A 57,671-nucleotide genomic window follows, 5' to 3' on the forward strand; every position below is an offset into this window, starting at 1 on the left:
TGGAGGTACTGCGCTGATGGAAGCCTTGATGGAAAACCTGCTGACCAACGTAGACTGGACCGAAATCGGCTGGGCCAGCTGGGATACCCTGGTGATGGTGGGCATGTCACTGCTGTTCAGCGTACTGATCGGTTTGCCGCTGGGCGTAATGCTGTTCCTGTTCGGCAAACGGCAGCTGCTTGAGCAGCCGGTAGCCTACGCGGTGCTGTCATTCGTGGTAAACATACTGCGGTCCGTGCCTTTTATCATCCTGCTGATTGTAATGATCCCGTTTACCGTAATGCTGATCGGCACATCGCTGGGTGTGGCTGGTGCAATTCCACCATTAGTAGCCGGCGGGGCACCGTTCTTCGCACGGTTGGTGGAAACGTCGCTGAGAGAGGTAGACCGGGGAATCATTGAGGCCACACAGGCGATGGGCGCGACTGTAAAGCAGGTCGTGTTCGGTGCCTTGCTGCCCGAGGCTTTACCGGGCATCATCGCCGGTATCACAGTGACTGCCATCACACTGGTTTCCTACGCGGCCATGTCCGGTGTCGTGGGTGGCGGCGGTCTCGGTGATCTCGCCATTCGCTTCGGCTATCAACGATTCCAGACCGATGTCATGGTGATTACCGTTGCTCTACTGGTCATTTTCGTTCAGCTGCTGCAAATGGCCGGCGATCGTCTCGTGCTGTATTTCAGCCGAAAATAGAAACAGTTCGACATAGGTATTCGGTTGGAATCCCCTTCCGAAAACGTGGAGCGCCAGGGATGGCGCGACCGAGCCCTACATGGATGTATTCACGGGCGTTTTTCGGAAGGGGATTGCAATCGAATGCCGTACTCCCAGACTGAATACATTGTTTGCAGTATCCAACAGGAGAACAATCTATGAATTTCAAGAAAACGCTAGTAGGACTGGCCGCCGCAGCCACCTTCACCGGCGCCGTGTCCGCTGAAGAACTGTCGGTAGCAGCTACCCCGGTACCCCACGCTGAAATCCTGGAATTCGTGAAGCCGAAGCTGGCGGAACAGGGTGTGGAGCTGGATGTGAAGGTGTTCACCGATTACGTCCAGCCCAACGTGCAGGTAGACCAGAAACGGATGGACGCCAACTTCTTCCAGCATCAACCGTACCTGGACGAATTCAACGATGGCCGTGGTACCAACCTGGTCAGTGTTGTTGGCGTTCACGTTGAACCGTTCGGCGCCTATTCCAGCAAGATTGACTCACTGGATGAACTCGAAGATGGCGCAACCGTTGCCATTCCCAACGACCCCACCAATGGCGGTCGCGCACTGTTGCTGCTGCAGAAAGCCGGCCTGATTACGCTGGAAGATGACAGCAAGATCACCGCCACGCCCCGTGATATTGCCGAGAACCCCAGGAACCTGGAGTTCAAGGAACTGGAAGCCGCAACCCTGCCGCGGATCCTCAACCAGGTAGACCTGGCACTGATCAACACCAATTACGCGCTGGAAGCGGGACTCAAGCCGACTGACGATGCCCTGATCATTGAAGGCGCAGAATCACCTTACGTGAACATCCTCGTGGCCCATGAAGACCGTGCGGATGAAGAGGCGATCCAAAAGCTCGCCGAGGCACTGACGTCGGAGGACGTAAAGCGCTTTATCGAAGAGAATTACGAAGGAGCCGTGGTTCCGGCATTCTGAATTGAGGTGGTAAAACAGAAAAGCCGGGCGCGTGCCCGGCTTTTCTGTTTAAGCAGATCGGTTTTCCGTGTCCGTGATCACTCACCGCTCCAGTTCGAGCGTGGGTCCGGCGTCATCCTCAGGTAGGATTTTACCGCCTTGTATCCCTGCGGGAAACGCTGCTTGATTTCATCCTCATCCTGTAGCGACGGCACGATGACGACATCGCCGCCAACCTCCCAGTTGCCCGGCGTAGCAACCTTGTGTTCGTCGGTCATCTGCAACGAGTCGATCACCCGCAGTACTTCGTTGAAGTTGCGACCGGTGCTTGCCGGGTAGGTGATGGTCAGGCGAATTTTCTTGTTCGGGTCGATCACGAACAGCGAGCGCACCGTGAGGCTGCTGTCAGCCTCGGGGTGGATCATGTCGTACAGCGCCGACACCTTGCGGTCCTGATCGGCAATGATCGGGAAGTTGACAGAGCAACCCTGGGTTTCGTTGATGTCCTTTATCCACTCCTTGTGAGAGTCCACCGGGTCAACACTCAGTGCGACAGCCTTGACGTTTCGCTTGGCGAACTCGTCCTTGAGTTTGGCAGTCAGCCCCAGTTCAGTGGTACAGACAGGGGTAAAGTCTGCCGGGTGGGAAAACAGTACGCCCCAGCTATCCCCAAGCCACTCGTGGAAGCGGATCGGACCTTCACTGGAGTCCTGCTCAAAATCAGGTGCGGTATCTCCCAGACGTAAACTCATGGTATTTCCTCCATTGGTGTTACCAGATCCCGGCTCGGGAAAACGCCGGAAAAGACAATAAGTACCTGCCACATACTATGGTGACGGATGGAGGAAAAACCAAGGGTGGTTGATCCAGGCCATCCGTCAACAGGCTGGCATCAGCGTGCGCCAACGGAGCGTTCTTTCTCGAAATGCTCCCGTGTCAGTCTGAACACAACGGGGCTGAGTAACAGCAGGGCCACCAGATTCGGCAGTGCCATCATGGCGTTGAGCGTGTCGGCGATCAGCCAGATCAGGCCGAGATTGATCGTGGCCCCCACCGGAATAGCAAGAATCCAGATAACGCGGTAAGGCACAATGGCTCTCACACCGAACAGGAACTCGATACACCGCTCGCCATAGAATGACCAGCCAATAATCGTCGTAAAGGCAAAAATTGCCAGGGAAATGGCGACAACGTAATTACCGAAACCTGGCAGGCCGCTTTCAAAAGCCAGTGAAGTCAGCGAAGCACCGGTTTCACCGGAGGTCCAGGCTCCGGAACTGATGATTACCAGTCCGGTGATGGTGCACACGATAATGGTATCGATGAAGGTGCCCAGCATGGCGACCATGCCCTGATTGATCGGACTTCTGGTTTGCGCCGCAGCGTGGGCAATGGGAGCAGAGCCCAGGCCCGCCTCGTTGGAGAAAATACCCCGGGCCACACCGAAGCGAATGGCAGCCCATACCGCCGCGCCTGCAAAGCCACCCTCGGCAGCTACCGGGCTGAAGGCGTGGGTGAACACCATGGCGATGGCGCCCGGGAGCTGGTTGGCGTTTACCGCCAGTACCACCAGGCCTACCAGAACATAGGCGATGGCCATAAAGGGCACCAGTGCACTTGCAACGTGTCCGATGCGCTTGATACCGCCAATGAGCACCAGGCCTACCAGGACCATCAGGATAAGGCCCGTTATCCAGTGCGGCAGGTTGAAGCTGCTCTGCAGTACATCCGCCACCGAGTTGGCCTGTACGGTGTTGCCGATACCGAAGGCAGCGATCGCAGCGAATACGGCAAACAGGACCCCCAGCCAGGCCCACTTTTTTCCCAGCCCGTTGCGGATGTAATACATCGGGCCACCTACATGAGCGCCGCGCTCATCGACTTCCCGGTACCGGACTGCAAGTACCGCCTCGGAGTATTTTGTGGCCATGCCTACCAGGGCGGTCAGCCACATCCAGAACAGGGCGCCCGGGCCACCGAGGAACACGGCCGTCGCCACACCGGCAATGTTACCGGTGCCCACCGTGGCCGAAAGCGCTGTCATCAGTGCCTGGAACGGCGGTATCTCACCGTCGGATTCAGCACCGGTGCGGCCCTTCCACATCAGCCGGAAACCGGCACCGAGTTTCAACACCGGCATCAGTTTCAGGCCCAGGCTCAGGAACAGCCCGACACCGAGAATCATTACCAGCATGGGCGGGCCCCATACCAGTCCGTTGATGCTGCTTACAAAAGATTCAAAGGCTTCCATGGGGATCTCCCTGTGTGTCTGCCATGGTTTGAAGGCGCCCGCTGCGAAAACCGGGGCCGGATTTTCGCTTTGCGTAAGCGTATAACCCGTTGAGTTTAGACACTTATCGCCACCTGTAAATATCAGTGGTCAAGAATTCTTTCTTCCGGCGCCCGGTCGGTCTGCAAAGTTATTGGATCCGGGGGTTATCGGGTTAAGCTGTAGCCCGGTTTATCAGGAGTTTCATTCATGCCCGAAAGCTTTCATGTTCCGGCCGGTAACCTGTCTTTCTGTGTGGAAACCCGCGGCAATCCTGCCGGTGAGCCGGTGATATTCGTCATGGGATTGGGGGCACAGATGACGCTCTGGCCGGAGGCCTTACTGGATCATTACGCCGATGAAGGTTTCCGGGTGATCCGGTTCGATAACCGGGACATCGGCCTGTCTTCCCATTTGAAAGATCGCCTCGAAGGACATCCCGTTGCGGTAATGGCCAGGCACCGGATGGGGCTGCCGATCCCGGCCCCCTATACCCTTCATGACATGGCCAGTGATGTGTGTCAGGTGATGGATGCTCTGGGCCTGGCAAGTGCCCATCTGGTGGGCGTTTCCATGGGTGGCATGATCAGCCAGCTGGTAGCAGCGAATCACCCGGAGCGGGTACGCTCCGCCACCCTGATAATGACATCCACCAACAGCCCGCGTTTGCCGATGCCAAAATCACAGCTGATCTGGCGCCTGGCGGGCATTGGCTCCAAAGGACACGATGAGGCAACGGTGGTGGCACGCTCCCTGGACTTCTGGAAGGCCATCCAGAGCCCCGGTTTTCCGCCGCGGGAACAGGAGGTGAGGGAGCGGATCGTACGGGATTACCGCCGCAGCTATCACCCTGCGGGCATCCTCAGGCAGACTCGTGCCATTCTTGCTACAGGCAGCCTGTCATCGGCGACACGCCGTATCCGGGTGCCGGTATCGGTAATTCATGGCAAAGATGATCCGCTGGTCCGGCCGGTGGCAGCGGAGCAGTTGGGTTACCTGATGCCCCACGCCCGCATTGAAATGATCAAGGGTATGGGCCATGACCTTCCGCAACCATTACTGGTGCAGTTTGCGGCCATTGGCTTCGAGACTATGGCTCAGTCGTCTGCTAACGGCAGCTGATCCCTGGCCCGAAAGCGAAACAGAACACGGTTGTGGGGTTTATACTTCCAGTTTCCGCCCCCATTGCCTATGTTTATAGAGGGACGAATCGGGAATATTAATGCTCAGGGAGCCTGCCGATGCAATCGTTGAAAGTATCCGATGTCATGTGGAACCACATCGAGCCCATTCGTTGTGGTACGCCCTTGACCAAAGTGGTTAAAACGCTGCTCCACAATCACGTCACCGGATTGCCGGTGGTGGATGATCACCGCAGAGTTATAGGTTTTATCTCGGAGCAGGACTGCATCCATGCCCTGCTGGTGAGTAGCTATCATCGCGAAGGCGATCCGACAGTCGATGATGTCATGTTCCGCAACCCGGTGACCATATCACCGGAAATGTCCGTGGTGGACCTGGCCCAGAACCTGGGAGCCGGAAAACCCAAGGTGTATCCGGTGGTTGACCACAACCGGTTGATTGGAATTGTAACCAGAACGGCTATCCTGTCGGAGCTGGCAAAAGCCAGTTTTGGCATAGACGTTCCGAAATACGCATTGTGAAATACCCAAGACCCAGAGGTGACCATGGAACTGCTCTCCACCAACGTCTGTTTTGACGGTGAACACCGTCGCTACCGGCACCATTCGGCGGCACTGGACTGTGACATGGAGTTCGCGGTTTATCTGCCTCCTGCTGCGCTGGGCACCAACGCCCACCCGGTACCCGCGCTCTACTGGCTGTCGGGGCTGACCTGCACCGATCAGAATTTCATGCAGAAGGCTGGCGCCCAGAAGAAGGCGGCGCGGCTTGGGATGGCGCTGGTGTGCCCGGATACCAGCCCCAGGGGGCTGAACCTGCCCGGCGAGCATGACAGTTATGATTTCGGCAGTGGTGCCGGGTTTTACGTGAACGCCACCCGCCAGCCCTGGGCGCCCCACTACCGCATGTACGATTATGTGGTGAAAGAGCTGCCGCAGCTTGTGGAGGGTCATCTGCCGGTGACGGAGGACCGGAGCATCAGTGGCCACTCCATGGGCGGCCACGGTGCGCTGATTGCAGCGCTGAAGAATCCGGGGCGGTACAAGTCGGTGTCTGCGTTTGCTCCCGTTGCCAACCCCAGCGAATGCCCCTGGGGGCAGAAAGCGTTCAGCGGATATCTCGGTGACGACAGGAGGGCATGGGAAGAGTGGGATGCCACGCTGCTGATCCCCACCGCCAGGGAACGTTTACCGCTGCTGGTGGATCAGGGCACCGCAGACGAGTTTCTTGATACCCAGCTCAATCCGGATGCCCTGGCGGACGCCTGCGAAAAAGCGCATCACCACATCAACTTGCGGATGCACCGTGGCTATGACCATAGCTACTTTTTCATCGCTTCGTTTATTGACGAACACCTGGAGCATCACGCCGATGCTCTCGGGCTGAAATGAAATAGCCGCTCGCTACTGGCGAAATCCCCAAAGCAGTCCGAAGTCCATTGAGGGCATCACTTCGGGCTGCTCCACAGACCTGACGTTGAATTCCAGCAGGCTGCAATCCCGCTCGACCGGCGCTCTGTAACGTTTGCCTCGTGTATCGATGATCGCTCTGGCGAACGGCCCCCGGTGCCGGTGGGGCCGTCTCACAATCACCGCGACCTCGTTGTTGGCGAGCTTTACCAGTGTACCCGGCGGGTATTCTGTAAGGACTGTCAGCAGAGCCCGGGGAATCGCCGGGCGGAATTTGCCATCGGCCAGAGAAGTGATCAGCTTGCGGGCCTCGACAACGTTCATCCGCTCACGGTAGGCACGGCGCGTAATCATCGCGACATAGCGCTCTGCCAGTGCCAGGATTTCCGCTTCACCGCGGATATCAGTTCCACTGAGCCCGTGAGGATAACCCGAGCCGTCTGCCTGTTCGTGATGCTGGGCGATGATCTTCAGCAACAGCGGGCTGGTGATGTCGGCCTCTTTCAATGCCTGAATACTCCGCTGCGGGTGTCTGCGGATGACCGCGCGCTGGTCGTCAGTCAAAACCCGGTTCGAGGCATTCAGCTTGTCGGCTACCGGCACCAGCGCCAGGTTTGCTGTCAGCGCTGCGCTGACCAGTACGGCGGTGCGCTTGTCATCAAGCCCGAACTGGCGCGCGGTAAGCTGGCAGAGAATACCGTAGAACAGGATCTGTTCGTGGATGGTGGGCTCGATGGAGTAGAGGTGTACCAGCGCCAGGCTGGCCTCCGCTGACTGCTGACACATCTGGTCGATGATCCGGGACAGGCCCAGCACCCGCTTCAGCGCGCTCTCATCCCGTTCGGTAATGGCATTGATGGTCGACTCCAGTGTCTGCAACAACGCCGGGTATTCTGCAAACGGATTGCGTAAGCCGGTATCGTCGAGTACTTCATCCTGTGGGCGCTCAATCTTGCGGGGCTGGAACCGGCCGCGCTCGAATAACTGTTCCAGTTGGGTATCGTTGTGTATGACGTACCCCTGACGCAACAGCACATTGCCGTCGGCATCGTAGACCGTCCAGGGCAGGGGTTTGCCAATGGTCAATGCGCCGGGTGCGATACGGACAAGATTCGGCACTCTGTCGCTTCCTAACTTATAGTATGATGGTTAAGTCTAACCTCGAATCCTTGCTCAACTCCAGAGAGGGCTGGCCATTCCTTGCCGGGGGGCAGATCAGCTGACGGTGGCCCGATAATAGAGAAACGCCTGCTGGATGTGTTCCCGGATCTGCTGGTCGTCCCAGGGTTTGGTCAGGAACCTGTAGATGGCGCCCTCGTTGATGGCGTCAGTAACTGACTTCAGGTCGGTATAGCCGGACAGTACAATGCGGACGGTCTCCGGATGAATGGCTTTGACCTCACTCAGAAAGTCGGTACCGGACATCTCCGGCATGCGCTGGTCGGAGACAATCACCTGCACCTGATGTGCTGCCAGAAGGCTGAACGCCTCTTTTACGCTGGTAGTAGTCAGTATGCGATAACCGTCGCGGCGCAGTACCCGGGTCAGCGCCCGCAGTATGTTTTCCTCGTCATCCAGCAATAGCAGCGTGCGATCCTGATCACTGTTGGCATCGGTACGGGGTGCCAACCGGTTTCCCGACACCTGGTTATTGAGAAACATCAGCAGATCATCAAACGGCATGGGCCTGGCAAAAGCGAAACCCTGAAGAAGGTCACAATGGTTTTTGCGCAGGTAGGCTGCATGTGCCTCGGTTTCGACGCCCTCGGCCACCACTTCCAGGCCCAGGTGATGAGCCATGGAGATGACACCCTGGGTGATGGCGGCATCGCTGCGGTTTTCGATGACATCCCTGATGAATGACCGGTCAATCTTGATCTTGTTGGCGGGCAGCAGCTTGATGTAACTGAGGCTGGAAAAGCCGGTTCCGAAATCATCGATGGCAATGTGTACCCCGAGTTCGCGAATGGTATGGAGGGTATTGATGACAAGGTCTGTATCCAGAAGGATGGCAGATTCCACCACCTCGAGCTCGAGACTTTCCGGAGGAAGGCCGGAGGCCCTCAGGGCGTTGGTGACCGTTTGGATAAAACCTTCCTTGCGGAGCTGGATCGGTGAGACGTTGACTGAGATCGAGCAATGCCGGAAGCCGCGGGAATGGAGGTGCACCATATCGCGGCAGGCTTTTCTCAGGACCCACTCGCCCAGCGCGATAATCTGCCCGGTTTCCTCCGCCAGCGGCACAAAGTCGCCCGGGGAAATCAGCCCCCGGACGGGATGCTGCCAGCGGACAAGAGCCTCGACGTTGCGGGTCTGTCCGCTGCGGGCATCCACCAGCGGCTGGTAATAGACCGAAAGCTGCTCCTGGTCGATGGCATCCTGCAGTTCGTTACGCAGGGCAACGCGGAAGCTGGCCTCCTCGTTGAACTCCTGGGAGAACCATTGATAGGTATTACGGCCCTGCTGCTTGGCGCGGTACATGGCCAGGTCTGCCTGTTGCAGCAACGCCATGGGTTTTTCAATGCTGCCGTCGGTGGTTGAGATACCGGCACTGGCGGTAAGATGAACGGTTTCGCCATCCAGATGGTAGGGGCTGGCAATTTCGTGAATAGCACTCTCCACCACAATCACCGCGTCCTCTGCCTGGGCCAGATCAGGCAGTAATATGATGAACTCGTCACCGCTGATCCGGGCAACGGTGTCACCAGAACGCACCAGCGCGTTCAGGCGCCTGCCCACTTCGATCAGCAACTGGTCCCCCAGGCGATGGCCGAGGGAGTCATTGATAAGTTTGAAACCGTCCAGGTCAACAAATAACAGCGCGATAGTCCGACCGTAGCGCCGGGATAACTGGCAGGCCTGGCTCAGGCGGTCTTCCAGCAGGGACCGGTTTGGCAGCCCGGTAAGCACATCATGGCTGATATTGAATGCCAGCTCGTGCTCCGCGGATTTGCGTTCCGAGATGTCGTTCTGAACGCCAATGAAATGGGTGATCTCGCCATCGTCATCGAACATCGGGGAGATGTACAGGTCGTTCCAGAAAGGCGCGCCATCCTTGCGGTAGTTTCTCAGAACTGCAGAGACGTCAGCGCCCTTTTTCAGTCCGCGTCTTATTTCTCCGAGTCCCTGCTCGTTGCTCAGGTCAAAATCGCTACCCTGCAGGAAACGGCAGTTCTTGCCGAAAGCCTCATCAGCACTGTAGCCGGTGATTTTTTCGAATGCCCTGTTGACGTAGATAATGGGCAAATCATCCTGCCGGGCATCGGTGATGATGATGCCGTTGGAGCTCGATTCGATACTGCGCTTGAAAAGCCGCAGCTGCCGGCTGTTATCCAGCTGGGAGGTCACATCGGTAATCATCAAAACCTTCAGCGGGCGATGGTTGATGGTCATGCTGGTGCTGACCACTTCCACAACCATTTCCCGACCGTCACGGCGCTGGTGTCTTTTGAGTATCCCTCCTTCCCTCAGCAGAATGCCCTCGGATGAAAGCCTGGGCAGTGTGTGATCAGCGGCTCGAAGCCTGTTCAGGGTCAGACCGGTGATCTCCTCATTGCTGTATCCATAGAGAACCCGGGCAGCTTCATTCATGGAAACCAGCGCCTGGGAATCCGGTTCCATCAGGCACATCGGCGCGGGGTTGTTCTCGAACAGCAGCCGGTAGTGGCTCTCACTGGTCGCCAGGCTTTCTGTGGCCATCGCCCTGTCGATGGCGTAGCGGATGCTGCGGATCAGCGTGTGCCCGTCAACGGTCCCCTTGACCAGATAATCCGCCGCCCCCAGTTCTACAGCGCGGACATCCAGCTCATCATCACCCTGTCCGGTCAGCAGAATGAAAGGGGTAGTGATGTTGCGCTCCCGGGCCTGCTGAATCAACTCGATCCCGGAATCGGGGCCCAGGCGAAGATCCACCAGTGCCACCGCGTAATCCCCTGTCTCCAGAGCGGCGATGCCTTCACGGTATGAGTCTACCCAATCCAGCCGGGTGCTGACCGGGCTGCTGTCCTGGAGCAGGTCGAGGGTGATCAGGTAATCGTCTTCGTCGTCTTCAATCAGCAGGATGCGCAGCAAGGGATCATTCTCGGTCATGGTGTTCCGGTCTTGTTGGCAGGGTCACTGTGCATTTCCAGTAGTTCGTCAGCGACGAGACTACATCCAGCAATCCTGAATAGCTTGATGGCTTGACAATGTAGGAATTAGCCCCGGCGGCATAACAGTGACGAATGTCATCCTCATTGCCCGAGGTCGTCATGACAACTGTCGGGATTGTTTGCAATCCGGGGTCGGACTTGATCTCCCGCAGCGCCTCCCGGCCGTCTTTCAGTGGCATATTGAGGTCCAGCAGTATCAGGTCCGGGCATCCGGAGGGTGCGTCAAGCTCGTCCGGAAGTGCCTCCTCTCCGTTGAGGATGCGCATCAGCTGTACGCCATCGTGAGCGAAGCAGATCCGGCAGTCATGACAGCGCTCCGCGAAAGCCTCCTTCATCATCAGTCGGTCGTCGGGGTCATCCTCGGCAATCAGGATGATCGGTGATAGTTTCGAATCAGTCATTGGCGCTTCCTTTCATCCGTTTACTGATTGGAAAGTGAATACGGAAAGTCGTTCCGTGATCGACTTCGCTCTCGACAGAGACCTTGGCGTTGTGGCGGTCCAGTATCTTTTTCACGATAGCGAGACCGATGCCGGAGCCGGGGAAGGCCTGTTTGTGCAGCTGCTGAAAAGGTTGGAAAAGCTTTTCAGTGTAGCGCTCGTCAAACCCCACACCATTGTCACTGACAACCAGGGTCCAATGGTCTGCCGTGCCGTAATCAGGGTAAATCGACACACCGGGGTTTTGGCCCGGCTTGTGAAATTTTATGGCGTTGCTCAGCAGGTTCTGGAACACCTGGCGAAGCTGGGTGGCGTCACCGGTGATGGAGGGCAGAGAGCTGGCATCGATTACCGCGTTTTCCCGGGAGATAACCGTCTCCATGTCCTGCAGTACCTCAGACAGAATGCGGTCAGTGTCGCAAAGGGTCAATGGTTGTGCCCGGGTAGTCACTCTTGAGTAGGTGAGCAGATCCTGGATCAGGGACTGCATGCGCCTGGCAGCTGATTGCATCCGTTGCAGATAGTCCTGTTCCCGGTCATCAAATCGGTCTGGCCGGGTTAGCAGGCGGTCTGAAAATGCCTGGATCTTGCGCAGGGGTTCCTGGAGGTCATGGGAGGCGACAAAGGCGAAATCCTGTAGCTCCCGGTTGCTGCGTTCCAGCTCGGCCATCGTCTGTTCCAGTTTCAGTTGCGCCTGTTTTCGCTCGTTTATACTGCGATAGTAGACGGCCAGGCCTTCATCCGAGGGGTAGGCACTGACCTCCAGCCAGGTATCCAGGGGCGCGTAACAGGCTTCAAAGGAAACAGACTCACCGGTCTCCATGGCGTGCCGGTATTGGCGCTCAAATTCACTATCCTGTGCTGCCGGGAACATTTCCCAGAGGGTCCTGCCTAAAAGCGCATCACGGCTTTCATTGAGCAATTCCTCCGAACGCTGGTTGACGTAGGTGAAACACCATTCACGATCGAGGGTAAAAAAGGCATCGGTGATGCTCTCGAAGATGATGGACTGCCGCTCGGCAAATCGCCGGATCTGGTCCATGGCCTGATGTGAGGCCGTGATGTCCTGCAGGCCGCCCTGGATCTGGATGATCCCGCCATCCTCGTCCCTGACGGCCTGACCGATCACCCGGACCCACCGTAAACGGCCGAGCCAGGTACGAATCTGCACTTCCTCATCGAAGGAAATGCCGCTCTGTATACACAATTTAACGGCATCAGTTATGGCTTTGCGGCTATCCGGTGTGTAGAGCGTGAGTGCCTCATCAAGGGCTGGCACCTCACCAACCGGCATCTCGAAAATATCGAACATGGCATGGGACCAGCGGGTTTGCCCGCTAGCCACATCCAGCACCCAGCCACCGATGCGGGCGGCCTTTTCGGCAATTTTCAGCAGGGTTTCACTTTCACGAAGCTTTTCCTGGGTGTGCCGCATTTCCGTGGTGTCACGGCCTACCACATAAATGAGATCGTCCGAGCTGAGGATGGCGCTGAACTCAAGCCAGTGCTGAGTGGTGTTCTTGTTGATTAACCGGACCAGAAGGCCTCTGACAGTCTGTCCGGTTATCACTGCAGCCACCGCCTCCTCGACTTTGGGCTGATCATCCTCATGGATCAGTTGCATGTAGGAAGTGCCCAATAATTCCTCGCGTTCATAGCCGAGTACATCTACAAAGGCGTTGTTGAGTTCAAAAAAGTAGCTGTTCAGATCGACAATGCAGAACATGTCCGGTGATAACGAGAAAAACTGTTCCCGCTCCCGCATCAGTGTTTCCGCCATCAGCTGGTCGGTCATATCCCGGCCTACACAGAACAGAGCCTGGTCTTCATTGGACCATTCAGCCGTCCAGGACAGAGTTACGATATGGCCGTCCCGGTGAAGCATGTGGTTGCGAAAGCCATCACTGACCCGGCGTTCGCCGGCCATGAGTTTTCGCATCTCTTCTGCCGTGGCTTCGCGGTCTATATCCGGGATCAGAACGTCATAGGCTCCGCCAATAAGTTCCTCCGGCCGATAACCCAGAATATCCTCCGCAGCGGGATTGATGGACGTGAACCGGCCTTTTGCATCGATTGAACACAGGATGTCCCGGGAAAACTCCATGATGCGTTCGTTGGCCTGCCTGAATGACATCTCGCGGGACAGGTGGGCATTCACGGTTTGGTTGAGCTTGCGCAGGCTGCGGAAGCGGCGCTCGGATTCGCGCCAGAAAAGCTGGCTGAGCATCATCAGAAAACTGAGTATCAGGCCGGTAAACAGGACCATTGGCGGGAGATAGAGAACGGTCGCGGGAAGCACGCCTTCCCGTGCGTAAACGTCAATTCGCCACTGGCTGTCGTGGTCAGAATGTGTATGGCGGGTTGCCAGTGGAATTGCCGGGCCTCCGGATGTATCCGGGGAAAGGTGGAAAACCGGAATGTTCCGGTAATAGACCCTCACGCTCAGGTCACCATCGTAGTGCTGAAGCAGGCTGCTATAGGCATCTTCCAGATCAATAACGGCGAAGATGACCCAGGGCTTTCCGGTCACGGCCCTGGCTGGAGCGGCGATCATGGCATACATGCGGCCGCTCTCATCCGGTTGGGGCGGACTGAGATGCGTACCACTGGAGCTGATCACTTGATCCAGCCATTTCTGGTTGTCCGGTATCTGCAGAAAACTGTCGAGCCAGCGCCGGTATTGCTCTCCCCGGGAATCGGCCCTCAGAAGTTGTTGGCCCGGATCCAGGATGCCAATAAGCCGGATTTCACGGAAGTCGTTCAGGTAACCCTGTACGTCCTGTTCCCAGTCTCCCTGTGCCGGCATACCTGTCAGCAATTGCTGGCGTTCGGCCAGCCGTCGGATCAGCGCCAGATCGTCATTGAAGGTCGCTGTACTGGAAGCCCTCAACTGCTCAGCCAGAACCTCCGCCCGGTCTTGCAGGCTATCGCTGTTCTGGACACGCATGGCGTGCCAGGTGACTGTTGTCAGTGCTATGCCAAAGGCACCGACCAGTACCAGCCTCGCCGAAAAATTCGGTAGATCGCGGCGGTGAATGGTGTGGAGGAATGGCAAAACCATGCCCGCCAGGATAGCCAGTGGGCTGACAATAATGGTTGATTGCGGAATGGTGCCAAGGCTGAAGGCCTGGAGTGGCGGATACCAGTAGGAAAACAATGAAAGCAGGCCCAGTGCCATGACAAGCAGGCCGCATGCCAGCCCCACATGCCTCCCCCTGGGAAGGTAGATTACCGCCAGCAGGGCGAGTTCCGTCAGCAGAACCACCAGCAGCAGAGGCGTGCTGATGGCGAGGATTTCCAGCGATTCTGTAGCCGGGATGCGAGGCAAGACAGCCTGGCAAAGGGCGATGATACTGGTCAGGCAGGCCAGTGCCACGGCCGTCGTTGTTCTGCGAAACACCAGCGCCAGGAGAGAGGTACCGAGCAACACGGAGACCAGCCCGCCGCCTGGCGATAGCGAAACCCGCCCATTGGCACTGTCGTTCAGGGAGAAATGATCGAACAGGATCACCAGCCCGATGGCCATGAGAGCAATGGCCAGGGACAGCACAAGGCAGAACCGTCCGATGACCGGGTTGCGCATCTCGCTCATTCGTTAAGCACCTGGGGCCCCAGCAATCTCAGAATTTCCTCAGGGGTAGTCAGTCCATCCCGGAGTTTCTCCAGCGCATCGTCCAGCAGTACCCGCATACCCTGTTCCCGGGCAATGGACTCGATCTGCATGGCGCTGGCGCCTTCGGTGATGGCAATTCGTAATTGCTGGTTCATGGTGAGCACTTCATGGATCGCTACCCGGCCCTTGTAGCCCTTATGGCACTTGTCGCAGCCCTTGCCGCGGTAAAAGACAAGTTCCGGCGCCATGAATTCAGGCCCCAGCTGTTCCAGAGTTTCCGTAGGGGCGTCCGTCTGCTCGCAGCAATGGGGGCAGATTCGCCGCACCAGGCGCTGGGCAATGATGGCCTCCAGGGTCGAAGCCAGCACGAACGGCTTCAGGTCAAGATCCAGCAGGCGTGCCACAGTGGCGGAGGCGGAACTGGTGTGCAGGGTGGAGTACACCAGATGGCCGGTCATGGCGGCATGGAAGGCCACATCGGCGGTTTCCTCGTCGCGGATTTCTCCCAGCAGGATCACGTCCGGGTCCTGTCGCAGAATCGCGCGCAGTACACTGGCAAAGCTCAGACCGATCCGGTCCTTTACCGGTACCTGGCCGGCCATGTCGACGTGAAATTCCACCGGATCTTCAATGGTGACGTAATTACGCTCCGGCGAGGCATTGTGTTGCAGCAGGGCGTAGAGCGTCGTGGTCTTGCCGCTGCCGGTGGGGCCGGTGGCCAGAATAATGCCCTGGGGCTTGGCGACCACGTGCATCAGGCGCTTGAGATTGTGTTCTGACAGGCCCATGTCTTCCAGGGACTGTGCCGAGGACTGGCGCTCCAGTACCCGCATGACCACCTTCTCGCCGTTGATGGTGGGCAGGGTGGAAATCCGCAGGTCGACGATCTTCATCGGCGTCTTGACGGTAATGCGCCCGTCCTGGGGTTTGCGGCGTTCGGTAATGTCCAGCTCCGCCATCACCTTGATGCGGGATACCACAGACATCAACAGGTTGGTGGGGATGTGGATCTTGTCCTGCAGCACCCCGTCAATCCGGTAACGTACCACCAGCGATTTGGTGCGGGGATGGACGTGAATGTCGCTGGCCCCGAGGCGCAGGGCTTCAAGGATGATGGCATTGACCAGGCGAATCGCCGGTGGCTCCTCGGAGCTTCCCAGCAGCTGCTCCAGGGACTCCTTGTCACTGTCTTCATCCAGAACGATTTCGATGCCCTCATAGGGGTCATCAGTGCCGACCTTGGTGGCAATATCGTCCAGCTCGCTGGTTTCGCCGAAAACTTCCGTCAGCTTGGCCTGCATCCGGGTGGTTTCGCACAGTAACGGATGGATGGTGTACCCGGTCATGAACCCCAGTTCGTCGATCAGATTCACATCCATCGGGTCTACCATCGCCAGCCGCAGTCGCTGGCCCTGTACCCGCAGCGGCAATACCAGCTGACGGGTGCAGATTTTCTTGGGAACCAGCGACATCAGTGCCGGGTCCGGCTGGAATTCACGCAGATCAATTTCCTCGAACAGCATGTCATCCCGCAACATTTCAAAGACCTTGCGGAAATCGACCCACTCATGCTTGAGTAACTGACGAATCACCGGGGTTTTCTCGCTCTGCATCTCCCGGTGCAGCTGCTGGATCTGCTGCGGATTCAGCCAGCCCTTCTTGTGCAGCAGTATGGCAAGCTGGCTGCGGTTGGTGGCTGTCAGCTTGCTGATGGTCTCCAGGTCTTTGTGCTGTTTTTTGGTCTGTTGTTCCAGTGCCCGGGTACGCTGGATGAGCTCGTACTGCTCCAGGGCCAGGGCGATGGTCAGGCGGATGTCGTCATCGTTCCAGGGCTTGAGAATGAATCGGTAAACCGCCCCCTCTTTGATGGAGCCCATGACAGCGTCGGTATTGGCATGGCCGGTGAGCATGATGCGGATGGTGTTTGGCCAACGCTCACGTACTTCCCGCAGTAGTTCGCTGCCGTTCATGTGGGGCATCATGAAGTCGGTCATGATCAGCTCCACCGGCTGCTTCTCCATGATACGCAGGGCTTCATTGCCGTTGCTGGCAAACAGCAGCTCGTAATTCTCGCGCTGGAAAACCCGGCGCAGGGAAGCCAGGATGTTGGGCTCGTCATCGACCAGCAGCAGACGGTAGGGTGCTTTCTTTTGTTCAGCCACCGGCGGGGATTTATCGTCCGGGTCCTGGTTGAAAAACAATGACGCGTAGCGTTTGGCCATGATCAATCCTTAGCGGACTGGCAGGGAAAGGGTAACACGGGTGCCCTTGCCTTCCCTGCTGTCGATCTGAATGGTGCCCCGGTGAGCGCGCACAGTATCCCGGGCGACGGTCAGGCCCAGGCCGGTGCCGGCTCCCACTGGCCGGCTGGTGAAAAAAGCGTCAAAGACCTGTTCGCGAATGTCTTCGGCAATACCGCAGCCGTTGTCCTGAATTACCACCCGGACACCGTCACTGTCGACACTGGTTTTTGCGAGGATTCGCCCGCCCTGAGTCCCCTGTTCCCCGGCCCTGAGTGCCTGTGCAGCATTGTCGAGCAGGTTGTAAAAGGTTTGTGATAGCCGTGACGGATGGCCGGAAATCTTCGGCAGCTCGCCTGGCTTTTCCAGGATGTCCAGATCCTGGCCATATTCGGTCTGGAGCAGATGCACGGCACTGGACAGCAACTCGTTGACGTCACACAGGGTATAGTCAGCCTGATCAATGCTGGAGAAGGTTTTCAGGTCCGACACGATGCTGGCGATGCGGCTGGCACCGTCGGACGATTCTCCGATCAGGTCGGCGAAGTCGTCCAGCAGTTCCCGGTTCTGATCTGTGTCCGGTACCATCTGCCGCAGATCGCTGACATATTCACCGGCTACCTTGAGGTTGCTGGACATGAAACCGATCGGGTTGTTGATCTCATGGGCCACGCCGGCCGCCAGCTGCCCGACGGAGCGCAGTCGGGCACTTTCATAAAGGTCCATCTGCGCCTGTTTGATCACTGCGACCTGTTCGTCCACCTTGTCCTGCAGCTGGCTGGAGAGTGCACGGTAACGGGCTTCCGAGGCCTTCAGCGCCTCGTTCTGTTTCTGAAGCTCGGCGTAGCTGGCCTCGGTGGTGTCGTGGTGCAGGTTCGCGGCCAGCCGGTACTTGGCAATAAACATCATCAGAAAGGACACCAGATCGGCGGCAGCGAGACGTTCCTGCCCGGAACTGCCACCAGACAGCCAACCCACTGTTTCCAGGTTGAATTCCAGCGCCACCGCGCCGCTATCCCGGTTTCCGCTGATCTCGACCGGTTCGCGGCACAGCGCGCTGAGCATGCGGTTCAGGCGCTTCAGCTGATCACTGGTGAGCAGATCTTCGAGAGTGGGATCATCTTCAAAGTTACGCACGGTTTTCCTCACTGGCGGCGCTCAGTTGCCGGATAAAGGTGTCGCGATCAATACCGTGATCCGTGTGCAGCGCAAATTCCCTGTCTACCTCGGTATAAAGCCGGTCGAGAAGCACCCGGAAGGTGTCGATAACGCCCTTGCCATGGAGGGCGGATGCCATTTGCAGCGGTGCCCAGGGGGTCCCGGCCCATCGCTGCTGGAGTTCAGCGTCGCCGACCACTCCGGGAAGATCGCGTTTGTTGAACTGGACCGCCATCGGCAGGCTGTCGATATCCAGCCCGACCTTGTCCAGGTTTTCTTCCAGGTTTCCGAACGCCGTGGCGTTGTTGTCCTGCTGGCCGGCCTGGGAGTCTGCTACAAAAACCACGGCATCCGCCCGGGACAGAACCGCCTTGCGTGTACTGTCGTGCTGGACCTGGCCTGGTACGGTGTACAGCTTCAAGCGTAGATCCAGCCCGGAGTCGCCTTTCAGTCCGATCGGCAACATGTCGAAGAACAGGGTGCGGTCGTCGCGGGTTTCCAGCACCATCAGCTCGCCCTTGCGCTGGGGGTTCAGCAGGGAATGCAGTTGCATCAGGTTGGTGGTTTTACCGCTCAGTGCGGGGCCGTAAAAAACCACCTTGAGAGCCAGCCTGTTTTCTTCAGGGCTATGATCCGCCATCAGAGCCTCTTCACTGTTGGCCGATCAGCACGGAGCCGTCAGCATCGCGCTGGACACGGGTAATGCCCGGGTTGTCCTTCTCCAGGCGCAGCAGTTCCTGCTCCCGGGCCCTGATCATCCGGCGCTGGGCATCCACTTCGTCCAGCAGTCGCCGGTTTTCGGACTTCAGCTCATAGATATCGATGGCGGATTTGATGGCAGCGACAACTTCATAGTCGTCCCAGGGCTTGGACAGGTAGCGATAGACTTCCGCCTGGTTAATGGCCTTGATCATGGAGTTGCGGTCGCCGTAGGCACTGAGCACCAGGCGCATGGCATCCGGTTGGCGCTGCTTGGCAAACTGCAGATAGGTCACGCCATCGGCCGTGGGCATCTGATAGTCAGAAATGATGGCAGCGTAGTTGTGCTCCAGTAGCCCTCCCAGCGCCGCCTCAACGTTGTCGTAGGCGTGGATTTCCCAGCCGTGTGGGCGCAGCAGGCGCTTGAGGGCATTGAGGATGTTCGGTTCGTCATCCACCAGCTGAATCTTGATCATGAAACTTTCTCCGTTTCTTCCTCGTCCGGGCGGTGCACATATACTGTGTAGCGGGTGCCGTCCGGTTCGCCTTTCTCGAACGCCACCAGTTTGTCAATGAGTATGGATGTCAGTTCCTTGCCTTCGTTCAGCAACAGCATGCCGGAGGCGGCATAAAGGTTGCGGGCCAGTACCATGCCGGCCTCCAGCCGCAGGGTGTCGAGGGCCACGATATCCGGATCTTCATGTTCCACGTCCGGAGCCACCTCAATGCATACTTCCAGGAAACGATCTGCAATCTCGGGATCGTAAAGCCGGTCCCGATATCGCTTGATCAGCTTCAGGGCGTTGTCCCTGGGAACCCTGCGCTCCAGAATCAGACCGTATTGCAACTCGATGAAATCCACCGCCAGCCTCAGGATTCTGGACCCCAGCGGAATCCCGGTGCCTTCCAGTCTTTCGGGCACCCCGTAGCCATTCCATTTTTCCTGATGATGCCGGATGATCCGGGCGGTTTCTTTCAGGGGCTCCAGTGCCATTAACAGCTGTTCACTGTTGACCGGATATTTCAGGTACTCCAGGCGCTGCTCTTTGGTCAGCAGGTCAGACGGAGCCCTGAACAGCTCGTCGGGCCAGCCCAGCTTGCCGAGATTGTAGAGAGCGGCAGCCATGTAGAGGTCCCGGGAGAGGTCTTCGTCAAGCTGGTGGTATTCAGCGTAGGCCTTCACCAGCGCGATCACCCTGGTATTGGGCTGGCGGTTGGCCGGCAGGCGTTTGTTGATCAGCGTGGAGAAGACCTCGGTGGCGGTGACATAGCTGTGTTTCAGCTCTTTGTAAGCCACATCGAGCATGTCAGCGGTTTCCTTCAGCTCCTCGGTGCGGGCCTGTACCTTGTCTTCCAGGCTGGCATTGAGTGCCTGCAATTCCCTGTTCTGCTTGCGGGTCAGTTTTTCCAGGGCCAGCCGGCGACGTTCCGAATACTGGAACGCAAGGGCCTGGCGGATCACCAGTTTCAGCTCCTCGTCGTCCCAGGGCTTGCTGATGTAACGGTAAATCTGGCCGTCATTGATGGCCTTGATGGTGGAATTGATGTCGGTGTAGCCGGTGAGCAGTATGCGAATACACCACGGCCACTTTTTCTTGATCCCGGACAGCAGGGTAGGGCCATCCATGCCCGGCATGCGGGCATCCGAAATCACCAGGTCGAATTTCTGCTCATTGAGCAGTGCCAGCGCGTCCTCGCCGGATGTGGCCGTGACGATGTCGTAAGGCTCCCTGCGCAGTGTCCGTTGCAGACTGCGGAGGATGTTTTCCTCGTCATCCACCAGCAGCAGGTTGGCCCGGGAGGGAAAAGAATCTGACATGGTCAGCTCCCTGCTTTGTCCGCTGCGGCCTCGGGCTGCTTCAGTGGCAGTGAGATGCGAAAGCAGGTGCCCTTTCCGGTAGAGGCATGTTCGGCAGTGATACTGCCGCTGTGTTTCTGGACGATGTTAAACGACAGGGACAGGCCCAGCCCGGTACCCTTGCCCACGGGTTTTGTGGTGAAAAAGGGCTCGAAAATCCGGTGCAGGTTCTCCCGGGCTATCCCCTTGCCGTTATCCTCGACTTCAACGACGGCCCAATCACCGTCGCAGCGGGTACGAACGATGATTTCACCAAAATCCTCAATGGCGTGAGCAGCGTTTACCAGCAGATTCATGACCACCTGGTTGATCTGGGAACTGATGCATTCCACTTCCGGCAGGTCGCCAAACTCCCTGGTCACGGTGGCTTTGTATTTCAGCTCGTTGTTGACCACGTTCAGGGTGGTTTCAATCCCGCGGTGCAGATCCGCCGGTTTGAATTCCTCGTCCTCGATATGGGAGAAATCCTTCATTGCTGAAATGATGGTTTTGACGCGCTCGATACCCTCCCGGGATTCCGCCAGCAGATCCTTAAGGTCACCCTTCAAAAAGCTGTAATCTATATTCTTTTTAATCGCGCTCAGGTCATCCAGCGATGCCCCGGCATCCACCGCATCGGTGAGCCTGAACAGATCTTCCAGATAGGTGCCCAGGCTTTGCAGGTTGGAATAGACATAGCCCACCGGGTTATTGATTTCATGGGCAACGCCCGCCGCCAGTTGCCCGATAGCCGCGAGCTTCTCGGACTGAAGCAACTGCCGGTTTGCCTGCTCCAGCCTGGCGTTCAGCTGATCCTGCTGTGATGATCCGGGATTGATGTCTGACATAATGATAGCCCGTTCGGCGGATTGCTCCGGGATTCCGGAAAAGCCAGCTTGCAGTGACACGCAATACGTTTAATCGAAATGTGAGTTTATTGTTGTCCATGTGGGGGGCAGTATAGGGGTTTTGAGCAGTCATCAACGTAACATTTGGTATCCGGATTATTGGTTTATTTATCCGGTTATGCTGATCAGAAGATCGCTGAACATTGAAGTTTTGTTAAATGTGGCTGGTCAGATCTCGGACAGCCGGATATTGGGCTATGATAGTTTGCTAATGAGGCTTCAGCCGGAACAGGCCCGGGGAACACTGAGGTCGGAAAGTGTAGTCGGGGCGGCCCGTATTCCGGTGAGCATTATGTTCTATCGTCTGAAAACTGATTTCCGGCTGTCGATTATTACCCTGTTGGCAACCAGCGGGCTTCTCGGTATCACGCCGTTTGCGGTGATGCGTTTTTTGCAGGGCAATATACTGGCCGGCGTGGTTGATCTGATCATCATGCTCTTCATCACCGCATGCATGGTGTACGCCTGGGCGAGCGGAGATACCGCCCGCAGCGGTTTTTTCATGGCAGTGGTAGCTTGCGCCGGTGCAGTGACCGCGGGCGCTGTCGTGGGGGAGGCGGGCCTGTTCTGGCTCTATCCCTGCCTGGTAACCAGTTTTTTTCTTACTGAGCCGCGCTATGCGATATTCATCAATATGGCTGCCGTCGTTGCACTGATGGTGCATGGCGTTGCCTTCAGTTCAACAGTCCAGATGTGGTCTTTTGCAGCCACCGCGGTTGTCGTGAGTTGTTGTGCCCTCGCTTTTGCCCATCGTAATGAGGACCAGCGGGAGCGTCTGGCGCACCTGGCGACCATTGACCCACTGACCGGAGTCAAGAACCGCCGCTCCATGGATGAAGAGTTGTCAGTAGCGACTGCCAGTGCGGCCAGGACAGGCATCTCCTATGGCCTGGTGCTGCTGGATATTGATCATTTCAAAAAGGTTAACGATGCTCACGGCCACAGTGTCGGGGACGAAGTGCTGAAGGATCTGGTGGCACTGATTGGGCAGAATATCCGCAAATCCGATCAGCTGTTCCGGTTCGGCGGTGAGGAATTCGTACTGTTGATGAGCGGCGTGGATCAGGCCGGGCTAAGGGCAGTGATGCATAACCTGCAGCAGATCATGCATAAGTTCCTGAAGCACCCGGGCGGCAAGGTGACGGCCTCGTTTGGTGTCGCCCTGTTAAAAAATGGAGAGGCGCCTGAAGACTGGCTGGTAAGGGCCGATGAGGCGCTTTATAAAGCCAAGTCCAGCGGCCGCGACCAGATTGTTTACGCAGAGGAGGTGGATTCCGGGGAAACAGCGGCAGAACCGGCCTGAGCGCCTCAGCTTTCCGGTTCCGGGGCAAACAGGAACAGCCGCAATCCCAGCAGGATGCTGGCGGAAGCAAGCCCGCCTGTCAGCCCCACCCAGAAGCCGGCGGCGCCCATCGCCGGCAGCAGCCAGTCAGTAAAGGTCAGCACCCATCCCAGTGGCAAACCCACGCCCCAGAACGAAAACAGCATGATGAACATGGGGATGCCGGTGTCCTTGTAACCCCGCAGGGCGCTGATGCAGGTTACCTGGATAACATCGGCGATCTGGAAAAAGGCGGCATACACCAGCAACGTCACCGTCACGGCCCGCACATCGCCATCACCGGTATATAACGCTGCAATTCCGTCAGCAAAGACAAACAGCAGAATGGCAAAGACCAGTGCCACAGACGCAGCCAGAATCAGCGAGCTGCGGGCGATGAGCCTGGCGGTGTCCGGCGCTCTGGCCCCGACCAGGAAGCTCACCCGAAGGGTCAGTGCCATACCGATGCTCAGCGGCAGCATGAACAGCAGCGACACCACGTTCAGGGCAATCTGGTGTCCGGCAACGATTACCGGGCCCAGGGGGGCGAGAAACAGCGCGATCACCGAGAACATGCTGGCTTCCACGAAGATGGTAAAACCAATGGGAACGCCCAGGCGCAGAATATAGCGAATGCCCTCGGCGTTCGGCTTTGCCCAGTCAGCAAGCAGGTGAAATCGTCGGTAGACAGCACTGCGGTTGAGGTAGGTCAGCAGCGCAATGGCGGCTACGCCGTTGGAGATTGAAGTAGCCCACCCACAGCCGATGCCGCCCATGGCCGGAAGCCCGAGCTTGCCATAGATGAAAATGTAGTTGAGAGGCAGATTGATGAGGGTGCCCAGCACCGAAAACGCCATGATCACCCGTGTATGCCCCAGCCCGTCCGTCAGCCCCCGCAATGCCATCATCAGCAGCATGGCGGGTATGCCCCAGGCAAAGGCATCAAGGTAGCCCTGGCTGATACGGGCAGTGTTGGCGTCCAGGTTCAGTGCGTTCAGCACCGGATGTACGTTGGTCAGCAGCAGGATCATAACCGCTGAGCCACCCGCGGCGATATACAGTCCCTGCCAAGTGGCCGGCATGATTTTTTCGGTGGTGCGGGCGCCGTTGTAGCCGGAAATGATCGGCTGCAGTGCGCCCAATAGCCCCATGAAAAACAGGAAAACCGGCATCCACAGGCTGCTGCCGATGCCCACTGCGGCCAGGTCCTCGGCGCTGGCGTGGCCGGCCATCACGGTATCGATCACGCCATTGGCCATCTGCGCCACCTGGGCGATCAGAATGGGGCCGCCGAGAATCGCCAGGGTGCGCCATTCGGTCAGCGTGCGCCGGATCAGCGGCTGGCGGACTTCGGGTAATGGCTGATGGACTTCATCCATGGAATTGGTTGTCCGGCTGCAGATTGAAACGGAATGAATCAGAAAAGCGGGATGGTACCTTATTACCGGCCACAGGTGGCACAGGGTGTTGGCACGGACGGTGTACACGGCCGCAAGGTACGGGGTAAAGTGCCGCTCCTATCAAACGCGTTATCAATCCCGGTATCAATTTCAGGTGCAGTGGACATGGGTCTTCTGGTTTTTGTAACTGTTCTGTGGGCATTTTCGTTCAGTCTGATCGGGGAATTTCTGGCCGGTCAGGTGGACAGCGACTTCGCCGTGTTGACCCGCGTAGTGCTTGCCGCCCTGGTGTTTCTGCCGCTGACCCGCTGGCGGGGGGTACCGGGCGGTTTGAAGCTGGGCGTTCTGGTGACCGGCATGCTGCAGTTTGGCATCACCTATCTGTGCCTCTATCGTTCGTTCAGTTATCTGACTGTGCCGGAGGTCCTGCTGTTCACTATCTTCACGCCCCTGTATGTCACCCTGATTGACGATGCGCTCTACCGGCGTTTTTCTCCGGTAGCCCTGATTGCTGCCGCTGTAGCCACGCTGGGGGCGGGCATTATCCGTTACGATGGTCTCAGCCAGGGCTTTATCACCGGCTTCCTGTTGCTGCAGGTGGCCAACTTCACCTTCGCAGCGGGCCAGGTGGGGTACAAGCACACCATGATGCGGTTCCTGACCAATGTGCCGGCTTATCGTACCTTCGGCTACTTCTTCTTCGGCGCACTGATCATCGCGCTGCCATCGTTCCTGATATTCGGGGATGCCAGCCGCCTGCCAACCACCTCCCTGCAGTGGGGCATTCTCGCCTGGCTGGGACTGGCGGCCTCAGGTCTGGGCCTGTTCCTGTGGAACCGCGGCGCGTGCGCTGTGGATGCCGGCACACTGGCCATTATGAACAACGCCCTCGTGCCTGCGGGTCTCATTGTCAACCTGTTGATCTGGAACCGCGATGCCGATCTGTTGCGGCTGGCACTGGGCGGTGGTGTGATTGCCCTGTCCCTGTGGCTGAACGCCCGCTTCCACCCGCGGGCCCGATTGGCGTCCTCGAGATAAGTATCTGCATTTATTAAGGTTCTTCGAATCTCTGCCGTTACACTCCTTCACGCAGCGTAACCTTTAATAAATATCAATAGTATTTGTTAAAGGTTACCGTCTCGCTCCCCTGTTTTACCCTTATGGTCAGACCTGAGTCAGCAAGGTTCACTTATGCGCAATAATCTCCCGGTAACCCATCGTGAAGTCAGAATGCCCGAGGGTGGCCGACTAATCACCACCACCGATACCAGTGGCGTCATCACCTACTGCAACGACGAGTTTGTGGCTATCAGTGGCTTTGCCAGGGAAGAGCTGGTGGGCCAGCCCCACAACGTGATTCGCCATCCTGATATGCCGCCGGTGGTATTCCGGGGCATGTGGGAATACCTCAAGGCTGGCAAGTCCTGGATGGGTGTGGTGAAGAACCGCACCAAAACCGGGGATTATTACTGGGTCAGCGCCTACGTCACCCCGATCCTCGAGAACGGGAAAATGGTCGGTTACGAATCCGTGCGGGTTGCGCCCACCCGTGAACAGGTGGCCAGGGCCGAAAAACTGTACCTGAAAATTTCCAGGGGAGGCAGCGCGATTGATCCGCGAAGCTGGCTGCTTGCCGTACTGAGGTCAAATTGGCCTTTTGTTCTGTCGCTCATCCTGAGTCTGGGTGCTTTAACCAGCCTGGGTAATACCTGGCCGACGGTGTTGATCATTGTAGTGGGGCATCTGCTGGCGGCCGGGTTGACCGTGAATTCGGTAACCAGCCGGTTACAGGGCATTCTCGACCTGCGCCCTGATGCCTTCAGCGATGCCGTTGTGGCCAGGACCTACAGCGACGAAAGCGGTCTGTTTTCGCAACTGGCCATGCTGATCATAAGTGAGAAGGCGCGGATCCGTACCGCCCTGGCCCGAATTGATGACCAGGCGGAGCTGCTCTATGAGCAGACCAGAACCAGCCACGGCTACATCAGCGAGGGCGCCGGGGCCATTGCCAGACAGCGGGCCGAAACCGACCAGACTGCTTCGGCGGTGAACGAGATGACCGCGTCTGTCCAGCAAGTGACAGAAACCGTCAACGCCAACGCCAGGGTGGCGGAAGAGGCCAACCGCATGGCAGCCACCGGCAGTGAGCGCAGTGGCGAGGCTCTGACGGCCATTGAAAAACTGGTCACCCGGGTGAACGGTATTGGGTCGGCGATTGAAAAGCTCGGGGCTTCCACCGAAAGCATCGGTGAGGCGGCGAGCCTGATATCAGACATTGCAGAACAGACCAACCTGCTGGCACTGAACGCTGCTATTGAGGCGGCTCGTGCCGGTGAGCAGGGGCGTGGCTTTGCCGTGGTAGCGGATGAAGTAAGATCGCTCGCCCGTCGCACGCGGGATTCCACAGTGCGTATTCAGCATGTGATTGATGACTTCCGCAACCAGGTACAAGAGGCTGTTCAGGCTACCCGTGAAGGCGAGCAGGATGCCGGCAAGGGCCTGGATAAAGTCCGGGGAGCGGAGGCATCGCTGCAGGAAATCGTGTCGTCGATTCAGAATATTTCCGACAGCTTTATCAGTATGTCAGCGACCTTCGAGGAACAGAGCCAGGTGTCCGAGGAGATCAATCACCAGATTGTCAATATTGCCGACCTGGCTGACCACAGTAACCAGAAAGCGGAATCGGCCAAGCAAAGCAGCGACCACCTGAGTGGCATGTCCAGAGGCCTGAAGGATCTGGTGTCCCGCTTCGTCAGCAAAAATGGTTAGTTATTGGTCAGGTGCCGGCGATTCCCTGATGCCGGCGCCGCGACTGGCTGGCATCCTGTGCCCACTGCTGGCAAAATCCCGCCCAATAGCTGAAGCACGTCTTCGGCATACTTTTTAAAATCGATTCATCAGCGAAAAGCACAGGATGAAACAATGACTACGTCAAAATCGAACCCGATCCATCGTGGCCTGTGGTCCTCCCGGATGGCCTTTATCCTGGCTGCGACCGGTTCGGCCGTCGGCCTGGGCAATATCTGGAAATTCCCCTATGTAACTGGCGAGAATGGCGGTGGCGCCTTCGTGCTGGTTTACCTGTTGTGTATCGCCATTGTTGGTATTCCCATCATGATGGCGGAAGTGTTCATCGGCCGGAATGGCCGGCATAACCCCATTACCAGTTTCCGCCTGGTGGCCGAGCGCAACCTGGCATCACCGGCATGGCGGATTTCCGCCATTGTAGGGGTGCTGGCCGCGTTTATTATCCTGTCGTTCTACTCGGTGATCGGGGGCTGGGCCGCTTCCTATGTCGGTCATGCGGCCATGGGCGATTTTACCGGCCAGAGCGCTGATGCCATTGGCGAGCTGTTTGGCGGCCTGTTGGCCAGTCCGGTCACGCTCCTGATATGGCACAGCATCTTCATGGCGCTGGTCATTTTCGTTGTCGCCCGTGGTCTCAAGTCGGGCCTGGAACGGGCAGTGACCATTCTGATGCCGGCGCTGTTTGTGCTGCTGCTGGTTGCGGTTGGCTACGCCACCACTACTGGCCATTTCGGCGAGGCTGTCGCCTTCCTCTTTACGCCGGACTTCAGCGCCCTGACAATTCAGGGGGTGCTGGTTGCCCTTGGCCACGCATTTTTCACATTGAGCCTGGGCATGGCAATCATGATGGCGTATGGCTCCTATCTTGCTGACGACATATCCATCGGCCGCACCGCGGTCACCGTTTCCATTATGGATACCGTGGTTGCACTGATGGCCGGTCTGGCGATCTTTCCTGTGGTATTTGCCAATGGCCTTGAAGCCGGCGCCGGCCCTGGCCTGATCTTCCAGACCCTGCCGCTGGCCTTTGGCCAGATGCCCATGGGTAGCGTGTTTGGCGCCCTGTTCTTTGTGCTGCTGCTGTTCGCGGCCTGGACGTCGGCTATTTCCCTGCTGGAACCGGTGGTGGAATGGCTGGAAGACAAGCTGATCCTTGGCCGCGTGGGTAGCACAGTTGTGGTGGGACTTGCCTGCTGGTTGCTGGGAATTGCTTCGATCCTCTCCCTGAACGAGTGGTCCGGCTTTGCGCCGCTGGGCATGTTCGAGCGCTTCGAAGGCAATACCATTTTCGATCTGCTCGACTTCTTCACCGCGAACGTGATGCTGCCGCTGTCCGGCCTGCTGACCGCCCTGTTCGTGGGCTGGTTTGTGGCGAAAGAGTCGCTGCAGAGCAACCTGGCCCTGGAAGGAGCAAGCTTTACCCTCTGGTATAACCTGGTTCGCTACGTGACTCCGGTTGCGGTGGCCATTGTGTTTATCTATAACCTGATGGCGTGATGGTCATTTAATAAGGCCCATCACCCGTAAAATCGAAAAGGCCCGGCATAATTAATGCCGGGCCTTTTTTGTTCTGTGTCACCCTGGGCTTTATACTGCATCTGATAAACATTTTTTGTGTTGGCAAGGAATGACTGATACCTACCTCCAGATCACCCAAACTTACAGTGGAATCACTGTCCATGTGGTGGATGATGATCTCGGGATTCGCCACTCCTTACGCCGCCTGCTAAGGCGCGCCGGCTATACCGTGCAGATTCACTCGGACCCGCTGGTTTTTCTCGAGGCTTATGATGGTAGCCCTGGTTGTCTGATTCTCGATCTTGCAATGCCGAAAATGCGCGGTGAGGCGCTTCTGGAGCTGATCAGAAAGCGTAACCTGAACCTTGTTGTACTGGTGTTGACCGGGCACGCGACTATAAAGACCGCGGTCCGGGTGACACAGTCTGGTGCCATGGATGTCCTGGAGAAGCCCATTGATAACGACCAGCTGTTGCTGAAGGTAAAAGAGGTGCTGGGCAAGGGGCAGAAATTTTTCGCACAGTATGCGCTAGCGCAGGACTTTCGCCAGCGGTGTGAAGCTTTGACTGCCCGTGAGAGTGAGGTAATGGATCTCATGTTGGCGGGCCTGACCAGCCAACAGATCGGTGAGCGTCTGGGGAACAGCAAGAAAACGGTGGATATCCATCGCAGTCGCGTCATGCAGAAAATGGGCGTGACAAGTATCACCGAGCTGATCATGGAGTGGACGCTTCTATCCGACAGCCGGCCTGGTAGTTAGGCCCTCCGGTGGTGAAACCCAGTCATTCTGACCTATAGGGATCCGTACCTACGTTTGAGCGTTGTTCGTTGCGTGGCTGGTTAATCCTCATACACTGGAGTCGAGTGGCACTGACTGCAGGCGCCACAATCTGTCTGAGGAAGTTACTATGTGCAAAGTAAACAATAAGTTCAGCCTCTCCCTCCTTCGTGCCGGTGTTGTATTCATGGCGGCCATTCCCGCTGTCAGTTTCGGTGCCGATGCAACGACCCAAAGTTCAGCTACGGTGATTGAGCCAATTGCCATCACCAAAGCGGCAGACCTGGTGTTCGGCGATTTTGCGCCTGGAGCCGGCGGAACCGTTACTGTCTCAACCAGTGGCGCACGCACGGCAGGTGGCACCATTCTGTCTACGGCAGGAAACACGCCGACAGCCGCCAAGTTTGACGTTACTGGTAATGCGGATTCCACATACTCAATCAGTCTGACTGCTCCAGCCTCTCTTTCCGACGGCGCTGCGACACCCAATACCATGGCGCTCGCTGTTTTCAGTGATTTGGATGCTTCAAACACAATTTCGGGACAGGTCAGCTCTGGCACATTAACCGCAGGTGCCCAGTCTGTTTATCTTGGTGGCGAGTTGACAGTTGGAGCTGGTCAGGTGGCCGGCACCTATACGGGCGATATCACCGTAACGGTTGAATATAACTGATCTCCCCATTCAATTCTCACGCCGGATACGGTGGTCGGCTAAGTCCTCTTTAGTAAGGCATCAGTCGAACGAGGAGCAGTTCCATGGCACAGAACCCGGCCATCATTCTGTTTATTCTGCTCCTCTTTTTCAGCTCACATCTGCCTGCACAGGAAGCGCTTGCCATCGGGGCAGTCCGGTCGCTCTCCTTTGGTAGCCTGGTGGCAGGCGGAGGGGGGAGTGTGACGATTTCCCCGGCAGGCCACAGAACGGCTGGCGGCTCCGTCATACTGATACCCTCCGTGCCGGGGCATGCTGCGGATTTCTCCCTCCAGGGGGATCCGGATGCGACCTTTTACGTCGATCTTCCCTCCGACGGTTCCGTGAAACTCGTTGGTCCCGGCGCAGATCTGTCGTTGACAGGCTTCACCAGCGAACCAGCTGGAGCAGGTGGACAGCTCAATAGTGGAGGAACCCTGGATCTCTCTGTCGGGGCCACCCTGGAGGTGGGAAGTGGGCAGTCGCCGGGAGATTACGAAGGTAGTTTCACGGTCATCGTCAACTACAACTGAACGCGGTTACCTGAAATTCGCTGTTGGGGTAATCATGGTATCAAGGGGCTTTTAATGAAGAGATTGTTTCCGTGGCGGGCCTGCCGCTCCAACAACCGCATCGGTGCCGTTGTCGGTTGTGTGGCCCTACTGTTGCCGATGCTGGCATTTGCCGAACTGATGATCTATCCGACGAGGCTGGTTGTTGAAGGAAATCAGCGAGCGACCAAAGTCGAGCTGATCAATAACAGCAATCAGAAGGCGACTTACCGGATCACGTTGGTGAACCGGCGTATGGACGAGTTCGGCGCGTTTTCGGAAGTTGACGTTGCGCGCCCTGACGAGCAGTTCGCGATTGATATGCTGAGGTATTCTCCCCGCCAGGTAACCCTGCCGCCTGGGGCTGGTCAGACCGTCCGGATCATGGTCCGCAAGCCTGCCGGCCTTGCTGTAGGAGAATACCGGTCTCACCTGATGTTCAGTCGCCAACCCGATGTGGATGGCATGCAACATAGCAACACCGGAAGTGACACAGACGGTGTGGGTGTAAAAGTCCGGACTCTTGTGGGTGCCACCATCCCGGTTATTGTCCGCCATGGAGCTACCGAGGCAAAGGTTCAGCTGGAAGACCTTGAGCTCGGGATTCAGGGCGACAGGGCGATTCTTGGGTTTACCATCGAGCGTGATGGTAGCCGCTCAGTCTATGGGGACATCCTGGCAACCTTCATCCCCGAGCAGGGCCCTCCTGTTGTGGCAGGCAGAGCCAATGGGGTGGCTGTCTATACTCCCAATGCCAAGCGAGCGGCATCGATATTGCTGGACCAGTTGGACGTCAACGAGATCAGGCATGGGACTCTCCGGCTGGTCTATAAGGAGCAAGCAGAAGATGGCGCACGGGTATTGGCAGAGCGCTTGCTGAAGGTGCCTTAAAGTTCGTGAATACGTGGACTTCCATGTTTCCCGGAAAGGGGCTGATATGTGCCACCAGTCGTTGCCTATCGCTATTGGCTCTTATGTCTGTTGTCCCTCCCCTGTGGGCCGCTCAGCCGCAATCGCTCTTCAGCCTGATGTTGCTGGAGGTCCGGTTGGGGACCGAGGTGCTGGCGGAAGCCATACCCGCGTATGATACCGGGGACCATGTTCTTGTTCCTTTAGGCGAACTGTCGCGAATACTGACCCTGGCGGTACAGGCTCGCCCTGCTGAGGGGGTTGCCAGCGGCTACATCATCGACAGGGACCGCACGTTCAGCCTGAGCATAGGCGATGCCCGGGTAACCCTGTCCGGGAAAACCCTGGCCCTCGATTCCAGCCTTGTGGTCGCAGAGCCGGACGATATCTACGTTGCGGAAACATTAATCGAGCAGTGGTTTCCCGTAGAACTGGATATCCGGCGATTCAGTCAGGTACTCAGTGTCACTGCTCTTGAGGAGCTGCCGCTGCAGGCTCGGGCCCGAAGACAGAGTGGAGCCGCTGTTGCCGGCCACACCGGTCGGTATGAGGCCCCGATGTACAACCTGCATGCCTCTCCCTATGGCGTGGTGGATGCCCCCTTCATAGACCAGACCCTGGCCACGGGGATAAGAAGCAGTGACGGTAACCGGGTTGCAGACACCCGCTACACGGCCTTTGTTACCGGTGACCTGCTGGGTCTTGAGTCTTCCTTCTACATTGCGGAAGGCACCCGGGATTCGGAGTTTCGAGGCACCATGGGCAGGACGCATCCCGGGGGAGAGCTGCTGGGGCCGCTCAAGGCACGGTCATACAGGTTCGGTAGCCTGGTATCGCCAAACGTTGAGAACCTCACCAGCGGGCGCAGTGGCGAAGGTGTTCTGATCAGTAACCGGGCCCCTGACTCAACCTGTCAGTTTCGACAGCCAGACGTTTGATGGTGACCTGGCTCCGGGCTGGGATGTGGAGCTTTACTACAACGGAACGCTTATCGATTTCCGGGTGCCGGATGAAGATGGGCGGTACCGCTTTGAAGACCTGCCACTGAGTTACGGGCGTAATGATTTCCGGCTTGTTTTTAATGGCCCGCTGGGCCAGACCCGAACGGAAGAGTACCGCTATAACCTGGACAGTTCTCTGGTTCGTCCTGGTGAGGTGAACTACAACTTCGTGGCTCATAATGACGAATTCGGGCAGCCAGGCTCCATTGCCCAACTCGAATTCGGCCTCACCGGAAAAACCACCGTCAGCACAAGCTATGTCAGCGCCTTCACGGGCGGTACCGAGCGTCATTACGGTACCCTGGGTGTGCGCACGTTCCTGGGCTCCTATGCGCTGGATACAAGCTACATCCAGGCAAACGACGGGGGGCGACTCTGGGGGGTTGGAGTCCAGACCAGTGTCTTCGGAGTTGCACTCGATGCAGACCGGTTCATCCTTCAGGACTTTGTCAGTGATGAATTCCTGCCGGTCCCGGATCCGGTAAGCATTCGTGACGAAGTCAGGCTCTCGGGAAGACTGCCCCTGGGTGCACAGACTCAACTCCCGGTCGTGTTGTCGGTACGTCGTGACCAACTCGAATCGGGGGAGGTGGAAACCGAGCTGAACTTCAGGACTTCAGCCTACGTGCGTCGGACGGCGCTTACCAACACCCTCAGCTGGCAGGACCGGCCATCCTATGATCGCCTGCAGGGAAGTCTGCTGGTGAGTCGCCGGTTCCTCGGTCTGGGGTTCCGGAGTGTCGTTAACTACGATGTTATCCCTGGCAGCGATGTCACCTCCGTATCGCTGACCGGAGATTATGACCTTGCCCGAGGGTACCGCATTACAGGCGGAGGTACACACCACCTCAACAACTCCGTCACCCTGTGGAACGCCGGGTTTTCCAAAAGCCTTGGTCGTTATGGGCTTGGTGTAACCGGGCAATATGCAACAGACGGAGATTATGGTGTCGGGCTGCGCTTTTTTCTGGGACTGGGCCGCGACGGCAGGCACACCAACTGGAATCTCGCCGCCCAGCCAATGGCTGGATACGGTGTCGCCTCTGTCCAGGTGTTCGTTGACGAGAACGGTAATAATGTCATGGACGCGGGCGAAGTGCCGGTTGCCGGGGTTGGCTTTCTGGTCAATGGCGCATACCGGGAAGCGACTACGAACGAAGCCGGGATAGCCCGAATCGAACGCCTGTCTGTCAATCGCTACGTCGATATCGCTATCAATCAGTCGAGTCTTATCGACCCCCAGTGGCAGCCGGCCATACCCGGCGTAAGCCTGATGCCTCGGCCTGGCCACGTCATCAAACTGGATTTGCCGATTCGGCTGACGAGCGAGATCGACGGCACGGTTTTCCTGTTGAACGAGGAGGCTGAAGAAGCGGACCGGGGCGTGGGTGGAATTCAGCTTCAGTTACTTGATGAGTCCATGGAAGTTGTTGCCACGACCGCGACAGCGTGGGACGGGTTCTATATATTCTCGGCAATTGCGCCAGGGCAGTACTGGATGCAGGTTAACCCGGAGCAAATACGGAAAGAAGGCTGGGAAACTCCCGGATTTCGCGTGGTGGATGTGCCGACCAGTGGAGATTTTGTCAGTGGCGTGGACTTTTGGCTCGCTAAAGATTTGCCCGCCAGCAATAAAGAAGCAATGAAGAGCAGGAACGTAAAGGCCGCTGGGCAGACGAGGGCCGCCGATAAACCGTCAGCGATCGATCACTCATGGGTCTCACGACAACCGGAGGACAACTTCACGATACAGCTATCAACGGTTGGCTCGAGGTCGAGTCTGGCCCACTTCCTAACAGAACACGGGATTGCCAGACAGGCCGCTGTCGTAGAATCCAGCCATAACGGTAAAGTCCGGTATTTGGTGGTTTACGGAAGTTACGCCAATTACGGCGCGGCTCGCGGCGCCTTTCTGAATCTTCCGGATTCTTTGCGCAAGGCAGAGCCCTGGATTCGTCGGTTTGCGGAAATCCAGGGCATGAAGGGCTGAGGTAATGACGTCTGGAATGCTTACAGACTGGCGGTTTGGTAGCTGGCCTGCAGTGAAATGGCACGACCTTCCGGGTCAGTAGTCGCCATCCTCACTTGTTACCGAGCGAAGCGCGTCCATGTGCGGCCGAACAGCACGCTTGCCCTCTTCCGGCGCATTGGCCGCCTGCTCGTAGGCGGACATGGCACCGCCCATCATCTCCCGCATCTGCTGTTTCTGGGCTTCACTCATGTTGGGGTTGTTGTTGATTTCCTCCATGGCCCTGGCCATTTCGCGGTTTGCCTCCCCGGACTGTTCGCCCATTTCCAGTGCGCTCCATGCGCGGAAAATCCGGTCACCGGTTCGTCCCCAGTCTTCGGCGCTGGAGAAGCCGTGTTGCTGCACTACATCCTCCATCCTGTTGTAGGCATCATGGCCTTTCCTCTTTTCAACCGAGGAAGAAAACAGGCGTGACATATCGGGCATTTCTGCGGCTTCTTCTTCGGCGGACAGGTCATCGGTCAGTTCATCAAATTCTTCTTCCATGTCCTGAAGGGCTTCCAGGCTGCTGATGAACGAACGGATGGTCTGGTCTGTCAGTGTTTCGGCATTAGCCGCCAGAGGAGTGAGCAAAAGCAGGCAGACAAGGGCCAGCAGGAAGGGGTGTAACGGTTTCATGAGAACATCTCCTTGTGGTGGGAACTCCCGCTTCCATCAGGAGGGAGTTCCCTTAAGGTAGTTCTCTGTTAACCGGGCCGCAATACCTTTGCGCAATGCATCGGTCAAAGTCAGACCGGATCGGCTCAGAAGAGCAGATCCGGCAGGTAGGTAGCGATTTCCGGAAACACCATAAGACAGCCAATACCCACGATCTGGATGAGCACGAAGGGTATAACCGATCGGTAAATGTCGCCCATGGTTATCCCGGGCGGCACCACTCCTTTCAGGTAGAAGAGGTTGAACCCGAACGGCGGCGTCATATAGCCGATTTCCATGTTGATCACGAACAGTATGCCGAACCAGATCGGATCAAAGCCCATGGACGCAACGATAGGCGTGAACACTGGCAGGGTGATCAGCATGATGCCAACCGGGTCCAGCACCATGCCCAACAGGAAGACAATCAGCATCATGAAGATGATGACCGCCCAGGGGCCGCCGGGAATGGACTGGATCATGCCTTCGATCATCGGTTGCGCGCCCATGCTCTGGTAGGCGGCACTGAACGCGTGTGCCGCAAACAGGATCCACATGATCATGCCCGTTAGCTTGAACGTCCGCACTGACGCATCTTTGATCAGCTCGATGTTCAGGGCGCGGTAGACCGCGGCCGAGATCAGAGCCCCCAATACACCCATAGCAGCCGCCTCGGTGGGCGTGGTGATGCCTCCGATGATCGAGCCGAGTACCATGAACACCACCATGATCGGTAGCACCACGGAGCGCAGGGCCGCGAACTTTTCAGACCAGGTGCCCCGCTCTTCCTTGGGCAGGTCCGGAGCCAGATGCGGCTGCAGGTAGCAGCGGATCAGCACGTACGCCGAGGTAAGAACCATCAGCATGATCCCCGGCAATATGCCGGCTGCGAACATCTTGCCCACCGACACACCGGTGATGAGGGCATAAAGAATCATCAGGATGGACGGCGGGATGAGTACGCCCCAGCCACCGCCGGTGTTGATGACCCCAAGCACCATCTTCTTGTCGTAGCCACGCTCCAGCATGGCCGGCAGGGCGATGGTACCCATGGCGACAACGGCGGCACCACTGATACCGACCATTGCTGCAAATATCGCACAGATAACCAGGGTGCCAATGGCCAGTCCGCCGCGGACGCCCCCGAACCACAGGTGCATCATCCGGTAGAGGTCCCGGGCGACCCCGGTTCGCTCCAGAATCATGGCCATGAACACAAACAGAGGAATGGCGACCAGGGTAAAGCTTCCCATGGTGCTCCAGATCTGTGACGCCACCAGGTAGAAGGAGTCGAAGCCCCAGGTGAAGTAGAGAAACACCACGGAAACGCCGCCAAGGACGAACGCCAGTGGTAGGCCCAGTACCAGGAAAAACAGCAACGAGCCGAAGAAAAGCAGAGTCATCACTTCAATGCTCATGTGTGGTCCTCCGGCAGTTCTTCCGGTTCAGGTTCGGGCTGGTAGTAACTGAGGTTGAAAGCAATGGCAATGTCCTGCAGCAGTTTCACAATACCCTGCAGGATCAGTAACAGGGTGGCGGCCGGGATAAAGGCTTTGACCGGCCAGATAGGGGGGTTCCAGGCCGAGTTCGATGTTTCCCGGCCACTGAAGGATTCCCAGGCCATGTCGACGCCAAAGTAAAACAGTGCCAGCGTGAAGATGAAAAACAGGATTGAGGTAAACAGGTCAAGAAAGGCACGAGTACGGCGGCTGAACTTCGAGTAGACCAGATCAACGTTGACGTGGCCGTTATGAGACAGCAAATAGCCTCCGGCCATGAGGCCGTAAATCCCGAAAAGCAACTGGGTCAACTCGCCCGTCCAGGACAGTGGTGACTCGAGCAAATATCGAAAAGCCACCCCTGTGATCAATAACAGGAACATGACCATGACCAGATAGGAGAACCACCGGCCGAGCAGGTTATTGAGCCGGGTCACTCCAGTCATGAATGCGGTTAGAGCGCGCATTTTGTCCCTCCGCCTTTAAAAGCTTGGTTGATAAGAGTATGAGTGCAAATAAAAACCGGGCGTAGCGCCCGGTCTTGTTCTTGCCCGCTTACAGTCGGCCGAGTTGCTTCAGGTATTCCTTGACCATCTCAACAGCCTTCGCTGCGTTATCGCTGGTCTTGGCTTCCTCGTCCCAGAACTTCTGGGCCACTTCAAGCATGTGATCCTGAACATCTTGCGGAAGTGTGTTGATCTCAACACCTTCCTCGGCTATGGCCTTCTGAAGCGTTACCTTTTCCTTGTGCTCATACTCGTTGGTGCGCACCCAGAACTGCTCTTTCAGGGCGTCCTTGACGGTGGCCTGCATATTTTCAGGCAGTGCGTCGAGTGCTTTCTGGCTGACGATGATGACGTCGGTACCCGCAACGTTCAGGGCGGGCTTGACGTGATACTTCGCTACTTCGTACAGAGACATGCTGTAAGCGCCCTGGGCAGCACCCCAGTGGGCGCCGTCAACGATGCCCGAATCCAGGGCTGAGTAGAGCTCGGCACCGGTAATGTAGGTTGTGGCTGCACCGGCTTCATCCAGGAATTTCTCCAATGCACCGGAGGAGCGGATCTTGAGTTTCTTCAGATCCTCAACGCTTTTGATTGGTTCCTTGACCACCATCTCGGTCTGGTAGACCTTGTCGGTGGCCCAGTAGACGTTATGTTCAGCGGCTTCTTCCCGCAGCATCTCCTCAAAACCCATATTCATATGGAAGTAGGCGGCTTCGGCAGGGGTCTGGAACGCCAGCGGCAAACCGGAGGCAACGCCGGCCAGGCTGATCTTGTTCTGAGCGTAAGCCGGGGAGATGGTGCCCATCTCCAGAATGCCACGGCTCACGGCGTTAAAGGTTTCCGTGGGCTTGAACAGGGCGCCGGATTCGTACAGCTCGAGTTTCAGGCGGCCGTCGGTGCGTTCCTCCAGCACATCTTTCAGTCGGCCCAGGCTGTCCTTGTAGGAAGAGCTGGCGCCCGGCCAGTGGGACTGAACTTTCCAGGTAAAGGTTTCCTCGGCGGCAACCGGCGCGCTGGCCAGGGCAGCAGTCAGGCCCAGGGTCATGGCCGAGGCATAAACCGTAAGGGATTTTCTGGCGGTGATTAGCATCTTCATTGTTGGACCTCGATCGTTATTGTGGTAGTTGTCTGTCTTGGCTTTGTTTCGCTCTGCAGAACTAGTGATTGCAGAATGAATCCGTGTATCTGAATCTATCACACACTTTGCTTTTTGCAATAGGGTGCAAGCGGATATTCTGTTACAGACTTCCAGGACTCACGGGAAGTATAGTGACTATTGCGCGCTGTAAGGCTGGACATGTCCATCTCGTCATCTCTTGCGCCAGTCTGCCCGAAGCTCCCGTTTCAGAACCTTGCCGATGGAAGACCGGGGAAGTTCCGCGCGAAACTCAATGGCCGCCATGCGCTGGGCCTTGCCCAGCTGTGCGTTCGCCCAGTCCAGCAGTTCAGCCTCGCTGATGTCGCCACCTTCGCTGCGGGGCTTCAGCACTACCAGTCCCAGGGGTGTTTCACCCCACTGCTCACTGGGAGTGCCGATGACGGCGGCATCGGCCACCGCCGGGTGTGCCAGCAGCACATTCTCCAGATCCACCGCATAGATATTGAAGCCGCCCGAGATGATCATGTCCTTGCGGCGGTCCAGGATGTAGACAAAACCATCCTCATCCACACGGCCCATATCCCCGCTGCGATAGAACACCAGCCCGTCCGGGCTGGTCCAGAGCATGCTCCGGGTCTGGTCGTCCCGGTTAACGTAGCCTCGCATCATGGAGATCGCACGGCCCACAATTTCGCCGGTTTCTCCTCTTGGCAGTTCGTTGCCCTGATCGTCGATCACCCGCACCTCGGCGCCCTCGGTCGGCACTCCGACGGAATCCCATTTATCGGGGTGGGCGGCACAGTCGAGGCAGGTGGAGATGCCGCCTTCGGTGAGGCCGTATACCTCGCGGATGTTGCCCGGCCAGCGGGCCAAGGCGTCGCGGATGACTTCGGCACGCAGTGGGGCGCTGGTGCACAGCTTGAGCTGGAACGCGGAGAGGTCGAAACGGTCGAATTCCGGGTCCGCCAGAATGCGCTGGTACTGCACCGGTACCAGCATGGCGTGGGTAACACGGTGGTGCTCGGCCAGTTCCAGGAACCGCCGGGCATCGAAGCGGGCCATCAGGATCAGCGTACCGCCATTGAACAGAGTGGGCAGTACTGACACCAGCGTGGTGTTGGAGTACAGCGGTGTCGACACCAGGTTCACCGCGTTACCGTCCAGTCCGAAGCGGCTCATGCGCACCATCTGGCGTTGGCGGAACCGGTAATCATGGAGAATGCCCTTGGGTGTGCCGGTGGTGCCGGAGCTGTAAATGATGTTGAAGGGGTGGTCGAGGGTCACTTGTGCCGGCCTCGCCTCGGAACCGGTTTGGCCAAGCCACTGGTTCAGGCCGTTCAGCCCCTCGTCATCTGTGTCCAGGCTGATGCATCCCGCTGCTGTGAGCTGGTCCAGCTTGCCTGCCATCGCGTCCAGCAGCGGCAGATTTTTTTCCGAAACAAACAGAAAGCGGGCAGCGCAATCGTTGACCATCAGCGCGAGGCTGCCACCACTGGCCATGCCTGATAACGGCACCACGCAGCCGCCGGCCACCAGCGTGGCCAGATACACAGCCACTGCCTCAAACCGGTTCTCTGACAGCAATGCGACGGTGTCGCCTTCCTTCAACCCTTCGACCCGCAAGCGATTGGCAATGCGGTTGGTCAGGCACACCAGTTCGCGCCAGCTGACGCTGCTTCGGTCGTCGATCAGGGCGGTCTGGTGGGGGCGTACCGCAGCCAGCTCCTGGATGCGCTCGCCGATGGGCTCCATGGTTTCTTCGGGGTCCACCGGTGCATGCACGGACATTTGCATCAAGCTTTCCATTTTTCGACCTTTTGGTGTTATCGTGTTTTATCTAGTGAAATCATCTTTCGTTAATATTGACTCAAAACCGCAAGGCGTGACAAATTACCTCGACGTGAATTTTGTGATGGCGCGAATAAACCACAAAACACGGTCTCTCTTAACCTGCCGGGAATGGAACTGTAATGAGTGAACAAGAACCTCTGTTTGCCGATGGAACAGACCTGCCGGGCTTCCACAGCCTGCTGGGTTATCGTCAGGTGTCCTGGGAAGAGAACGAAGCGGTGCTGGAACTGACACTGGAGCCACGGCACCTGAACCTGGGCGGAGTGATCCACGGAGGTGTGCTTACCTCTCTGCTGGACATTGTGCTGGCCCAGGCCGGCACCCATTGCCCTTACCCCGGGCGGATGCGCAAGGCCATCACCCTGACCCTGACCACCACCTTCACGGGCCAGTGTTCCGGCGGAACCATAACCGTCACCGGTCGCAAGCGCGCCGGCGGCACCCGCATATTCAACAGCACCGGCGAGGTTCATGACGACAAGGGCAATCTGTTGGCCATCGCCGAGGGTACGTTCCGGATTCGGTCCGGCAGCGACAAACCGGAGGGCGTTCCGATCTGACGGAACGGTTACCGAATCAACGCCAATACCAAGAGGAAGCGGACATGTTTGAACTGTCTGACAAAGCGAAACAACTGCAGGCGCAGCTGAACGAGTTCATGGATGCTTACATCTATCCGAACGAGCACAAGCACCATGAGCAGGTCGAGCAGGCAGAGAATCGCTGGGCGCCGGTGCCGATCATCGAGGAATTGAAGTCGAAGGCGAAAGCGGCGGGTCTGTGGAACCTGTTCCTGCCGGAAAGTGAGTTTGGTGCCGGGCTGACCAACTACGAATACGCGCACCTGTGTGAGGTGATGGGCCGTTCTGCCATGGCGCCGGAAGTGTTCAACTGCTCCGCGCCGGACACCGGCAACATGGAAACCATCGCCCGTTACGGTAACAAGGAACAGCAGGAGCAATGGCTGAAGCCCCTGCTCAATGGCGAAATCCGCTCCTGTTTCTCCATGACCGAGCCCGACGTGGCCTCTTCGGATGCCACCAACATCGCCTGTGAAATCCGCCGCGAGGGCGATGAGTATGTGATCAATGGTCGCAAGTGGTGGTCGTCTGGCGCCATGACGACCACCTCGAAAATTGCCATTGTCATGGGCAAGACCAATCCGGACGCTGAGAAGCATCAGCAGCAGTCGATGATCCTGGTGCCGCTGGATACCCCGGGTGTGAAGATGATTCGTTCGCTGACGGTATTCGGCTACGACCATGCGCCCCATGGCCATGCGGAGATTCACTACGAGAACGTGCGGGTGCCGGTGGAGAATATTCTGCTGGGTGAGGGCCGTGGTTTCGAAATCGCCCAGGGCCGCCTCGGGCCGGGCCGTATCCACCATTGCATGCGCACCATTGGTGTCGCCGAGCGCGCACTGGAGCTGATGTGCAAGCGTGCCAATGCCCGCGAAGCCTTTGGCAGGCCGCTGTCCGGTTTCGATTCCATCCGCAAGGACATCGCCCGCAGCCGTATCGAGATTGAGCAGGCGCGGCTGATGACGCTGAAAGCGGCGCACATGATGGATACTGTCGGTAACAAGGTTGCCCGTCAGGAGATCGCGATGATCAAGGTGATTGCGCCGAATATGGCGCTGAACGTTCTGGATCGTGCCATTCAGGTTCACGGTGGTGCCGGTGTGTCCCAGGACACCTTCCTGGCGGAAGCCTGGGCCAAGGTGCGGACCCTGCGGTTGGCGGACGGGCCCGATGAGGTGCACCTGGACTCTGTGGCCAAGATTGAGCTTCGTCAGTATCGCTAAAGATTTTCGGCCCGATTCGTCGGGTGCATGAACGACCGGGGAGGCACCTGCCGGGACACGCCGTGAATACGTCCGTGTAGGCTTGAGCAAAACATCCATGTTTTGCACAGTCCCGGCAGGTGCCTCCCCGGTCGTTCCCCAAGCATTGAGCATGAGGATCGAACTATGACTAATCCGCTTTTTGACATGACCGGAAAAGTCGCACTGATCACCGGTTCCACCAAAGGCATCGGCCGTTCTATCGCCGAGGAAATGGCCCGTCTGGGCGCCAAAGTGGTGATTTCCAGTCGCAAGGCCGATGCCTGTGAACAGGTCGCCAATGAGCTGAAGGCGCAAGGCTACGAAGCCATCGCCATTCCCTGCCATGTGGGCAGGAAAGAGGACCTGCAGAACCTGGTGGACAAGACCAACGAAGCCTGGGGTGCCATCGACGTGCTGGTGTGCAACGCCGCCACTAACCCGGTGTACGGCACCACCGCCGAAATGACCGACGACGCCTGGGACAAGATCATGGACACCAACGTCAAAGGCACTTTCTGGCTGACCAACATGGTGCTGCCGCAGATGGCAGAGAAAGGCGAAGGCGCGGTTGTTCTCCTGTCCAGCATCGCCGGCATCCGTGGTAATACCACCATCGGTACCTACGGCGTATCCAAAGCCGCCGAAGCGGCGCTGGCCCGTAATCTGGCAGTGGAGTGGGGACCGAAAGGCATCCGCGTGAACAGCATCGCCCCCGGCCTGATCAAAACCGACTTTGCCAAGGCTCTTTGGGAAGATCCGGTTCGCGTCAAACGCGCCGAAGACAAGACCCCACTCAGGCGAATCGGCGAGCCGGTGGACATCGCTGGCCTGGCGGTCTTTCTTGCAACAAAGGCCAGTGCCTACATCACCGGCCAGGTCATTGTAGCCGACGGTGGTGAGACCATTTGCTGAGGATTGCCTTCAAGAGTGGGGAGGCCGGCGGGCGAGGTGCCTTTCTTCCGGGAAAAAGAACTCGCTGCGCTCAGACACCTTTTTCCCTGCACAAAGGCACCCCACCCACCGTCCGCAGAACTGTTTGCAGGCTGTGACGCATAAAGATAAAGAAGGTTGAATCGCATCATGAGTATGACTCCGGAATTGGTAGAGGTTTTGCCAGCACACAAGTTTGACGAGTCCCGACTCCTGGAATGGCTTCAGAAATCGCTGCCGGATTTTGGTAGCCGCATGGACGTCAAACAATTTCAGGGCGGGCAGTCCAATCCGACCTTTTTGCTGGACACCGACAGCGGGCTATACGTGCTGCGTAAAAAGCCATCTGGGAAAACACTGCCCTCTGCTCATATGGTCGAGCGGGAATACAAAGTCATGCGCGCGCTGTCCGAACACACCAGCGTGCCGGTGCCGAAGACCAGGGCCCTGTGTGAAGACAGTACCATCATCGGCACACCGTTCTATGTCATGGACTATCTGGAAGGCCGCATCGTCAGCCATCCGGCTCTCAGGGCGCTGGATCGTCAAGAGAGGATGCCCGCGCATTACTCCGCCATTGATACCCTGGCGGCGCTGCACGCAGTAGACGTTCATCAGGTGGGCCTTGGGGACTATGGCCGTCCGGAAGGCTATGTGGCACGTCAGGTCGCTCGCTGGAGCAAGCAGTACCTGGCGGCCAAGACCGATGACATGCCGGCGATGGATAAGCTCATGGAATGGCTGCCGCAGAATCTGCCGTCCACCGACGAGTGTGCCATCGCCCATGGCGACTACCGTTTTGGCAATCTGATGCTGGCTCCGGACAAACCCGAGGTCATCGCCATTCTGGACTGGGAACTGTCCACACTTGGGCACCCGCTGGCGGATCTGGCCTATTACTGCCTGCCTTACCACCTGCCTTCGGACATGGAAGGGATGCGCGGCTTGCAGGGCGAAGACCTGGAAGCATTGGGTATTCCCGACGAGCAGGAAACCATCGCCCGCTACTGTCAGCAGAGTGGCCGTGACGGCATTGCCGACTGGCATGTCTTCCTGTCGTTTTCGCTGTTCCGCCTGGCGGCCATTCTGCAGGGCGTTTATGCCCGTGCGTTGCAGGGCAATGCTGCCAACGCCGATGCATTGCAGGTTGGCAGGAGGGCGAGCCTGCTGGCGGAGGCCGGCTGGCGGATTGCCAGTGAGGGTGAACGGTCATGAATGAGCCCATGGTCAAATGCATCCTGATCACCAACGACGACGGTATCAACGCCCCCGGCCTGAAGGTACTGGAGCAGATCGCCCGCAACCTCGCCGAGGAAGTCTGGGTGGTGGCGCCGGAGCATGACCGCAGTGGCGCCGGCCAGAGTATCTCCATCCATGATCCGTTGCGGGTGTATGAGCAGGGTGACAGGCGTTATGCGGTTTCCGGTACACCGGCGGACTGTGTGTTGTATTCGCTGGCCCAGTGGTTCGGGGAAACTCCGCCCGATCTGGTGCTGTCGGGGGTGAACTGCGGCGCCAATATCAGCGATTCGGTGCAGTATTCCGGCACTGTGGGCGCGGTGCTCAGCGCCGAGCACATGGGCATACCGGCGATTGCCTTGAGCCAGGCTTTTTTGAGCCGCGAAGGTGTGGACTGGTCGCCGGTATCTGCCTTTGGGGAATCCGTGGTGCGTCAGTTGTGGCAGCCGGGACAGAGCTGGGCGTGGAACGTGAATTTCCCGGCCTGCGAGGTAGCGGGCATCACCCAGGCGCGCTGGTGCCGGCAGTCCACCGGCTCAATCCAGCGTGCGCGTCTGCTGGCGGGCCAGGATGCCCGAAGCCTGCCGTACTGGTGGCTGGGGTTTGATCGCAGCTCCCGCCACATTGTGGCGCCGGATGAAGACGTCAGCGTGTTGCGGGGGAAAGCCATCGCCATCACGCCATTGCGCCACGGGGAGCCCCTGCCCGGCGGCACTGAAGCTTTCGATCTGGCCGCAACAGCGGCTCACTGAACCGGATAAAGGAATCACAACAATGACATTTACACGCCATTACGCCGTTTGGCCGAGAGAGCTGCCCAAGAGCATGGCGCTGCCCCGGACCAGCGTGTTTACCAATCTGGAAATTTCTGCGTGGCGTTATCCGGATCGCACCGCGATTATTTTTTACGATGCGTCGATGACCTACAGCCGCCTGTTCCGGGAGGTGGAGGCGATGGCCGGTTACCTGCGGGCTCAGGGTGTGGTAAAAGGCGACCGGGTGTTGCTGTACATGCAGAACTCTCCCCAGTACGTGGTTGCCTATTACGCCATTCTGCGTGCGGATGCCATAGTGATTCCGGTTAACCCGATGAACCGGACGGCGGAACTGGAGCACTACGCTGCTGATACCGGTGCCAATGTCTGCCTGGCGGGCCAGGAACTGACCGGCTTTATCGTTCCTTTGCTGGAAACCACCGATCTCAACCACATAGTGGTAGCTTCCTACAGTACGTATATCAGCACGGATACCGATCTGGATCTGCCGGCGGAAGTTGCAGCGCTGCCCTGGTCGCAACAGGTGGACGGCGTGGTTAGCTGGGAGCAGGCGCTGGCGGCGGATAACATCCCGTCAGCCCACACCGCCGGCCCGGATGATCTCGCCGTTATTCCCTACAGTTCCGGCACTACTGGTGCGCCCAAGGGCTGCATGCACACCCACCGCAGCGTGATGGCCACTGCCGTGCACCGGGCGTTCTGGAACCTCAGCACCGCCAACACGGTGCAACTGGCCACCCTGCCGTTCTTCCACGTCACCGGCATGACCGGTTCCATGAACAGTCCCATCTACAGCGGTTCCACCACGGTTATCATGACCCGCTGGGATCGCACCACTGCGGCCCGATTGATCGAGCGTTACCGGGTCACCGGCTGGACCAACATTGTCACCATGGCGGTGGATTTCCTGTCCAACCCGGACATCGGCCAGTACGACCTGAGCAGTCTGAACACCATCGGCGGTGGTGGGGCAGCCATGCCGGAATCGGTCGCTGCCAAGCTCAAGACCATGACCGGCCTGGACTACATCGAGGGTTACGGGCTGTCGGAAACCATGGCGGCCACTCACATCAATCCGCCGAATCGTCCCAGGCCCCAGTGCCTCGGCATTCCGGTGTTTGATGTCGACAGCCGCATCATCGATCTGGAAACCCTGGAAGAGAAAGGCCCGGGTGAGGTGGGTGAAATTGTCTCGAACGGTCCGCAGGTGACCCAGGGTTACTGGAAGCGCCCGGCCGAAACCGAAGCTGCCTTTGTGGAAATCGACGGCAAACGCTTCTTCCGTACCGGGGATCTCGCCTATTACGACGAAGAGGGTTATTTCTTCATGGTGGATCGGGTCAAGCGGATGATCAACGCCTCGGGTTACAAGGTCTGGCCATCGGAAGTGGAAGGGCTGATGTACCGGCACCCGGGTATTCACGAAGTGTGCATCATTTCCTCGCCGCACCCCAGGCGGGGGGAGACCGTGAAGGCGTGCATCGTACTTACGCCTGAGGCGGAAGGCAGCACCACGGAAGCGGATATCGTCAGCTGGTGCAAAGAGCAGATGGCAGTCTACAAAGTGCCTGAAATCGTCCAGTTTGTGGATAAGCTGCCGAAGTCCCCTACGGGCAAGCTGATGTGGCGGTCACTGCAGGAAGAGGAGTGGGAGGCCAAAGGCTGACTCGCCGTTCCACTGATCACGCAGTCCGTACCCCCATAAATAAGGGACCGCCTGGCGGCCCCTCGATCTAAGCCACGTACATCACCAGATTTTCCGCCACACAGGCAGGCTTGTCCTCACCCTGAATCTCCACCGTGGTCCTGTAGGTGGCCAGGGTGCGCCGGTCGTCCACTCTGGTCACATCCATCAGTTCCATTTTACTGCGGATAGCCGACCCGGACTTCACTGCGGCGGGGAAGCGTAGCTTGTCTATCCCGTAGTTGATGCTGGCGCTTTTGCCCTGCACGTTGATCACCTGCTGATTCAACAGAGGAATCAGGGAGGCGGTGAGAAAACCGTGGGCCACAGTACTCTTCCAGGGTGATTCACGCCTTGCCCGTTCGACATCCAGATGAATCCACTGGTGGTCGCCCGTGGCATCGGCAAAAGCCTGAATCATCTCCTGGGTGACGGTTTTCCATGGACTGTGGCCAATCAAAGAACCCTTATGCTTTTCCAGATCGTTCAGCTCAACCGAAAGCATGCCTGCATCCTTAAATCGAGAGTTGGCAAAGACTTGATGCAGAAGCCATGGAAGGACGACACCTTTCCGGGACCGTCAAAAACATGGATGTTTTTGTCGAGCGTACAGGGACGTATTCACAGCGTGTCCCGGAAAGGTGTCGTCCTTCCATGGCGCACCAGGCACCAGCTTGCGAGAAAGTCAGACCGCGTACCCGGGATTCTTGCTATCCAGAAGCCGCACCAGAGCCGGCCAGGTCAAAGCCGCCGCACTACCCAGCGCCTGAGATTGATCCGCCGTGGTCTGAATGGCCTGCTCCGAGGGCATACAGGTGGGCCCGCAACTCTGGGCCTTGACCTGGATCTCACAAGCCTTCATCAGGAAATACAGATAGGTGAAGGTCTCCGGAACATCTTTCCCTGCCGTCAGCACACCATGGTTGCGCAACATCATCATCGACTTGTCGCCGAGATCGTTGATCAGCCGCTCCCGCTCATCCAGATTCAGGGCCACGCCTTCATAGTCGTGATAGCTCAAATGGTTCAGACACAGCATCGCCGTCTGGCTCAGGGGCAGCAGGCCATCCCGGTGGGCCGATACCGCCACACCATCGGGTGCGTGCAGGTGCATCACCGCGCCCGCGTCTTCCCGGCCCATGTGCACGGCACTGTGAATGGTAAAGCCGGCCGGGTTCACACGGCTCAGGCCACCGGATTGCACCACCTCGCCGTCCCGGTCGACCTTCACCAGTGACGACGCGGTGATTTCATGGAACAGCAGGCCGTAAGGATTGATCAGGAAATGGTGCTCCGGCCCCGGTACCCGCGCGGACAGGTGGGTGAACACCAGGTCGTCCCAGCCGAACAGGGCCACCAGACGATAGGCCGCAGCCAGCTCGGTACGCACCTTCCATTCGGCTTTCTTCAGGTCCTGCTGTGCTGACTGGTTGCTGGTCTTTGTCATGGTCATTTGCACCGCCCTTCAGCTGGCTTGCAGCAGAGAGGCGTAACGTTCCAGGTGGAAGTCGTCATCGCCCAGTTGATGATTGATGGCAATCAGGCGCTTGGCGTAATGGGCAAAGTTATACTCCCAGGTCATACCGATGCCGCCATGCATCTGGATACCGCTTTCGGAAATGAACTGTCCCGCGCGCCCGATCACGTTCTTGGCTCCGGCCAGAACACGGCTGCGCTCATCACCCTGTTCACTGTCAGCGACGCTGGCGGCCAGAATCGCCATGGACCGGGCCTGTTCCAGTTCCGACATCATGTCCACCATGCGATGCTGCAGTACCTGGAACTTGCCGATGGGCACGCCAAACTGCTTGCGCTGTTTGAGGTACTCCAGGGTCAGCTCATTGGCCATCTCCATGACCCCCACGGCTTCCGCACACAGGGCGGCAATGGCGCGGCCGGCCTGGTATTCGATGACGTCCGCGGCTTCGCCTTCGGCCCCCAGCAGCGCGTCCGCATCAACCTGGACGTCGTTCAGGGTGATGTCACAGCCTTTGGCACCGTCAATGGTGGGGTAAGTGCGGCGCTCAATACCGGCGGTATCCGGGCTCAGGGCAAACAGACTGATGCCATCGGCATCGCGGGTGTCGCCCGAGGTGCGGGCAGATACCACAATCACGTCGGCACAATGACCACCAATCACCACCGCTTTGCGGCCATTCAGTACATAGCCCTCACCGTTTTTCTCGGCACGGGTTTCCACGTTGTTCAGGTCGTAGAAGCTCTGAGGCTCCTGCAGGCCCACAGCAGCTTTCAGTTCGCCGCTGGCGATGCCAGCCAGCCAGTTTTGTTGCTGGCTGTCGTTGCCGGCCTGGCGGATCAGGCCGCCGCCGAAAACGATGGACTGAAGATACGGCTCAAGGCACAGGCCCCGGCCCAGCTCCGCCATCAGCGACTGCACTTCCACCCCTCCGCCACCGAAGCCGCCAAGCTCTTCGGAAAACGGTACGGCAGTCAGGCCCAGTTCGCTGAGCTGCTTCCAGAAATCGGCGCTGAAGCCCAGGTCCGTTTCGCTGAACGCCAGACGTTTTTCAAAGCTGTACTCACCGCGCACCAGGCGGGCCACGGTGTCCTGCAGCATCTGCTGCTCTTCGTTGAGTCGGAAATCCATGGTCGCCTCCTTAAAGCCCGAGAATCGTTTTCGACACGATGTTTTTCTGGATCTCGTTGGATCCGCCGAAAATCGACAGCTTGCGGTTGTTGAAATAGTGAGCGGCCAGTGGCGCAGCGTCCTTGTCGGACAGGAATTCGCCGTCGTAATCCAGTTCCATTTCTTCCTCCAGGAATGGCAGGGCGTAGGGGCCGATAGCGCGGCGGGCGAGATCGTTGATGGACTGACGGATCTCGGTGCCTTTTACCTTGAGCATCGAACTTTCCGCACCCGGCACGCCACCACCTTCAACCGAGGCAATAATACGCAGGTTGCTGATGGCGGCTGCCGTCAGATCAATTTCCACCCTGGCGATACGCTGGCTGAAGGACGGATCCTCGATCAACGGTTTACCATTCTTCATCCGGCGGCTGGCCAGCTGCTTGAGGTGCGAGAGTGCCGCCTTGGACATACCAATACCTGCCAGGCCGGTGCGCTCGTATGTGAGCAGGAACTTGGCATAGGTCCAGCCCTTGTCTTCCTCGCCGACCAGGTTTTCCACCGGCACCTTCACGTCCTGGAAGAACACTTCGTTGACTTCGTGTTCGCCATCGAGGGTGATGATCGGGCGCACGGTGATGCCCGGTGTGTTCATGTCAATCAGCAGGAACGAGATGCCTTCCTGTTTCTTGACCTCGGTATTGGTGCGCACCAGGCAGAAAATCATGTTGGCGTACTGGCCCAGAGTGGTCCAGGTTTTCTGGCCGTTCACGATGTAATGGTCGCCCTCACGCACGGCACGGGTTTTCAGGGACGCCAGGTCAGAGCCGGCGCCGGGCTCGGAATACCCCTGGCACCACCAGTCCTCGCCGCTGAGAATGCGCGGCAGGTATTTCTGTTTTTGCTCTTCGTTACCGAATCTGATGATCACCGGCGCCACCATGTTTACCCCGAACGGGATGGAGCGGGGAGCGCCGTAACGGCAGGATTCTTCATCCCAGATGTGCTTCTGCACCGGCGTCCACTTCACACCGCCGTACTCTTCCGGCCAGTGCGTCGCGTACCAGCCCTGTTTGCAGAGGATTTTCTGCCAGCGCAGATGGTCTTCTTTGGACAGGCGGCGGAACCCGTTTACCTTGGCGGCGATGTCCGCCGGCAGCTTCTCTTCCAGGAATGCTCTTACCTCGTCACGGAAGGCGAGTTCCCCGGCGGTGTAGTTCATGTTCATCGGATAAACCTCGTTTGCGTTTGTGCAACAATCAGCTGAACGCCTGAATGCCGGTCTGGCCGCGCCCCAGAATCAGCGCGTGAACATCGTGAGTACCTTCGTAGGTGTTCACCGCCTCCAGATTCATTACGTGGCGAATTACATGGTATTCGTCGGAAATGCCGTTACCACCGTGCATGTCACGGGCAACCCGGGCTATGTCCAAAGCCTTGCCGCAGTTGTTGCGCTTGAGCAGGGATACCGCATCCGGTGTCGCCTCGCCGGTGTCCATCATGCGGCCCAGTTGCAGCACGGCCTGCAGGCCCAGGGTGATTTCGGTCTGCATGTCTACCAGCTTCTTCTGGATCAGCTGGTTGGCGGCCAGAGGCTTGCCGAACTGCTTGCGCTCAAGGGTGTAGTTGCGAGCGGCGTGCCAGCAGAACTCGGCAGCACCAAGGGAGCCCCAACTGATGCCGTAGCGGGCCTTGGTGAGGCAGCTGAGCGGACCTTTGAGGCCTTCCACGTCCAGCTTGTTCTCCTCCGGCACAAACACTTCGTCCATAAAGATGGAGCCGGTATCGGAAGCACGCAGTGAGAACTTGCCTTCGATCTTTGGTGTGTCCAGGCCCTTGCCGTCTTCGCGCTCGATCACGAAGCCGGTTACCACACCGTCCAGCTTGCCCCAGACTACGCAGATATCGGCGATCGGGGAGTTGGTGATCCAGGTTTTGGAACCACTCACCAGATAGCCACCGTCGACCTTCCTGGCGCGGGTTTCCATGCCACCCGGATCAGAGCCGTGGTTGGGTTCGGTCAGACCAAAGCAGCCTACGTACTCGCCGGATGCCAGCTTGGGCAGGATGCGTTTCTTCAGCGCTTCCTGACCATAGGTAAAGATGGGATACATCACCAGTGACGACTGCACGCTCAGGGCCGAGCGATAGGCAGAATCCACACGCTCGACTTCACGGGCAATCAGGCCATAGCACACATGGTTAAGGCCAGGGCCGCCGTACTCTTCCGGCAGGGTAGCGCCGAGCATGCCCAGGTCGCCCATGTCGGTAAAGATGGAGCGGTCGAACTTCTCGTGACGGTTCGCTTCGATAATACCGGGCATCAGGCGCTGGTCGCAGAAAGAACGGATACTGTCCCGTACCTGACGCTCGGTTTCATCCAGTTGCTTGTCAAATTGCAGCAGGTCATCCCAGGGTGCGAAAGCCATGGTGTCTCTCCTCAGAAAATTGGTCAGTCATTCGTTCAGTCACAGCGGCCATGCCCCTGTTGTCGTCCTTCCTCTGCAGCGCAGAAAGCTTTCGGACTTATTTTGCCATTAATGCTACTATAGTTTCGTATAGCGGAATTAAGTTTTGTAGATTGATGCATAAAGACTAATCCGGGTTTGTGTGAAATGCAACCGATACCACCCTCGAGGATCGCGAATTTTCTATGAGTCGTTTTCTGGTTCCCGTTGCTGTATTGCTGGAGCTTGTGGCGCTGTATCTGGACAGTTCCTGGCTCAGCACATTGTCCGGTGTGCTGTTTGTGCTGTACTTCCTGACCATGCTCGGCCGGCTGCAGGCCTATTCCCGATACCTTTTTCTGATCTCGGTGCTGTTGGTGGGCGCTCTTGCGCTGGCGGGTGAGCTGGGGCCCGGTGAGCTGATATATGCGGCCTCCAACGTCGCTTTCTACGCCGCTTTCCTGGGTAGCCTTGGCATGATGCAGTGCCTGGTGCGCCGGCTGGAAGTGCTTCAGCGCATTCACGATGTGCTGTTGGGCGGCCGCCCGGCGTTGCTGTATCCAAAATACGCACTGGTCAGCTGCGGTATTGCGTCGGTACTGAGTTTCGGGGTCATGAACCTGCTCTGCGGTACCCTCGCGGATACCCTGCGGCAGCGGGGTATTACCGGGGCCTCACGCCTGCGTTGGCTGCGCAGTGTATTGATCAGTACCCTGCGGGGCTTTGCACTGGTGCCGCTGGTCGCGCCGACCAGTGTGGCGGTGGCTATTATCACCCGTGAGGTACCAACTCTGAGCTGGTCGGGGCTGCTGCCTTACGGTATGGGTAGCGCAGTGCTGCTCATACTTGTTGGCTGGTTTCTTGAGTACAAACGCTTTCGCATGGTCAGCAGCGAGCGCAAGGCGCTGGAACACTGGCCTGCCGGCAGTGGCCGGCTGGCCCTTCTGATCACGGTAATCTTCGTTGCCATGGCCGCACTGGTGCAGCTGTCAGGCGTGAAGGTCTCGGTGGCGGCGATGCTCACCGTGCCGGTAGTGACCTTCCTTTATATGTTGTGGCATGACCGCTCGCTGCCGGGCGTGGCCCGGGAGTCGGTGGACAACATGCTGGGCATGAGCAATGAGATGTCCATTTTCGCCGGGTCCGCCGGGCTCGGTGTGGCGCTGGTGGCGGTGATTCCGGCGGACGCGCTGGCGGGGCTGGCTTCGGGAGAGCAGGGGGTGTTCCTGCTGGCGGCCTGTGGATTGCTGATGATGCCCATGCTGTCGGCCATCGGCATTATCCCCATTACCGTGCTGAGCGTGCAGGCGGGACTGATGCCGCAACTGGTGGCGGAAGGGGTGAATCCGTTGCCCATTGCCGTGGCCCTGGTAATCGGGTTTTCTCTGGCGATGATGCTGTCGCCGTTCGGTCCGGCGGTGATGTTGCTGTCGCGGTTCGGCCAGGTGTCGCGCTGGGTGGTGGCGTTTGGCTGGAACGGGCTGTTCGTGCTGCTGTCCATCCCGTTGTTGCTGATCATGCTATGGGCAGTGTTCGTATTGGCACCGGCCACGGGTTAATCAGAGGCTGATAACAGTGACCGGCGTAATGCCAGGATGGTCAGTAACCGCGGCCGGTGTCAACGATACCGGTAATGGGCTGGCCGTTGTAATGGGCGCGGATCTTCCTGGTGATCTGCTCCAGGGTGGCATCGCGCAAGGTGCGGGCGGAAATGTGCGGCGTGATGGTGATCTCCGGTCGCTGCCAGAACGGGTGATCCGCGGGTAACGGTTCCTGACGGAAAACATCCAGCGAGGCCCGCGCTACCTGGCCGCTGTCTATTGCTTCGAGCAGATCATCTTCCACCAGATGTTCGCCGCGGCCGACGTTGATCACCACGGCACCGGGCATCAGCTGGCTGAAGAGCTGGCGGTTCAGGATATCGCGGGTTTCCTCGGTCAGCGGCAGGGTGTTTACCAGCACGCGCGTTGAGCCCAGGAAGTCGGTCAGCCTGTTCGCGCCGGCATAGGTCGTTACCCTGTCGAGGGTATGGTCGCTGCGCGCCCAGCCATTGACCCGGTAATCGAGGTCGGCGAGCGTGCGCGCCACACGCTTGCCAATATGGCCCAGTCCCATGATCCCTACTGGCCATTCACTGCGTTTGATCGGCCGGTGAATTTTCCATATGTTTTCCCGTTGTTGCTCGCGGTAGGTTTCCATGCCACGGCTGGCTTCCACTAACTGGTGAAGCATGTATTCCGCCATTTGTACCGACATACCGGCGTCTTCCAGGCGCACCATCGGCAGGTGAGGTGGCAGATTGGGTACCGCCAGCAGACCATCGATGCCGGCGCCGAGGTTGAACACCGCCTTCAGTCTGGTCTCCCGCTCGAACAGCTCCGCCGGCGGCTGCCAGACAATGGCGTAATCGGCGTCCACAGCCGGACCGTTGGCGTCCCATACGTAAACCTCGGCTTCCGGAAGCAGTTCCTTGATGGGTACCGTCCAGCGCTCTGGTTTGGGGTCTCCGGCTACAAACAGAACTTTCATGATGCTCTCCCGGGATCGTCAAATGGATGAAATTTCTTTATAATGTTTCGCTTTGCAGAATATTATACCGAAATGGTTTCGTGAGCCCGGATTGGAGTGTCGCAAAAACGGGTCAATAGTGAAACATAAAGGAAGATTGTTTCATGTTTGGCACGACTCTTGATCCTTTTCAATACACTCTGTGGTACTTGATACTTACAGCCATTAAAATAGTTCAAATTTTCGCTTTCTGACCAAGTTCCCGGCACTGTTCCAGCACTGCGGGCTTGCCGGATCAGGCCATGCTGTTGGAGGACGCCCGATTATGAACAAAGCACAGATCACCCCACCGGAACTGTTGGCGGCTTCCGGTGACGGTGAGCCGGTAAAGCCGGAAAAAGACCGCAAGTTCGTAGAGGCGCTGTCCCGTGGTCTCGACGTGCTTCGTGCCTTCAGCCAAGGCTCGGTCATTCTGGGCAACCAGGACATTTCACGCCTGACCGGTCTGCCCAAACCGACGGTTTCGCGCATGACCTATACCCTGACCAAGCTTGGTTATCTCAGCTACAACTCGCAGCTGGAGAAGTACCAGCTCAGTTCCGGAGTGCTGGCCCTGGGTTACGCCTACGTGTCCAACCTCAAGGTGCGCCAGCTGGCCAGGCCGTACATGGATGAGTTTGCCCGCCAGACCAACATGTCCGTCGGCCTGACCTGCCGTGACCGCCTGCACATGATCTATGTCGAGAACCGGCTGCCGCCGGAAGCGTCCCTGCTGCGCATGGACATCGGCCTGAAACTTCCCATGGCAACCACGTCCTCCGGGCGCGCCTACTACTGTGCCATCTCCGAAAAAGGCCGCAAGGTGATTGATGACGCCATGGCAGCCAAGTATGGCGATGCCTGGCCGGAGAAGCAGCAGGGTCTGGAGCGCTCGATGGAAGACTACAAGAAGTACGGCTTCTGTCTTTCCCTCGGCGAGTGGGACCGCAACATCAACTCCGCCGGAGTGCCCATTCATCTGCAGGACGGCACTATCATGGCGCTGACCTGCGCGGCGCCTTCGTATCTGGTGCCCGCTGAAAAGCTGCGGGAATCCATTGCCCACCAGCTTGCAATGCTGGCCAGTGATATAGAGTCGCTCGGCGTTTGATCCGACACGGGAGCAAGGAGCCGGCAGACAGGGCCCCTCCAACTTCTCTCAAAAAACCCGGGATTCATCCCGGGTTTTTTGTGCCTGCATTTTAATTCAAGGTTGAAACCTGTCGGCAACTTGTATTAAATCGTTTCTATGTTTCGCTAGTTAAAACCATATTCCATACAAGGCGAGGAGAAATTATGTCTGAGGTCGTAACTTATAACCGGGAAGGCTCCATTGGCGTGATCACGGTGAACTACCCGCCGGTAAACGCCCTCGGCCATGCGGTTCGTTCCGGCCTGGTGGCTGCGCTTGAGCAGGGCCAGAAAGACGCCGACGCCAAAGTACTGTTGCTGGTGTGCGAAGGCCGCACCTTTATTGCCGGCGCCGACATCCGCGAATTCGGCAAGCCGATGCAGGAGCCGGGGCTGGCCGCTGTTGTAAATCAGTATGAAAACAGTGACAAACCGATAGTCGCTGCCATTCATGGCACAGCCCTGGGCGGTGGTCTGGAAATCGCTCTCGGCTGCCATTACCGGGTGGCCCTGAGCAGTGCCAGGGTTGGCCTGCCGGAAGTGAAGCTTGGGCTGCTACCCGGTGCCGGTGGCACCCAGCGCCTGCCGCGGCTGACCGGTGCGCAGAAAGCCCTTGAAATGATCACTACCGGCGACTTCGTAGCGGCTGAAGACGCGCTCGCGCTGGGCATTCTGGATGCGGTTGAAGACGACAACGATATCAGGGCGGTTGGTCTGGCTTTCGCGCAGAGCATCGCCGATGAAGGCAAGCCGGCCCGCCGGGTTCGTGACCTGACCGACAAGATCGAAGCCGACAAGGGCAGCGAGGTTTTCGAGCAGTTCCGTGCGCAACTGCAGAAGAAAGCCCGTGGCCTGTTCTCGCCGTTCAAATGCGTGGATGCGGTAGAAGCGGCCGTCAATCTGCCGTTCGATGAAGGTCTGAAGCGTGAGCGTGAACTGTTTATGGAATGCATGGAATCCCCGCAGCGCGCCGGGCTGGTTCACGCTTTCTTTGCCGAACGTGAGGTCTCCAAAGTAAAGGGTCTGCCCAAGGACACTCCGGTGCGTGACATCCGCAAAGTGGGAGTGATCGGTGCCGGCACCATGGGTGGTGGTATTGCCATGAATTTCGCCAACGCCGGCATCCCGGTGACCATCGCCGAAGTGAAACAGGAAGCGCTGGACAAAGGCCTGGCGGTGATTCGCAAAAACTACGAGAACAGCGCAAAGAAAGGCCGGATCACCGGGGCCCAGGTCGAGGAGTGCATGAGCCTGATCAGCGGCACTCTGACCTATGATGATTTCAGCGATGCCGACCTGGTGATCGAAGCGGTTTTTGAAAGCATGGATTTGAAGAAGAAAATCTTCGGTCAGCTGGACGAGGCCTGCAAACCGGGTGCAATTCTGGCGTCCAACACCTCCACCCTGAGCATTGATGACATTGCCGCTGCGACCAGGCGCCCGCAGGACGTCATCGGGCTGCACTTCTTCAGCCCGGCCAACGTGATGAAGCTGCTGGAAATTGTGCGTGGTGAAAAGACTTCCGACGAGGTCAAGGCCACTGCCATGGCGCTGGCGAAGCAGATCCGCAAAGTGGGTGTCATGGTGGGTAATTGCTATGGCTTTGTTGGTAACCGCATGTTGCACAAGCGTGGTGCCGAGGCCATGGCGCTGGTCAATGAAGGTGCAAGCCCGCAGCAGGTGGACAGGGTGCTGACTGATCTGGGCTTCCCCATGGGACAGTTTGCCATGTCGGATCTGGCGGGTATTGATATCGGCTACAGTATCCGTCAGGAGCGCCGCAAGGCCGGTGAAGATGTGCCGGCAAGCTGGATGGACAGGCTGGCGGAGCAGGGTCGCCTGGGTCAGAAGACCCAGGCGGGTGTGTACAGGTATGAGGAAGGTAGCCGCAAGCCGATTCCCGATCCGAAGGTAGACCAGATCATTGCCGGTTTCCGTCAGGAGCAGGGCATTACGCCCCGCGACATCACCGACCAGGAGATTCTGGAGCGGTGCATGTATGTGATGGTCAATGAGGGCGCGAAGATTCTGGAAGAAGGCATCGCCGATCGTTCGCTGGATATCGATGTGGTTTGGATTTTCGGCTATGGTTTCCCGGCCTATCGGGGAGGCCCGATGTTCTGGGCCGATCAGATTGGCCTGGGCACCATTCTGGCGACCGTGAAGCACTTCCATGACACCCTGGGTGGTGAACAGTGGAAGCCGGCTGGTCTGTTAGAGAAGCTGGTCGCTGAAGGTCGGAAGTTCGGGGATCTTTGATCTGAAGACTGGTCCTGTAGGTCGGATCAGGCGAAGCCGTAATCCGACCTACCCGTACACCAATTGTGAAGGACACTGTTATGTCTGATGCCGTTATTGTTTCAACCGCACGTACCGGCCTCGGTAAATCCTACCGTGGCGCTC

General features: G+C 58.0%; 50 protein-coding genes (2 of these 50 cut by a window edge). 26 read left to right on the forward strand and 24 right to left on the reverse strand.

From position 1 onward, the window contains the following. The 3 genes from DIT72_RS06175 to DIT72_RS06185 all read left to right on the forward strand — a co-directional run. Nucleotides 1-17, forward strand: partial view of a methionine ABC transporter ATP-binding protein gene (locus DIT72_RS06175; protein ID WP_135954282.1) — the final stretch only. Its footprint begins 991 nt before the window's first position; only the last 17 of its 1,008 coding nucleotides appear in the window; its start codon lies beyond the left edge, outside the window; its stop codon occupies nt 15-17. Further along, entirely contained in the window at nt 17-694 is a 678-nt protein-coding gene (locus DIT72_RS06180) for a methionine ABC transporter permease (protein WP_135954283.1), read from the forward strand. The genes DIT72_RS06175 and DIT72_RS06180 overlap by 1 nt, the downstream gene beginning before the upstream one ends. Before the next feature lie 179 nt (nt 695-873). Continuing rightward, nucleotides 874-1,656, forward strand: a complete 783-nt coding sequence (locus tag DIT72_RS06185; protein WP_135954284.1) for a MetQ/NlpA family ABC transporter substrate-binding protein — start codon at nt 874-876, stop codon at nt 1,654-1,656. A 77-nt stretch (nt 1,657-1,733) separates the two neighbouring features. Here DIT72_RS06185 and DIT72_RS06190 read toward each other — a convergent pair whose 3' ends face one another. Both DIT72_RS06190 and DIT72_RS06195 read right to left on the reverse strand, forming a co-directional pair. Beyond that, entirely contained in the window at nt 1,734-2,387 is a 654-nt protein-coding gene (locus tag DIT72_RS06190; RefSeq protein WP_135954285.1) for a peroxiredoxin, read from the reverse strand. Between the two features lie 140 nt (nt 2,388-2,527). Next, the gene (locus DIT72_RS06195; RefSeq protein ID WP_135954286.1) at nt 2,528-3,886 is read right to left on the reverse strand and encodes an alanine/glycine:cation symporter family protein; all 1,359 of its coding nucleotides are present in this window, start codon (nt 3,884-3,886) and stop codon (nt 2,528-2,530) included. A 228-nt stretch (nt 3,887-4,114) separates the two neighbouring features. Between DIT72_RS06195 and DIT72_RS06200 the strand changes: the two genes are divergently transcribed. From DIT72_RS06200 to fghA, 3 genes are all read left to right on the forward strand, one after another. After that, nucleotides 4,115-5,026 (forward strand): alpha/beta fold hydrolase, encoded by a 912-nt coding sequence (locus DIT72_RS06200; RefSeq protein ID WP_135954287.1) that lies wholly within the window; start codon nt 4,115-4,117, stop codon nt 5,024-5,026. A 119-nt stretch (nt 5,027-5,145) separates the two neighbouring features. After that, the gene (locus DIT72_RS06205) at nt 5,146-5,568 is read left to right on the forward strand and encodes a CBS domain-containing protein (protein ID WP_135954288.1); all 423 of its coding nucleotides are present in this window, start codon (nt 5,146-5,148) and stop codon (nt 5,566-5,568) included. A 24-nt stretch (nt 5,569-5,592) separates the two neighbouring features. Further along, entirely contained in the window at nt 5,593-6,438 is an 846-nt protein-coding gene (gene fghA, locus DIT72_RS06210; RefSeq protein WP_135954289.1) for an S-formylglutathione hydrolase, read from the forward strand. A 12-nt stretch (nt 6,439-6,450) separates the two neighbouring features. Here fghA and DIT72_RS06215 read toward each other — a convergent pair whose 3' ends face one another. From DIT72_RS06215 to DIT72_RS06260, 10 genes are all read right to left on the reverse strand, one after another. Next, complete coding sequence (locus DIT72_RS06215; RefSeq protein WP_135954290.1) at nt 6,451-7,575, reverse strand: HD-GYP domain-containing protein; 1,125 nt, start codon at nt 7,573-7,575, stop codon at nt 6,451-6,453. A 96-nt stretch (nt 7,576-7,671) separates the two neighbouring features. Beyond that, nucleotides 7,672-10,545 (reverse strand): EAL domain-containing protein, encoded by a 2,874-nt coding sequence (locus DIT72_RS06220; RefSeq protein WP_135954291.1) that lies wholly within the window; start codon nt 10,543-10,545, stop codon nt 7,672-7,674. Beyond that, complete coding sequence (locus tag DIT72_RS06225; protein WP_135954292.1) at nt 10,532-11,008, reverse strand: response regulator; 477 nt, start codon at nt 11,006-11,008, stop codon at nt 10,532-10,534. Before DIT72_RS06225 ends, DIT72_RS06220 begins: the two co-directional genes overlap by 14 nt. Further along, nucleotides 11,001-14,639 (reverse strand): PAS domain S-box protein, encoded by a 3,639-nt coding sequence (locus DIT72_RS06230; RefSeq protein ID WP_135954293.1) that lies wholly within the window; start codon nt 14,637-14,639, stop codon nt 11,001-11,003. Before DIT72_RS06230 ends, DIT72_RS06225 begins: the two co-directional genes overlap by 8 nt. After that, nucleotides 14,636-16,882: an ATPase, T2SS/T4P/T4SS family gene (locus DIT72_RS06235; RefSeq protein ID WP_135954294.1), complete on the reverse strand. Its 2,247-nt coding sequence runs from the start codon at nt 16,880-16,882 to the stop codon at nt 14,636-14,638. Before DIT72_RS06235 ends, DIT72_RS06230 begins: the two co-directional genes overlap by 4 nt. A gap of 9 nt (nt 16,883-16,891) precedes the next feature. Beyond that, nucleotides 16,892-18,037, reverse strand: coding sequence for a sensor histidine kinase (locus DIT72_RS06240; protein WP_135954295.1), 1,146 nt, complete (start codon nt 18,035-18,037; stop codon nt 16,892-16,894). Beyond that, on the reverse strand, nt 18,030-18,698 hold the full coding sequence (locus tag DIT72_RS06245) for a GTP-binding protein (protein ID WP_135954296.1): 669 nt from the start codon (nt 18,696-18,698) through the stop codon (nt 18,030-18,032). The genes DIT72_RS06240 and DIT72_RS06245 overlap by 8 nt, the downstream gene beginning before the upstream one ends. A 10-nt stretch (nt 18,699-18,708) precedes the next feature. Beyond that, nucleotides 18,709-19,233: a response regulator gene (locus tag DIT72_RS06250; protein ID WP_135954297.1), complete on the reverse strand. Its 525-nt coding sequence runs from the start codon at nt 19,231-19,233 to the stop codon at nt 18,709-18,711. Beyond that, the gene (locus DIT72_RS06255) at nt 19,230-20,576 is read right to left on the reverse strand and encodes an HD domain-containing phosphohydrolase (RefSeq protein WP_135954298.1); all 1,347 of its coding nucleotides are present in this window, start codon (nt 20,574-20,576) and stop codon (nt 19,230-19,232) included. The genes DIT72_RS06250 and DIT72_RS06255 overlap by 4 nt, the downstream gene beginning before the upstream one ends. 2 nt (nt 20,577-20,578) lie before the next feature. Then, a complete protein-coding gene (locus tag DIT72_RS06260; protein ID WP_135954299.1) occupies nt 20,579-21,442 on the reverse strand; it encodes a sensor histidine kinase in 864 nt (287 codons plus the stop codon). 352 nt (nt 21,443-21,794) lie between these two features. Between DIT72_RS06260 and DIT72_RS06265 the strand changes: the two genes are divergently transcribed. After that, the gene (locus DIT72_RS06265; protein ID WP_135954754.1) at nt 21,795-22,805 is read left to right on the forward strand and encodes a GGDEF domain-containing protein; all 1,011 of its coding nucleotides are present in this window, start codon (nt 21,795-21,797) and stop codon (nt 22,803-22,805) included. Between the two features lie 5 nt (nt 22,806-22,810). Here DIT72_RS06265 and DIT72_RS06270 read toward each other — a convergent pair whose 3' ends face one another. Beyond that, on the reverse strand, nt 22,811-24,202 hold the full coding sequence (locus DIT72_RS06270; RefSeq protein ID WP_135954300.1) for an MATE family efflux transporter: 1,392 nt from the start codon (nt 24,200-24,202) through the stop codon (nt 22,811-22,813). Nucleotides 24,203-24,388: 186 nt separating this feature from the next. On the opposite strand from DIT72_RS06270, the gene DIT72_RS06275 reads away from it, so the two are divergent. The 9 genes from DIT72_RS06275 to DIT72_RS06315 all read left to right on the forward strand — a co-directional run bounded on the left by DIT72_RS06275 (nt 24,389) and on the right by DIT72_RS06315 (nt 34,469). After that, a complete protein-coding gene (locus DIT72_RS06275; RefSeq protein WP_135954301.1) occupies nt 24,389-25,261 on the forward strand; it encodes an EamA family transporter in 873 nt (290 codons plus the stop codon). 153 nt (nt 25,262-25,414) lie between these two features. Further along, nucleotides 25,415-26,992 carry a methyl-accepting chemotaxis protein gene (locus tag DIT72_RS06280; RefSeq protein ID WP_135954302.1) on the forward strand — a complete coding sequence of 526 codons (1,578 nt, stop codon included), beginning with the start codon at nt 25,415-25,417 and terminating at the stop codon, nt 26,990-26,992. A gap of 153 nt (nt 26,993-27,145) precedes the next feature. Beyond that, the gene (locus DIT72_RS06285; RefSeq protein ID WP_135954303.1) at nt 27,146-28,528 is read left to right on the forward strand and encodes a sodium-dependent transporter; all 1,383 of its coding nucleotides are present in this window, start codon (nt 27,146-27,148) and stop codon (nt 28,526-28,528) included. Between the two features lie 130 nt (nt 28,529-28,658). Next, entirely contained in the window at nt 28,659-29,309 is a 651-nt protein-coding gene (locus tag DIT72_RS06290; protein WP_135954304.1) for a response regulator transcription factor, read from the forward strand. 148 nt (nt 29,310-29,457) lie between these two features. Beyond that, entirely contained in the window at nt 29,458-30,000 is a 543-nt protein-coding gene (locus DIT72_RS06295; protein ID WP_135954305.1) for a DUF4402 domain-containing protein, read from the forward strand. A gap of 83 nt (nt 30,001-30,083) precedes the next feature. Further along, entirely contained in the window at nt 30,084-30,551 is a 468-nt protein-coding gene (locus tag DIT72_RS06300; RefSeq protein ID WP_135954306.1) for a DUF4402 domain-containing protein, read from the forward strand. Nucleotides 30,552-30,605: 54 nt separating this feature from the next. After that, complete coding sequence (locus DIT72_RS06305; protein WP_135954307.1) at nt 30,606-31,460, forward strand: fimbrial biogenesis chaperone; 855 nt, start codon at nt 30,606-30,608, stop codon at nt 31,458-31,460. 83 nt (nt 31,461-31,543) lie between these two features. Further along, nucleotides 31,544-32,416: a hypothetical protein gene (locus DIT72_RS06310; RefSeq protein ID WP_135954308.1), complete on the forward strand. Its 873-nt coding sequence runs from the start codon at nt 31,544-31,546 to the stop codon at nt 32,414-32,416. A gap of 25 nt (nt 32,417-32,441) precedes the next feature. Beyond that, nucleotides 32,442-34,469: an SdrD B-like domain-containing protein gene (locus DIT72_RS06315; RefSeq protein WP_135954309.1), complete on the forward strand. Its 2,028-nt coding sequence runs from the start codon at nt 32,442-32,444 to the stop codon at nt 34,467-34,469. Between the two features lie 75 nt (nt 34,470-34,544). Here DIT72_RS06315 and DIT72_RS06320 read toward each other — a convergent pair whose 3' ends face one another. From DIT72_RS06320 to DIT72_RS06340, 5 genes are all read right to left on the reverse strand, one after another. Continuing rightward, nucleotides 34,545-35,126 carry a hypothetical protein gene (locus tag DIT72_RS06320; protein WP_135954310.1) on the reverse strand — a complete coding sequence of 194 codons (582 nt, stop codon included), beginning with the start codon at nt 35,124-35,126 and terminating at the stop codon, nt 34,545-34,547. Nucleotides 35,127-35,251: 125 nt separating this feature from the next. Continuing rightward, nucleotides 35,252-36,562 (reverse strand): TRAP transporter large permease, encoded by a 1,311-nt coding sequence (locus tag DIT72_RS06325; RefSeq protein WP_135954311.1) that lies wholly within the window; start codon nt 36,560-36,562, stop codon nt 35,252-35,254. Next, nucleotides 36,559-37,110: a TRAP transporter small permease subunit gene (locus DIT72_RS06330; protein ID WP_135954312.1), complete on the reverse strand. Its 552-nt coding sequence runs from the start codon at nt 37,108-37,110 to the stop codon at nt 36,559-36,561. Before DIT72_RS06330 ends, DIT72_RS06325 begins: the two co-directional genes overlap by 4 nt. 88 nt (nt 37,111-37,198) lie before the next feature. Continuing rightward, nucleotides 37,199-38,245 (reverse strand): TRAP transporter substrate-binding protein DctP, encoded by a 1,047-nt coding sequence (gene dctP, locus DIT72_RS06335; protein WP_135954313.1) that lies wholly within the window; start codon nt 38,243-38,245, stop codon nt 37,199-37,201. Between the two features lie 213 nt (nt 38,246-38,458). Beyond that, a complete protein-coding gene (locus DIT72_RS06340) occupies nt 38,459-40,042 on the reverse strand; it encodes a class I adenylate-forming enzyme family protein (protein ID WP_228260741.1) in 1,584 nt (527 codons plus the stop codon). Nucleotides 40,043-40,218: 176 nt separating this feature from the next. Between DIT72_RS06340 and DIT72_RS06345 the strand changes: the two genes are divergently transcribed. From DIT72_RS06345 to DIT72_RS06370, 6 genes are all read left to right on the forward strand, one after another. Continuing rightward, the gene (locus DIT72_RS06345; protein ID WP_135954315.1) at nt 40,219-40,659 is read left to right on the forward strand and encodes a PaaI family thioesterase; all 441 of its coding nucleotides are present in this window, start codon (nt 40,219-40,221) and stop codon (nt 40,657-40,659) included. A gap of 44 nt (nt 40,660-40,703) precedes the next feature. Continuing rightward, nucleotides 40,704-41,906: an acyl-CoA dehydrogenase family protein gene (locus DIT72_RS06350; RefSeq protein ID WP_135954316.1), complete on the forward strand. Its 1,203-nt coding sequence runs from the start codon at nt 40,704-40,706 to the stop codon at nt 41,904-41,906. Between the two features lie 165 nt (nt 41,907-42,071). After that, nucleotides 42,072-42,839 (forward strand): SDR family NAD(P)-dependent oxidoreductase, encoded by a 768-nt coding sequence (locus DIT72_RS06355; RefSeq protein WP_135954317.1) that lies wholly within the window; start codon nt 42,072-42,074, stop codon nt 42,837-42,839. 168 nt (nt 42,840-43,007) lie between these two features. After that, nucleotides 43,008-44,072, forward strand: a complete 1,065-nt coding sequence (locus DIT72_RS06360; protein ID WP_135954318.1) for a phosphotransferase — start codon at nt 43,008-43,010, stop codon at nt 44,070-44,072. After that, on the forward strand, nt 44,069-44,848 hold the full coding sequence (gene surE, locus DIT72_RS06365) for a 5'/3'-nucleotidase SurE (RefSeq protein ID WP_135954319.1): 780 nt from the start codon (nt 44,069-44,071) through the stop codon (nt 44,846-44,848). Before DIT72_RS06360 ends, surE begins: the two co-directional genes overlap by 4 nt. Nucleotides 44,849-44,870: 22 nt before the next feature. Further along, nucleotides 44,871-46,538 (forward strand): long-chain fatty acid--CoA ligase, encoded by a 1,668-nt coding sequence (locus tag DIT72_RS06370; protein WP_135954320.1) that lies wholly within the window; start codon nt 44,871-44,873, stop codon nt 46,536-46,538. Nucleotides 46,539-46,605: 67 nt separating this feature from the next. Here DIT72_RS06370 and DIT72_RS06375 read toward each other — a convergent pair whose 3' ends face one another. From DIT72_RS06375 to DIT72_RS06395, 5 genes are all read right to left on the reverse strand, one after another. Further along, entirely contained in the window at nt 46,606-47,061 is a 456-nt protein-coding gene (locus DIT72_RS06375) for a MaoC family dehydratase (protein WP_135954321.1), read from the reverse strand. A 180-nt stretch (nt 47,062-47,241) separates the two neighbouring features. Continuing rightward, nucleotides 47,242-48,003, reverse strand: coding sequence for a class II aldolase/adducin family protein (locus DIT72_RS06380; RefSeq protein WP_135954322.1), 762 nt, complete (start codon nt 48,001-48,003; stop codon nt 47,242-47,244). An 18-nt stretch (nt 48,004-48,021) separates the two neighbouring features. Further along, nucleotides 48,022-49,164, reverse strand: a complete 1,143-nt coding sequence (locus tag DIT72_RS06385) for an acyl-CoA dehydrogenase family protein (RefSeq protein ID WP_135954323.1) — start codon at nt 49,162-49,164, stop codon at nt 48,022-48,024. A gap of 10 nt (nt 49,165-49,174) precedes the next feature. Further along, complete coding sequence (locus tag DIT72_RS06390; RefSeq protein ID WP_135954324.1) at nt 49,175-50,371, reverse strand: acyl-CoA dehydrogenase family protein; 1,197 nt, start codon at nt 50,369-50,371, stop codon at nt 49,175-49,177. Between the two features lie 31 nt (nt 50,372-50,402). Continuing rightward, nucleotides 50,403-51,572 carry an acyl-CoA dehydrogenase gene (locus tag DIT72_RS06395; protein WP_135954325.1) on the reverse strand — a complete coding sequence of 390 codons (1,170 nt, stop codon included), beginning with the start codon at nt 51,570-51,572 and terminating at the stop codon, nt 50,403-50,405. Between the two features lie 224 nt (nt 51,573-51,796). Here DIT72_RS06395 and DIT72_RS06400 point away from each other — a divergent pair, with 224 nt between their 5' ends. Further along, entirely contained in the window at nt 51,797-53,149 is a 1,353-nt protein-coding gene (locus DIT72_RS06400; RefSeq protein WP_135954326.1) for a hypothetical protein, read from the forward strand. A 40-nt stretch (nt 53,150-53,189) separates the two neighbouring features. On the opposite strand, the gene DIT72_RS06405 is transcribed toward DIT72_RS06400, so the two are convergent. Then, the gene (locus tag DIT72_RS06405) at nt 53,190-54,119 is read right to left on the reverse strand and encodes a 2-hydroxyacid dehydrogenase (RefSeq protein ID WP_135954327.1); all 930 of its coding nucleotides are present in this window, start codon (nt 54,117-54,119) and stop codon (nt 53,190-53,192) included. A 304-nt stretch (nt 54,120-54,423) separates the two neighbouring features. Here DIT72_RS06405 and DIT72_RS06410 point away from each other — a divergent pair, with 304 nt between their 5' ends. The 3 genes from DIT72_RS06410 to DIT72_RS06420 form a co-directional block, all read left to right on the forward strand. Then, complete coding sequence (locus tag DIT72_RS06410) at nt 54,424-55,248, forward strand: IclR family transcriptional regulator (protein WP_135954328.1); 825 nt, start codon at nt 54,424-54,426, stop codon at nt 55,246-55,248. Between the two features lie 185 nt (nt 55,249-55,433). After that, on the forward strand, nt 55,434-57,527 hold the full coding sequence (locus tag DIT72_RS06415) for a 3-hydroxyacyl-CoA dehydrogenase NAD-binding domain-containing protein (protein ID WP_135954329.1): 2,094 nt from the start codon (nt 55,434-55,436) through the stop codon (nt 57,525-57,527). 80 nt (nt 57,528-57,607) lie between these two features. Then, nucleotides 57,608-57,671, forward strand: the 5' portion of a protein-coding gene (locus tag DIT72_RS06420; protein WP_135954330.1) for an acetyl-CoA C-acyltransferase. It continues 1,121 nt past the right edge of the window; the window shows 64 of its 1,185 coding nt (coding positions 1-64); it begins with the start codon at nt 57,608-57,610; its stop codon lies beyond the right edge, outside the window.

This window comes from Marinobacter orientalis, from assembly GCF_004792665.1.
In the GTDB taxonomy this organism is placed as follows: Bacteria; Pseudomonadota; Gammaproteobacteria; order Pseudomonadales; family Oleiphilaceae; genus Marinobacter; species Marinobacter orientalis.

Excerpts from the sequence above, each read along its gene's own strand:
- DIT72_RS06180 (WP_135954283.1), top strand. The coding sequence starts at position 17 with ATGGAAGCCTTGATGGAAAACCTGCTGACCAACGTAGACTGGACCGAA.
- DIT72_RS06185 (WP_135954284.1), top strand. The coding sequence starts at position 874 with ATGAATTTCAAGAAAACGCTAGTAGGACTGGCCGCCGCAGCCACCTTC.
- DIT72_RS06190 (WP_135954285.1), bottom strand. The coding sequence starts at position 2,387 with ATGAGTTTACGTCTGGGAGATACCGCACCTGATTTTGAGCAGGACTCC.
- DIT72_RS06195 (WP_135954286.1), bottom strand. The coding sequence starts at position 3,886 with ATGGAAGCCTTTGAATCTTTTGTAAGCAGCATCAACGGACTGGTATGG.
- DIT72_RS06200 (WP_135954287.1), top strand. The coding sequence starts at position 4,115 with ATGCCCGAAAGCTTTCATGTTCCGGCCGGTAACCTGTCTTTCTGTGTG.
- DIT72_RS06205 (WP_135954288.1), top strand. The coding sequence starts at position 5,146 with ATGCAATCGTTGAAAGTATCCGATGTCATGTGGAACCACATCGAGCCC.
- fghA (WP_135954289.1), top strand. The coding sequence starts at position 5,593 with ATGGAACTGCTCTCCACCAACGTCTGTTTTGACGGTGAACACCGTCGC.
- DIT72_RS06220 (WP_135954291.1), bottom strand. The coding sequence starts at position 10,545 with ATGACCGAGAATGATCCCTTGCTGCGCATCCTGCTGATTGAAGACGAC.
- DIT72_RS06225 (WP_135954292.1), bottom strand. The coding sequence starts at position 11,008 with ATGACTGATTCGAAACTATCACCGATCATCCTGATTGCCGAGGATGAC.
- DIT72_RS06230 (WP_135954293.1), bottom strand. The coding sequence starts at position 14,639 with ATGAGCGAGATGCGCAACCCGGTCATCGGACGGTTCTGCCTTGTGCTG.
- DIT72_RS06235 (WP_135954294.1), bottom strand. The coding sequence starts at position 16,882 with ATGGCCAAACGCTACGCGTCATTGTTTTTCAACCAGGACCCGGACGAT.
- DIT72_RS06245 (WP_135954296.1), bottom strand. The coding sequence starts at position 18,698 with ATGGCGGATCATAGCCCTGAAGAAAACAGGCTGGCTCTCAAGGTGGTT.
- DIT72_RS06250 (WP_135954297.1), bottom strand. The coding sequence starts at position 19,233 with ATGATCAAGATTCAGCTGGTGGATGACGAACCGAACATCCTCAATGCC.
- DIT72_RS06255 (WP_135954298.1), bottom strand. The coding sequence starts at position 20,576 with ATGTCAGATTCTTTTCCCTCCCGGGCCAACCTGCTGCTGGTGGATGAC.
- DIT72_RS06260 (WP_135954299.1), bottom strand. The coding sequence starts at position 21,442 with ATGTCAGACATCAATCCCGGATCATCACAGCAGGATCAGCTGAACGCC.
- DIT72_RS06265 (WP_135954754.1), top strand. The coding sequence starts at position 21,795 with ATGTTCTATCGTCTGAAAACTGATTTCCGGCTGTCGATTATTACCCTG.
- DIT72_RS06270 (WP_135954300.1), bottom strand. The coding sequence starts at position 24,202 with ATGGATGAAGTCCATCAGCCATTACCCGAAGTCCGCCAGCCGCTGATC.
- DIT72_RS06275 (WP_135954301.1), top strand. The coding sequence starts at position 24,389 with ATGGGTCTTCTGGTTTTTGTAACTGTTCTGTGGGCATTTTCGTTCAGT.
- DIT72_RS06280 (WP_135954302.1), top strand. The coding sequence starts at position 25,415 with ATGCGCAATAATCTCCCGGTAACCCATCGTGAAGTCAGAATGCCCGAG.
- DIT72_RS06285 (WP_135954303.1), top strand. The coding sequence starts at position 27,146 with ATGACTACGTCAAAATCGAACCCGATCCATCGTGGCCTGTGGTCCTCC.
- DIT72_RS06290 (WP_135954304.1), top strand. The coding sequence starts at position 28,659 with ATGACTGATACCTACCTCCAGATCACCCAAACTTACAGTGGAATCACT.
- DIT72_RS06295 (WP_135954305.1), top strand. The coding sequence starts at position 29,458 with ATGTGCAAAGTAAACAATAAGTTCAGCCTCTCCCTCCTTCGTGCCGGT.
- DIT72_RS06300 (WP_135954306.1), top strand. The coding sequence starts at position 30,084 with ATGGCACAGAACCCGGCCATCATTCTGTTTATTCTGCTCCTCTTTTTC.
- DIT72_RS06305 (WP_135954307.1), top strand. The coding sequence starts at position 30,606 with ATGAAGAGATTGTTTCCGTGGCGGGCCTGCCGCTCCAACAACCGCATC.
- DIT72_RS06310 (WP_135954308.1), top strand. The coding sequence starts at position 31,544 with ATGTCTGTTGTCCCTCCCCTGTGGGCCGCTCAGCCGCAATCGCTCTTC.
- DIT72_RS06320 (WP_135954310.1), bottom strand. The coding sequence starts at position 35,126 with ATGAAACCGTTACACCCCTTCCTGCTGGCCCTTGTCTGCCTGCTTTTG.
- DIT72_RS06325 (WP_135954311.1), bottom strand. The coding sequence starts at position 36,562 with ATGAGCATTGAAGTGATGACTCTGCTTTTCTTCGGCTCGTTGCTGTTT.
- DIT72_RS06330 (WP_135954312.1), bottom strand. The coding sequence starts at position 37,110 with ATGCGCGCTCTAACCGCATTCATGACTGGAGTGACCCGGCTCAATAAC.
- dctP (WP_135954313.1), bottom strand. The coding sequence starts at position 38,245 with ATGAAGATGCTAATCACCGCCAGAAAATCCCTTACGGTTTATGCCTCG.
- DIT72_RS06340 (WP_228260741.1), bottom strand. The coding sequence starts at position 40,042 with ATGCAAATGTCCGTGCATGCACCGGTGGACCCCGAAGAAACCATGGAG.
- DIT72_RS06345 (WP_135954315.1), top strand. The coding sequence starts at position 40,219 with ATGAGTGAACAAGAACCTCTGTTTGCCGATGGAACAGACCTGCCGGGC.
- DIT72_RS06350 (WP_135954316.1), top strand. The coding sequence starts at position 40,704 with ATGTTTGAACTGTCTGACAAAGCGAAACAACTGCAGGCGCAGCTGAAC.
- DIT72_RS06355 (WP_135954317.1), top strand. The coding sequence starts at position 42,072 with ATGACTAATCCGCTTTTTGACATGACCGGAAAAGTCGCACTGATCACC.
- DIT72_RS06360 (WP_135954318.1), top strand. The coding sequence starts at position 43,008 with ATGAGTATGACTCCGGAATTGGTAGAGGTTTTGCCAGCACACAAGTTT.
- surE (WP_135954319.1), top strand. The coding sequence starts at position 44,069 with ATGAATGAGCCCATGGTCAAATGCATCCTGATCACCAACGACGACGGT.
- DIT72_RS06370 (WP_135954320.1), top strand. The coding sequence starts at position 44,871 with ATGACATTTACACGCCATTACGCCGTTTGGCCGAGAGAGCTGCCCAAG.
- DIT72_RS06375 (WP_135954321.1), bottom strand. The coding sequence starts at position 47,061 with ATGCTTTCGGTTGAGCTGAACGATCTGGAAAAGCATAAGGGTTCTTTG.
- DIT72_RS06380 (WP_135954322.1), bottom strand. The coding sequence starts at position 48,003 with ATGACAAAGACCAGCAACCAGTCAGCACAGCAGGACCTGAAGAAAGCC.
- DIT72_RS06385 (WP_135954323.1), bottom strand. The coding sequence starts at position 49,164 with ATGGATTTCCGACTCAACGAAGAGCAGCAGATGCTGCAGGACACCGTG.
- DIT72_RS06390 (WP_135954324.1), bottom strand. The coding sequence starts at position 50,371 with ATGAACATGAACTACACCGCCGGGGAACTCGCCTTCCGTGACGAGGTA.
- DIT72_RS06395 (WP_135954325.1), bottom strand. The coding sequence starts at position 51,572 with ATGGCTTTCGCACCCTGGGATGACCTGCTGCAATTTGACAAGCAACTG.
- DIT72_RS06400 (WP_135954326.1), top strand. The coding sequence starts at position 51,797 with ATGAGTCGTTTTCTGGTTCCCGTTGCTGTATTGCTGGAGCTTGTGGCG.
- DIT72_RS06405 (WP_135954327.1), bottom strand. The coding sequence starts at position 54,119 with ATGAAAGTTCTGTTTGTAGCCGGAGACCCCAAACCAGAGCGCTGGACG.
- DIT72_RS06410 (WP_135954328.1), top strand. The coding sequence starts at position 54,424 with ATGAACAAAGCACAGATCACCCCACCGGAACTGTTGGCGGCTTCCGGT.
- DIT72_RS06415 (WP_135954329.1), top strand. The coding sequence starts at position 55,434 with ATGTCTGAGGTCGTAACTTATAACCGGGAAGGCTCCATTGGCGTGATC.